The organism is Enterococcus dispar ATCC 51266, assembly GCF_000406945.1.
Lineage (GTDB): Bacteria > Bacillota > Bacilli > Lactobacillales > Enterococcaceae > Enterococcus_C > Enterococcus_C dispar.
On the sequence record NZ_KE136354.1, the window covers coordinates 2,010,961 to 2,068,631 of the forward strand.

Annotated in this window: 52 protein-coding genes and 1 riboswitch (2 of these 53 only partly in view); of the genes, 6 read left to right on the forward strand and 46 right to left on the reverse strand. The window is 37.9% G+C overall.

Annotated elements, in window-relative coordinates:
* From rsmB to RK01_RS09600, 11 genes are all read right to left on the reverse strand, one after another.
* Nucleotides 1–1,115, reverse strand: partial view of a 16S rRNA (cytosine(967)-C(5))-methyltransferase RsmB gene (gene rsmB, locus RK01_RS09550; RefSeq protein WP_016173072.1) — the 5' portion only. The gene continues 250 nt to the left of window position 1, outside the view; 1,115 of the gene's 1,365 nt are visible here — the first part of the coding sequence; its start codon is at nucleotides 1,113–1,115; the stop codon falls past the left edge of the window.
* Nucleotides 1,108–2,052: a methionyl-tRNA formyltransferase gene (gene fmt / locus RK01_RS09555; protein WP_016173073.1), complete on the reverse strand. Its 945-nt coding sequence runs from the start codon at nucleotides 2,050–2,052 to the stop codon at nucleotides 1,108–1,110. The genes rsmB and fmt overlap by 8 nt, the downstream gene beginning before the upstream one ends.
* Nucleotides 2,045–2,536 (reverse strand): peptide deformylase, encoded by a 492-nt coding sequence (gene def / locus RK01_RS09560; RefSeq protein ID WP_016173074.1) that lies wholly within the window; start codon nucleotides 2,534–2,536, stop codon nucleotides 2,045–2,047. The genes fmt and def overlap by 8 nt, the downstream gene beginning before the upstream one ends.
* Nucleotides 2,537–2,607: 71 nt before the next feature.
* Nucleotides 2,608–5,013, reverse strand: a complete 2,406-nt coding sequence (priA, locus tag RK01_RS09565; protein WP_016173075.1) for a primosomal protein N' — start codon at nucleotides 5,011–5,013, stop codon at nucleotides 2,608–2,610.
* 195 nt (nucleotides 5,014–5,208) lie between these two features.
* A complete protein-coding gene (gene rpoZ, locus RK01_RS09570; protein WP_016173076.1) occupies nucleotides 5,209–5,514 on the reverse strand; it encodes a DNA-directed RNA polymerase subunit omega in 306 nt (101 codons plus the stop codon).
* 5 nt (nucleotides 5,515–5,519) lie between these two features.
* The gene (gene gmk / locus RK01_RS09575) at nucleotides 5,520–6,134 is read right to left on the reverse strand and encodes a guanylate kinase (RefSeq protein ID WP_016173077.1); all 615 of its coding nucleotides are present in this window, start codon (nucleotides 6,132–6,134) and stop codon (nucleotides 5,520–5,522) included.
* A 147-nt stretch (nucleotides 6,135–6,281) separates the two neighbouring features.
* Complete coding sequence (locus RK01_RS09580; protein WP_016173078.1) at nucleotides 6,282–6,563, reverse strand: hypothetical protein; 282 nt, start codon at nucleotides 6,561–6,563, stop codon at nucleotides 6,282–6,284.
* A 39-nt stretch (nucleotides 6,564–6,602) separates the two neighbouring features.
* Nucleotides 6,603–7,487 (reverse strand): YicC/YloC family endoribonuclease, encoded by an 885-nt coding sequence (locus RK01_RS09585; RefSeq protein ID WP_016173079.1) that lies wholly within the window; start codon nucleotides 7,485–7,487, stop codon nucleotides 6,603–6,605.
* Between the two features lie 11 nt (nucleotides 7,488–7,498).
* On the reverse strand, nucleotides 7,499–7,720 hold the full coding sequence (locus RK01_RS09590; RefSeq protein ID WP_016173080.1) for a YdbC family protein: 222 nt from the start codon (nucleotides 7,718–7,720) through the stop codon (nucleotides 7,499–7,501).
* A gap of 98 nt (nucleotides 7,721–7,818) precedes the next feature.
* Nucleotides 7,819–9,483 (reverse strand): patatin-like phospholipase family protein, encoded by a 1,665-nt coding sequence (locus tag RK01_RS09595; protein WP_016173081.1) that lies wholly within the window; start codon nucleotides 9,481–9,483, stop codon nucleotides 7,819–7,821.
* Nucleotides 9,484–9,688: 205 nt separating this feature from the next.
* Nucleotides 9,689–10,402, reverse strand: a complete 714-nt coding sequence (locus RK01_RS09600; RefSeq protein WP_016173082.1) for a class A sortase — start codon at nucleotides 10,400–10,402, stop codon at nucleotides 9,689–9,691.
* Nucleotides 10,403–10,737: 335 nt separating this feature from the next.
* On the opposite strand from RK01_RS09600, the gene RK01_RS09605 reads away from it, so the two are divergent.
* A complete protein-coding gene (locus tag RK01_RS09605) occupies nucleotides 10,738–11,517 on the forward strand; it encodes a hypothetical protein (protein ID WP_016173083.1) in 780 nt (259 codons plus the stop codon).
* Nucleotides 11,518–11,741: 224 nt separating this feature from the next.
* Here RK01_RS09605 and thiT read toward each other — a convergent pair whose 3' ends face one another.
* The 22 genes from thiT to ispE all read right to left on the reverse strand — a co-directional run bounded on the left by thiT (nucleotide 11,742) and on the right by ispE (nucleotide 34,585).
* A complete protein-coding gene (gene thiT / locus RK01_RS09610) occupies nucleotides 11,742–12,344 on the reverse strand; it encodes an energy-coupled thiamine transporter ThiT (protein ID WP_016173084.1) in 603 nt (200 codons plus the stop codon).
* Between the two features lie 90 nt (nucleotides 12,345–12,434).
* Nucleotides 12,435–12,533, reverse strand: a riboswitch (TPP riboswitch).
* A gap of 122 nt (nucleotides 12,534–12,655) precedes the next feature.
* Nucleotides 12,656–13,474 carry a hypothetical protein gene (locus tag RK01_RS09615; protein ID WP_016173085.1) on the reverse strand — a complete coding sequence of 273 codons (819 nt, stop codon included), beginning with the start codon at nucleotides 13,472–13,474 and terminating at the stop codon, nucleotides 12,656–12,658.
* Nucleotides 13,475–13,645: 171 nt separating this feature from the next.
* The gene (locus tag RK01_RS09620; protein WP_016173086.1) at nucleotides 13,646–14,623 is read right to left on the reverse strand and encodes a ribose-phosphate diphosphokinase; all 978 of its coding nucleotides are present in this window, start codon (nucleotides 14,621–14,623) and stop codon (nucleotides 13,646–13,648) included.
* A 252-nt stretch (nucleotides 14,624–14,875) separates the two neighbouring features.
* Entirely contained in the window at nucleotides 14,876–16,249 is a 1,374-nt protein-coding gene (gene glmU / locus RK01_RS09625; RefSeq protein WP_016173087.1) for a bifunctional UDP-N-acetylglucosamine diphosphorylase/glucosamine-1-phosphate N-acetyltransferase GlmU, read from the reverse strand.
* Nucleotides 16,250–16,593: 344 nt separating this feature from the next.
* A complete protein-coding gene (locus RK01_RS09630) occupies nucleotides 16,594–17,598 on the reverse strand; it encodes an SIS domain-containing protein (RefSeq protein ID WP_016173088.1) in 1,005 nt (334 codons plus the stop codon).
* A gap of 23 nt (nucleotides 17,599–17,621) precedes the next feature.
* Entirely contained in the window at nucleotides 17,622–18,671 is a 1,050-nt protein-coding gene (locus RK01_RS09635) for an SIS domain-containing protein (RefSeq protein WP_016173089.1), read from the reverse strand.
* A 12-nt stretch (nucleotides 18,672–18,683) separates the two neighbouring features.
* Nucleotides 18,684–19,505 carry a PTS system mannose/fructose/sorbose family transporter subunit IID gene (locus RK01_RS09640; protein ID WP_016173090.1) on the reverse strand — a complete coding sequence of 274 codons (822 nt, stop codon included), beginning with the start codon at nucleotides 19,503–19,505 and terminating at the stop codon, nucleotides 18,684–18,686.
* Nucleotides 19,489–20,280: a PTS mannose/fructose/sorbose/N-acetylgalactosamine transporter subunit IIC gene (locus RK01_RS09645; protein WP_016173091.1), complete on the reverse strand. Its 792-nt coding sequence runs from the start codon at nucleotides 20,278–20,280 to the stop codon at nucleotides 19,489–19,491. The genes RK01_RS09640 and RK01_RS09645 overlap by 17 nt, the downstream gene beginning before the upstream one ends.
* An 18-nt stretch (nucleotides 20,281–20,298) precedes the next feature.
* Nucleotides 20,299–20,769, reverse strand: coding sequence for a PTS sugar transporter subunit IIB (locus tag RK01_RS09650; protein ID WP_016173092.1), 471 nt, complete (start codon nucleotides 20,767–20,769; stop codon nucleotides 20,299–20,301).
* An 18-nt stretch (nucleotides 20,770–20,787) separates the two neighbouring features.
* Nucleotides 20,788–21,207 (reverse strand): PTS sugar transporter subunit IIA, encoded by a 420-nt coding sequence (locus RK01_RS09655; RefSeq protein WP_016173093.1) that lies wholly within the window; start codon nucleotides 21,205–21,207, stop codon nucleotides 20,788–20,790.
* A gap of 74 nt (nucleotides 21,208–21,281) precedes the next feature.
* On the reverse strand, nucleotides 21,282–24,050 hold the full coding sequence (locus RK01_RS09660; RefSeq protein ID WP_016173094.1) for a sigma-54-dependent transcriptional regulator: 2,769 nt from the start codon (nucleotides 24,048–24,050) through the stop codon (nucleotides 21,282–21,284).
* A gap of 147 nt (nucleotides 24,051–24,197) precedes the next feature.
* Nucleotides 24,198–25,073, reverse strand: coding sequence for an alpha/beta fold hydrolase (locus tag RK01_RS09665; RefSeq protein WP_016173095.1), 876 nt, complete (start codon nucleotides 25,071–25,073; stop codon nucleotides 24,198–24,200).
* 269 nt (nucleotides 25,074–25,342) lie between these two features.
* Nucleotides 25,343–26,161: a pur operon repressor gene (gene purR / locus RK01_RS09670; RefSeq protein WP_016173096.1), complete on the reverse strand. Its 819-nt coding sequence runs from the start codon at nucleotides 26,159–26,161 to the stop codon at nucleotides 25,343–25,345.
* Between the two features lie 255 nt (nucleotides 26,162–26,416).
* The gene (locus RK01_RS09675; RefSeq protein ID WP_016173097.1) at nucleotides 26,417–27,256 is read right to left on the reverse strand and encodes a metal ABC transporter permease; all 840 of its coding nucleotides are present in this window, start codon (nucleotides 27,254–27,256) and stop codon (nucleotides 26,417–26,419) included.
* A gap of 73 nt (nucleotides 27,257–27,329) precedes the next feature.
* The gene (locus tag RK01_RS09680; protein WP_016173098.1) at nucleotides 27,330–28,010 is read right to left on the reverse strand and encodes a metal ABC transporter ATP-binding protein; all 681 of its coding nucleotides are present in this window, start codon (nucleotides 28,008–28,010) and stop codon (nucleotides 27,330–27,332) included.
* Between the two features lie 52 nt (nucleotides 28,011–28,062).
* On the reverse strand, nucleotides 28,063–29,007 hold the full coding sequence (locus tag RK01_RS09685) for a metal ABC transporter substrate-binding protein (RefSeq protein ID WP_016173099.1): 945 nt from the start codon (nucleotides 29,005–29,007) through the stop codon (nucleotides 28,063–28,065).
* Nucleotides 29,008–29,510: 503 nt separating this feature from the next.
* Complete coding sequence (locus tag RK01_RS09690) at nucleotides 29,511–29,885, reverse strand: rhodanese-like domain-containing protein (RefSeq protein WP_016173100.1); 375 nt, start codon at nucleotides 29,883–29,885, stop codon at nucleotides 29,511–29,513.
* Nucleotides 29,882–30,415 carry a MarR family winged helix-turn-helix transcriptional regulator gene (locus RK01_RS09695; protein WP_016173101.1) on the reverse strand — a complete coding sequence of 178 codons (534 nt, stop codon included), beginning with the start codon at nucleotides 30,413–30,415 and terminating at the stop codon, nucleotides 29,882–29,884. Before RK01_RS09695 ends, RK01_RS09690 begins: the two co-directional genes overlap by 4 nt.
* Before the next feature lie 273 nt (nucleotides 30,416–30,688).
* A complete protein-coding gene (locus RK01_RS09700) occupies nucleotides 30,689–31,402 on the reverse strand; it encodes a DUF2087 domain-containing protein (RefSeq protein WP_016173102.1) in 714 nt (237 codons plus the stop codon).
* A 237-nt stretch (nucleotides 31,403–31,639) separates the two neighbouring features.
* Nucleotides 31,640–32,959, reverse strand: coding sequence for a TPM domain-containing protein (locus RK01_RS09705; RefSeq protein ID WP_016173103.1), 1,320 nt, complete (start codon nucleotides 32,957–32,959; stop codon nucleotides 31,640–31,642).
* A gap of 14 nt (nucleotides 32,960–32,973) precedes the next feature.
* Nucleotides 32,974–33,546, reverse strand: a complete 573-nt coding sequence (locus tag RK01_RS09710) for a LemA family protein (RefSeq protein WP_016173104.1) — start codon at nucleotides 33,544–33,546, stop codon at nucleotides 32,974–32,976.
* 187 nt (nucleotides 33,547–33,733) lie between these two features.
* Entirely contained in the window at nucleotides 33,734–34,585 is an 852-nt protein-coding gene (gene ispE / locus RK01_RS09715; RefSeq protein ID WP_016173105.1) for a 4-(cytidine 5'-diphospho)-2-C-methyl-D-erythritol kinase, read from the reverse strand.
* 225 nt (nucleotides 34,586–34,810) lie between these two features.
* On the opposite strand from ispE, the gene RK01_RS09720 reads away from it, so the two are divergent.
* Complete coding sequence (locus tag RK01_RS09720; protein WP_016173106.1) at nucleotides 34,811–35,218, forward strand: Hsp20/alpha crystallin family protein; 408 nt, start codon at nucleotides 34,811–34,813, stop codon at nucleotides 35,216–35,218.
* Nucleotides 35,219–35,318: 100 nt separating this feature from the next.
* Here the strand turns inward: RK01_RS09720 and RK01_RS09725 are convergent, their stop codons facing one another.
* The 9 genes from RK01_RS09725 to treP form a co-directional block, all read right to left on the reverse strand.
* Nucleotides 35,319–35,849, reverse strand: a complete 531-nt coding sequence (locus tag RK01_RS09725; RefSeq protein ID WP_016173107.1) for a histidine phosphatase family protein — start codon at nucleotides 35,847–35,849, stop codon at nucleotides 35,319–35,321.
* Between the two features lie 13 nt (nucleotides 35,850–35,862).
* Nucleotides 35,863–36,372 carry a hypothetical protein gene (locus RK01_RS09730; RefSeq protein ID WP_016173108.1) on the reverse strand — a complete coding sequence of 170 codons (510 nt, stop codon included), beginning with the start codon at nucleotides 36,370–36,372 and terminating at the stop codon, nucleotides 35,863–35,865.
* A 60-nt stretch (nucleotides 36,373–36,432) separates the two neighbouring features.
* Nucleotides 36,433–37,578: a galactonate dehydratase gene (gene dgoD, locus RK01_RS09735; protein ID WP_016173109.1), complete on the reverse strand. Its 1,146-nt coding sequence runs from the start codon at nucleotides 37,576–37,578 to the stop codon at nucleotides 36,433–36,435.
* An 83-nt stretch (nucleotides 37,579–37,661) separates the two neighbouring features.
* Complete coding sequence (locus RK01_RS09740; protein ID WP_016173110.1) at nucleotides 37,662–39,026, reverse strand: PTS galactitol transporter subunit IIC; 1,365 nt, start codon at nucleotides 39,024–39,026, stop codon at nucleotides 37,662–37,664.
* A gap of 28 nt (nucleotides 39,027–39,054) precedes the next feature.
* Nucleotides 39,055–39,336 carry a PTS sugar transporter subunit IIB gene (locus RK01_RS09745; protein WP_016173111.1) on the reverse strand — a complete coding sequence of 94 codons (282 nt, stop codon included), beginning with the start codon at nucleotides 39,334–39,336 and terminating at the stop codon, nucleotides 39,055–39,057.
* A 26-nt stretch (nucleotides 39,337–39,362) separates the two neighbouring features.
* Nucleotides 39,363–39,821, reverse strand: a complete 459-nt coding sequence (locus RK01_RS09750) for a PTS sugar transporter subunit IIA (RefSeq protein WP_016173112.1) — start codon at nucleotides 39,819–39,821, stop codon at nucleotides 39,363–39,365.
* A gap of 36 nt (nucleotides 39,822–39,857) precedes the next feature.
* Complete coding sequence (locus RK01_RS09755; RefSeq protein ID WP_016173113.1) at nucleotides 39,858–40,478, reverse strand: bifunctional 4-hydroxy-2-oxoglutarate aldolase/2-dehydro-3-deoxy-phosphogluconate aldolase; 621 nt, start codon at nucleotides 40,476–40,478, stop codon at nucleotides 39,858–39,860.
* 22 nt (nucleotides 40,479–40,500) lie between these two features.
* Complete coding sequence (locus RK01_RS09760; RefSeq protein WP_016173114.1) at nucleotides 40,501–42,540, reverse strand: BglG family transcription antiterminator; 2,040 nt, start codon at nucleotides 42,538–42,540, stop codon at nucleotides 40,501–40,503.
* 251 nt (nucleotides 42,541–42,791) lie between these two features.
* On the reverse strand, nucleotides 42,792–44,765 hold the full coding sequence (treP, locus tag RK01_RS09765; protein ID WP_244874964.1) for a PTS system trehalose-specific EIIBC component: 1,974 nt from the start codon (nucleotides 44,763–44,765) through the stop codon (nucleotides 42,792–42,794).
* A gap of 333 nt (nucleotides 44,766–45,098) precedes the next feature.
* Between treP and RK01_RS09770 the strand changes: the two genes are divergently transcribed.
* From RK01_RS09770 to treR, 3 genes are all read left to right on the forward strand, one after another.
* Nucleotides 45,099–47,729 (forward strand): glycoside hydrolase family 65 protein, encoded by a 2,631-nt coding sequence (locus RK01_RS09770; protein WP_016173116.1) that lies wholly within the window; start codon nucleotides 45,099–45,101, stop codon nucleotides 47,727–47,729.
* Nucleotides 47,730–47,809: 80 nt separating this feature from the next.
* Complete coding sequence (gene pgmB, locus RK01_RS09775; protein ID WP_016173117.1) at nucleotides 47,810–48,460, forward strand: beta-phosphoglucomutase; 651 nt, start codon at nucleotides 47,810–47,812, stop codon at nucleotides 48,458–48,460.
* A gap of 124 nt (nucleotides 48,461–48,584) precedes the next feature.
* Complete coding sequence (gene treR, locus RK01_RS09780) at nucleotides 48,585–49,301, forward strand: trehalose operon repressor (RefSeq protein WP_016173118.1); 717 nt, start codon at nucleotides 48,585–48,587, stop codon at nucleotides 49,299–49,301.
* 94 nt (nucleotides 49,302–49,395) lie between these two features.
* Here treR and mprF read toward each other — a convergent pair whose 3' ends face one another.
* On the reverse strand, nucleotides 49,396–51,963 hold the full coding sequence (gene mprF, locus RK01_RS09785; RefSeq protein ID WP_016173119.1) for a bifunctional lysylphosphatidylglycerol flippase/synthetase MprF: 2,568 nt from the start codon (nucleotides 51,961–51,963) through the stop codon (nucleotides 49,396–49,398).
* Nucleotides 51,964–52,259: 296 nt separating this feature from the next.
* On the opposite strand from mprF, the gene RK01_RS09790 reads away from it, so the two are divergent.
* Complete coding sequence (locus RK01_RS09790) at nucleotides 52,260–53,546, forward strand: CapA family protein (protein ID WP_016173120.1); 1,287 nt, start codon at nucleotides 52,260–52,262, stop codon at nucleotides 53,544–53,546.
* 140 nt (nucleotides 53,547–53,686) lie between these two features.
* Here RK01_RS09790 and rny read toward each other — a convergent pair whose 3' ends face one another.
* From rny to RK01_RS09805, 3 genes are all read right to left on the reverse strand, one after another.
* Nucleotides 53,687–55,237 (reverse strand): ribonuclease Y, encoded by a 1,551-nt coding sequence (rny, locus tag RK01_RS09795; protein ID WP_034864855.1) that lies wholly within the window; start codon nucleotides 55,235–55,237, stop codon nucleotides 53,687–53,689.
* 313 nt (nucleotides 55,238–55,550) lie between these two features.
* Nucleotides 55,551–56,885: a family 20 glycosylhydrolase gene (locus tag RK01_RS09800; protein WP_016173122.1), complete on the reverse strand. Its 1,335-nt coding sequence runs from the start codon at nucleotides 56,883–56,885 to the stop codon at nucleotides 55,551–55,553.
* Between the two features lie 117 nt (nucleotides 56,886–57,002).
* A protein-coding gene (locus RK01_RS09805; protein WP_016173123.1) for an alpha-mannosidase crosses the window boundary here: on the reverse strand, nucleotides 57,003–57,671 show its 3' end. It continues 2,001 nt past the right edge of the window; 669 of the gene's 2,670 nt are visible here — the last part of the coding sequence; its start codon lies off the right edge, out of view — the gene reads right to left on this strand; it ends in the stop codon at nucleotides 57,003–57,005.

Below are 57,671 nucleotides of genomic sequence, written 5' to 3' on the forward strand. Positions count from 1 at the left end.
TCCCTTTGAATCATGGGCAGACGGGTAAAATCACTGGCTTGTTTTTGATACTTAATATCAGGTTTGCGTCGCATCAAGCCTAAGCCTGAACAAGGAGCATCCACTAAGATGCGATCAAAAGAAGCAGGTGCAAATTCTTCATGGGCTTCTCTTGCATCCAATTGTTGCGTAGTGACCACATCTTCTACTCTTAGACGAGCGGCATTGTCTTTAATTAATTGGACTTTTTGACGATGAATATCTAGCGCTGTGACCTTACCACCGGCAGCTGCATCAAGAAAAGTGGCAATATGCGTAGTTTTACCACCGGGTGCCGCACATGCATCTAAAACTTTCATTTCTTTTTCTACTTGCAAGGCCGGTGCCACTAACATCGAACTTTCGTCTTGCACGGTCAATACACCATAATGGAAAAGTTGACTGCCTGCCAAAAAGCCTTTTTTCGCTACAATACCAAAAGGTGAAACGCTGCTTTTTTCTGCTTCAATGCCATCTTCTGACAAAGTCGCAATCGCCTCTTCGCGGGTGACACTGCGCAAGTCTACACGAGCAGAAACATGGCTGACCTCAAAAAGAGACAAGCCTAATTGGCGGGTTTGTTCTGTTCCGATTTGTTGCACAAATCGCTGGGTTAACCATAAAGGCATACTGATTTCTGTCGCCAAACGTTCCATCGGATCAGAAATTGCAGCTAAATCCGGAACACCATTACGCTGTACGTTTCGTAAAACACCGTTGACAAATTTGCCAATACCGATATTTCCCCGGACTTTGGCAATTTCTGTCGCTTCATTTAAAATCGCGTGATCTGGCACTTTATCCAAATAAAGGAGTTGAAATAATGATAAGCGTAATAATAAACGAACCCAAGTATCAACTTTTTTGGCACTTTTTAAAAATGGTGACAGATAATAATCAAGTAATAGTTGGCGGGAAATCGTCCCGTAAACCAGGCCGGTTAAAAGACGCGCATCTTTATCCGAAAGCTTTCCTTTTTGAATGGCATCATTAATCAACAGATTGGAATATGCCCCGCCTTTTTCAACGCGCTCTAATGCATGCAATGCGACATACCGCACTGATTTTTTCATGGATTTTGGTATTTTATTACTCACCTAATTTTTCTCCTTGTATTACATTTTGTCCCACACCATTTAAAAAGGCTTGAACATCTTGTTTGCCTTTACCGGCAGGTTGTAATTCTTTAAGCGCTAAAGTTGTATTTTTGCCACACGCAACAAATAGTTCGCTTTTATCTTTTTTTATAATCGTACCAGGCGCAGCATCTGTTGTTTCAGCTAGTGGGGTCACATCCCAAATTTTCCACCGGACACCGCGATAAGTCGTAAAAGCAATCGGCCACGGACGCATTCCCCGCACTTGGTTATCGATTTCATCAGCTGTTTTCTGCCAATCAATCGCTTCTTGTTCTCGCGTAATATTAGGAGAAAACGTTACTTGTGCTTCATTTTGCGGCGTTTTTTCAAGAGTACCCTGAATTAGTTCTGGTAAAGTATTCAAAAGTAAATCTTTTCCTAACGCGCTCAATTTTTCAAACATCGTGCCCACATCATCGGTCTTTGTGATGGGAATTTCCGCTTGACTGTAAATGGCACCGGCGTCCATTTTTTTGATCATTTCCATAATAGTGACACCAGTTTTATCCTCGCCGTTCATAATGGCATAATGAACAGGTGCGCCTCCACGATATTTTGGCAATAAAGAAGCATGGACATTAATCGCTCCCAGACGGGGAATCTGCAATAATTTTTCTGGCAAAAACTGACCAAAAGCGGCGGTGACAATTAAATCTGGTGCTAATGAGGCAATTTTGTCCATTTCAGTAGAGCCGCTGATTTTTTCGGGTTGTAAAACCAATAAATCGTGTTTTAAAGCCGCAACTTTCACCGGTGGAGGAGTTATCACATGCTTACGTCCTACTGGTCGGTCAGGTTGGGTCACAACTGCTTGTACTTCATAGCCAGACTCTAGTAATCCTTCTAAAATCGGTACTGAAAAAGCGGGTGTTCCCATAAAAACTATTTTAGTCATCTTCATGCGCCTCCATATATGCTTCTAAATCTTCTTCTTTAACGTAGTCAATAACTTTGTCGGTAAATAATATGCCATGAAGATGATCAATTTCGTGTTGAATAGCCCGCGAAAGATAGCCATCTGCTTCTACTTCCAGCTCATCTCCTTCACGATCGTAAAAACGAACTGTAATCAAGTCGGCACGTTTGACGGTACCATAGACATGGGGAATACTCAAACACCCTTCCACATCAATGGTACTGCCTTTTTTAGCAATAATTGTAGGATTAATCATTTCGAATCGTTCAGCTTCATCTAACTCAACGATAGCTACTTGTATATTTTTTCCTACTTGTGGTGCAGCGATTCCAATACCATCGTGAACTACCATTGTTTCATACATTTTGTCTAACATCATCACCAAATCATCGGTAATTTCGTCGACTTCTCGATTTTCTTGGCGCAAGCGGCGGTCTGGATCTAATAAAATTGGATAAGGCATATTTACTCCTAACTTTTCAAGTCAGTTTCAATCTGACAAACCAGATTGAAACTGACTAAAGACAATAGCAACTAAATAAAATTCAAAGGTTCATTATCAATGGCCACATAGAGTCCTTTGCGTTGATCGCTTTGGCTCTCGTTTACAATTTGTTCTAGTAACGGTTTTAAAGCCGGTTCCTGTTTGTATTTTACAATAATCTGATAATAATAACGATTTTTAATCCGCATAATCGCACTAGGGGTTGGCCCTAAAAGTAATGCATTCGGACTTAAGGCTGCCTGCAGTTGGCGTGCCAATTGAAAACTCTTCTGGGCCGCTTGGATTTCTGTTTCATGACTCACCGTTAATTTAATGGTGAAGTAATAAGGGGGATAGCCCGCTTGATGCCGCATCGCCATCTCTTGCTGATAAAAGCGTTCGTAGTCTTGTGTCTTGGTTAAGGCGATTGCATAATGCTCTGGATTAAAAGTTTGAATTATCACTTCGCCTGCTTTTTGGGCGCGGCCTGCACGACCACTGACTTGGGTTAACAATTGAAATGTTCGCTCACTGGAACGAAAATCGGGTAAATTCAACGCAGTATCCGCATTTAAGACCCCTACTAACGTAATATCGGGAAAATCCAATCCTTTGGCAATCATCTGAGTTCCTAGTAAGATATCTGCTTTCTTTTCACCAAAAGCTCTTAATATCTTTTCATGGGCACCTTTTTTGCGGGTCGTATCAACATCCATCCGCAAAATACGGGCTGTTGGCAGCAATTCCTTTAACTCGGCTTCAACTTTTTGCGTTCCGGTACCATAATAACTGATTTTTTTACTCCCGCATTCCGGACACTTATGAGGAATTTTTTCTTCATGTCCACAATAATGGCAACGCATCGTTTTCGTATCCATGTGTAAAGTTAACGAAATATCACAATTAGGACAATCTAACACATACCCACAATCACGACACATCATAAAAGAAGAATAGCCTCTGCGATTTAATAATAAAACAATTTGCTCATTTTTTGCTAAACGATCCCGCATTTTTTCTTGTAAACTTAGTGAAAAAGAGGTCATATTTCCTTGACCATATTCCTCTTTTAAATCGATAATTTCAATTGTGGGCAGCTGGGCGTAAGGATTGGCCCGTTTTCGTAAAGGCAACAGCTTATAAACGTTTTTTTGAGCACGGGCGCGCGATTCCAAAGAAGGTGTCGCACTTCCTAGGACAATAGGACAGTGGTGATAGCGACTCCGCCAAATTGCTAGATCTCGTGCATGATAGCGGGGGGCTTCTTCTTGTTTGTAGGTAGCTTCATGTTCTTCATCTACAATAATCAAACCGATATTTTCCAAAGGCGCAAATATTGCCGAACGCGCCCCCACAACAACACTCGCCTCGCCTCTTTCAATTTTGCGCCATTCATCATAGCGTTCTCCATTGGATAGCCCACTATGTAAAACAGCTACCGCATCCCCTAAACGACTTTTAAACCGCTCTACCATTTGCGGTGTTAAAGCAATTTCAGGCACTAACATGATTGCTGTTTTATTATCAGCCAACACCTGTTGAATTGCTTGTAAATACACTTCTGTTTTGCCGCTGCCGGTGATACCTTCTAATAAAAAAGTTTGCGCTGCTTGTTTTTGGTAGGCGGCTAAGATCTGGGCAACAGCTGCTTCTTGTTCTTCATTTAAGACAAAATTAGTCGATGCTTCAAACGTATGATTGGCAAAAGGGTTCCGATAGGTTTCTGTTTCAAAAAGTTCGAGCCATCCATCTTTTGCCCCTTGATTCAAATGAGCTGTCGTAATACCCAAATCGGTAAAATGCTTTACGGGTAGTGCTTCTGTCTGGTTTGCCAAAATCTCTAAAAGCTGTGCTTTACGCAATGCACTTTTTCGTAAGTTACTCTGAATCTCAGCGGCTGTATCTTTAGCAACCAATGACGTCACCATTCGAATTGTTTTCACCCGATTTTTATTGTGAACTTCATAGCGAATATCTACTAAGTTGGCTTGGCGAAATTTCAATAATTGCGGTAAAACACCATTTTTCTGCGCTTCATCGTAATCAAGCTCACCGTTTGAAGGAAAATAATGCGCTGCTTCGCTTTTTTCATCCAACAATAAGATTGTCTTTTTATATTCTGCTTTCATTACACTTGGCAACATGGTTTGCAGACAAGTGATTTTAAAAGCATATGTGGTTTCTTTCATATAGTCAGCTAACGCTAACAATTCAGTATTTAAAACAGGTGCAATATCTAAAACACGAATAATAGGTTTTAAGCGTACATCAGGCGTTTGGGTTTCACTTAAGCCCACTACAAAGCCTTGAATATGCCGATTGCCGTTACCAAAAGGGACTTCCACGCGCATCCCTTTTTTTACTAATGATTGCAAGGTTTCTGGAATCAAATAAGTAAATGGCTGATCGGTTTGCATCGTCGGTACATCGACGATAACTTCTGCTAGAGGGTACATGTTTATCCCTTCCTTCTTTCGCTATATTCTACTAAAAATAGGTCAGTTTGTCTGTTAAACAAAGGAAAATTTAAAATTCTGATCGTTCCTTTCCCCACGTGAGACGGGATAATTGGCAAAAAATATGGCACGTTGTGATAAGTCACAACATGCCACATCTTCTCATAACAGAACCAAATCGTTCCCGTTTTTTTCTTATAAGTTTTGTTCTTCGCGAATACGTGCTTCTAGTTCTTGTTGTTCGCGTTTTTGGACAGCCTGGTTTTCTTCTTGTTCCATCTTCAAACGGGCACGTTTGATTTCAGGATGAGGATCGTTAATTAATGTTTCTGCATCGATTTCTTCTAAAGCACGGCCAACATTTTTATCAGATTCAAATTGATCCAATGTTGGTTTGGCCCCGGCATCTAATTCATGGGCCCGTTTTGCTGATAAGATAACTAAAGAATATTTTGAGTTTACTCGATCTAATAATGAGTCAATAGATGGGCGTAGCATCATTTGGACTACATCTCCTTTAACATTTTAATATATTTGCCGATCACGCGATCGACTCTAAAGTGTTCACTAGCGATAATATCTTTGATGCGTTCCACTGCAAGAGGAACTTCATCATTGACCACCGCATAATCATAAAGTGCCATCATTTCGATTTCTTCTCTGGCAACTTTCATTCGTTCTTCAATAATTTCAGCGGCATCTGTTCCGCGACCAACAATGCGGGATTTTAATTCTTGTAAATCCGGCGGTGTCAGGAAGATAAAAACGCCGTCAGGTACTTTTTCTTTTACTTGGCGGGCTCCTTGGACCTCAATTTCAAGAAATACATCTTTGCCTTTATCTAATGTTTTATCCACATAAGAAAGGGGCGTTCCGTAGTAATTGCCGACATATTCTGCATACTCCAACATCTGCCCAGCTTCGATTAGTTCTTCAAATTCTTCCCGGGTACGAAAATAATAATCGACCCCATCAACTTCTCCTTCACGCATTGGGCGGGTAGTCATGGAAATAGAATATTGAAAGTCATTGTCTTCACTTTCAAAAATTGCCTTTCGCACAGTTCCCTTACCAACGCCAGAAGGCCCTGATAATACAATTAATAAGCCTCGCTCTGACATACTGACGTCCTTTCACTTCTGGTTTGCTGGTCAACATTACACTTATCTGCAAATTTTAACAGTGATTCTATTATAGACGCAAATGTCTAAAATTGCTACCTTTGAATGAAGAAGAAAAAAGATTGTCTTTTCGAACTGAAAATGTTGCTAAAAGCCCATATTCGACAGCGTATTTACAATTGTTGTAAATTCATCTTTACGTTTTTGATTGGTATCGATAGGATCTTTTACTTCTTCTACGTCGGTGCGTGTTACAAATTTTCGTTCCAAAATGACATTGGTTTCATTGACCATTAAAAATAATTGTTCTGCTGTCACTTTCACACAAGCATCTTCCCATGCTTCAAAAGGTTCTTTTTCAGAAGGAATCGCACGTTTAATCACTGCTCTTCCTGATAATTCGTGAAAAGTAATATCATAATATTTCATTTTACTTCATCCTTTCAACCGCTTATTTTTCATCCTTTGTTACTCCACATTTTGGACTTGTTCGCGAATTTTTTCAACAATTGTCTTCATTTGGACTACAAATTCTTTAATTTCAATGGCGTTACTTTTGGAGCCAATCGTATTGATTTCGCGATTTATTTCTTGAATCAGAAAGTCCAGTTCTCGTCCTACAGCGGTGGATTTTTGCAAAATATTGGCAAATGTTTGCAAATGAATTTCCAAGCGATCCAATTCTTCATGAATATCGCCCCGTTCAATCAAAAGCGCCATTTCTGTCAACAGACGTTCTTGATCCACTTGAGCGCCAAGATAATCTTGTAATTTCTGCTCAAAGCGTTCTTTAAAAGTAGTCTCAAATGTCCCATTGAATTGGTTCAATTGCGCTAATTGCACTAAAAGAGCTTGCGCATTCTCTTTTAAAACGACTAAAATTCCGTTACCTTCTTGGATACGACTATTATTTAAGGCAGCAGCAGCTTCACTGACCGCTTGGGTGACCAATGTTTCCAATTCACTACTATCGGATTTTTCTTGTTTTACTTCCACATAATCAGGCACCGTGATAATTTGTTCTAAAAGCTTAGCGACTGAAAGTTCTGTTTCGCCATAACGCGCAGCGGCTTCTCTTTTAAACTCTGTCACTAACTTATCCACTAAAGGCCAATGAATCACCACTTCTTTATTTGTATCTGCTAACTCATTGATAGTCACAAAGACTTCAATCCGCCCTCTTTGAACCGCTTGTTTTACTGTTTGACGAATTGTATTTTCAAGTTCATTAATTTGCTTTGGCTGACGAATTTGCAAATCCAAGAAGCGGTGGTTCACGCTTTTTATTTCTACTTCCACTTGATAATCGGAATTTTCGACACTTGCTTTACCAAAACCGGTCATACTTTTCATATTATTAGCACCTACTCCATCTTTTTTAAAGCTTGCTGTAAGGCAGCAAATTCTTCGTTACTTAAAGTAATTCCTTTTCCCATTTTTTCATGATCTGGGCCCCAGTCCCGTAAATCAAATTTCGGTGGGCGACCATTCCAACTGACAATATTAAGCTCTTTGCGCCATCCTTTATCATTTTCCGATAAAATAGCAATTTCTTCTAAAATTTCATATGAGAATTCTTGTGCCATGTTCTTACCTCCAAATGGTTGATTTTTCTTTTCTGCTTTATTCCTGTAAAAACCTAGCGACCTCTTTGCGCCGCTTACTAAAAAGAAATACGCGTCTTTTAATCATTACTGCTTTGAAATAAAAATTTGCTAAATTCAGCTGTGACAATGCTGACAGCAAAATTTTCCCATAAAATTTGCGGCACGTTGCCGGGTAATGCCTCCAATTGTAAAAAAGAAAAGAACAGACGAGAATCAGACCATGCTACCAAACGTTCGCGGTATAAATTTAACCACTCCGCAACTGATAATGTGGCATTCAATTCTCCTTTTTGTCCGAAACTAACGTCTTTAATCTGAGTGATAAAGTTTTCTTCCCGATAAATTTCAGCAGGCAATATCTCCGACCATATTCCACTAAGTTCCACTAAGGCGATACCAGTAGTTTCAAAAGCAACTTTTTTACCATAGACATGGTGTAGCTTGCGCCAAAAAGCCGGTGCTTTAATTAGTTGCCATAAAGGATGATGCATTTTGCGTAATTGCTGACAAAAATCATGCCAATGCATATTAAAATTTTCTTCTGTAAAAGTATACCAAAACCCCGTATAACGTTGGAAATGCTTTAAAGTTTCCAAATAGCCTAAACGCAAATTTGTTTTTGAACGCTCAGGATCAAAAACTAAAAAACTGCCTAGTGTCCATGGTGAACTTAACGAAAGCGTAGTGACATTTTGCGGTACGCGATATTTTTTCGTAAACCCTGGACCTTTGACATCCACTACAATGCATTCTGTGGCACCTTGTTTTACCGCCACATCGATTGGCACATTATTTCGATAGCCTCCGTCAATATAAAGGCTGCCAGCAATTTGTGTCGCTTTCATCGCCGGATAAAAAGAGGCTGAAGCACTTAACCACGCAATTTCACAATCCAAATGCCCTTTTTGAAAATGATAAACTTTTTCACTAAAATCCGGTAGTCGCGTGGTACAAACATATAAATCAATTGGGCTTTGCCCCATTTTTTTCTCGTCAAAAGTTTGCTTCATTATTTGCTGTAAGGGTTCTGTGCTCGCGCCGTTTTCCCGCAGTGCGGTCAACGTCAAGGAACGAATTTGACGTAACAGTAAGATTAAAGCGTGATTGTCAGCCGCAGCTGCGGGAAATTGCAATACTTGATCCGTACTTAAACTTTCCCACAACTGACAAGCAGCTCGCTGATCATTTAATAAAATCAAAGCGCCATTTAGCGCCCCAACAGAAGTACCCGTTATCATTTCAAAGTCAATTTGTAATTCCTGCAATGCCTGCCATACCCCGATTTGATAGGCACCTCTTGCGCCCCCGCCACCTAGTACTAGCGCAGTTTGATAGTGACATTGACGAGTAAAAACAGTCTCAAAATTTTGAAAAGAATTTTTTAAAAGCCAATTAGAAAACCCAACAGATAACCTTTCAGGCTTTATTTCAAACCGTAGCCCCCGTAAAAATCGTTGCCGACAAAAATTATCTAGCAACTGGAGCAGCTGTTTTTGACGAATACTGTCGTCAGTATACAAACAATTTGTAAGCACAAAAAAATTATCAGCTGCAATTTTTCCTGCTATAAACACGGTTACGTCCTTGTCAGTAATTTGCCAAACTTGTTGTTGCGTGATGGTCTCTAGCAATGCTTGGCGCGCATTGTGGTGACTTTTGAAAAACGGAAGCCATTGCCGACTATTCTTAAAGGATAATTGTGCCCCAATAAAATGAGAGGGATAAATTTTTATAACCTGCACTTTTTCACCTCTTTTTTTACAAGCATTAAAAAATTTTTGTAAAAACTAGTTAATTTCAGTATAACAAAAGTTGCTAGGGCTGCCTGTTTTAAAGTCAGTAACCGCGCTAATCGTATCTTTAACACATTTCTGCAACCAAATGAAAACAGACCGCTTGGCTTTTCACATCATTTTCTCGACTGTGAAAAGTTACGGTCTGTTGTAATTAATAGGTTTTTGATTTCAATAAAAAGGCATCCCGCATATCTTTTGTCGCCTTGTTTACTGGTGTCACTTCTTTTAACTCCCCTTGGACAATCGTACGCGTGATTCCTTCAATTTCGCCACAAGTAATCAATGTCACTAATTTTTTCCCTTTGATGACATCTAAATACTGCACTTCTGTAGGTTGAACCCGAACAATAATTTTCGTTTCATACGTGTAGATATTCTTTAAATCCGTCAGATAAATTACGTCTCCTTTTTTAACCCGCTCTAAAGGTGTAAAAAGCAAATCAGGTTCATAGGCGCGGTGAGACGCAAGAGCATAGTTTCCTTCTCCCATTTTTTGGTTAGGTTCTAAAGTTCCCGCCCCCCATAACAAGGCCTCATTTGCTAAACCTTTAAAAATCGGAAGATTGATTCCTACTTTGGGAACAGCAATCCCGCCAATTGTCGGTAAATCACGGTTGGTAAATTGGGCTTTAAAGACAGCTTGACTACTAGAGGGGACAACGGCATCAAAATCAAAAGAAGCAGGTTTTTGCTGATTTTTTTCAATTTCAGCGGCAGTCACTTCAGAAACAGCATACTTCTCCCCATTTTTTTCAATTAAAAAATTTTTGATTTGATTGTTAAAAGTCAATCCCAATCCCACTAAAAGTAATAATAACAATAATAAATTAATGAGCCAGTTTTTAAAACGCGACTTTTTTTTCATGTTATTTTCTCCTTGATTTTGAAAATATTCTTCTCCCATTTTCAACATTTACATCGTCTTTTTATTTTGTCTAAAAAAATTTGTTTAAAAAATCGTTTTCTAAAGTCATTTTAGCATATCTTATCATTGTTTTATACTTTCCCACTCATTTCAATAAACCCACCATAAAAAACAACTTCTTTTTTTGCGGATGATGAAAAATTTATTACAATTGGTTTGAAATAATTGCAAAAATGTGTTCTTGTTGTAACATAATTTTAAAAGAAAAGATACAAGCATTTTCGCGGCATTTATTGTAAAATAACTTAAAGTGAGATAAAGGAGGAGTGGGGAAAATGCCGGAAATGGTCTATGTACATATTGATACAACGAGTAATGCGATTTTAGCCCGGGGAATTACCCCAGCGGATTTTGTTCATGGTATTGTTCATTATCCAAGTAACTTACTTCTTTTAGACCCTTCTTCCAATTACGGTGAATTTGAAGCCCATACCGGTATGAAAATCATTCGGGGAAATGAAAGCGTCGATCGCTTTTTTGATGAAGTTCGTAAAGAGCGGATTACCGAAGATTTAAAATGGATCGATTTTAGTGATGCAGCGATGCTAAAAGAACTGACACCCTTAGAAATCTCTGAGTTGTTGTATTTTGGCCACATGAAAACGCATTTACACTCCCCTTTTTTTTATAAATTGCAAAATAATTTTGTCTTCTTTGATTTACAAGACGGCCTAACACGAGTGTATTATCGTTATCTCGATGAATTTTACCGTATTTTAGCGGATAAAATTACCCGTGTGGCCTTAGGCAAACTAAACGACCGACGTAGTTTTTTTAGAAAAGCCACTCCCGTTGAGAAATTGGATTTGACACTTTTAAAAGAAATGAAGGGTCTTTTCCAAGAAGGAGTTATTTTTTGCCTTAAAAACAGCGAAGTCATTAATAAGGAATTTCAGCTTCCCATTTATTTAGTAGAAGAAAGTGGTTTACGCCAAAGTGTAACTTTTGGTTACGATAAACCAGAAATGCTGGTGGCTACTTTAATTTATAATAAAGTAGAGCGTCACTGGTATTTAAAATATGAAGATAACGACTTGTTATTCATGCCAAATTAAAAGACTGCACCTCTTAAAGGTCCAGTCTTTTTTTGCATCAAAATTCCATCTTATTGCTTGAGAGTTAATCACGTTCATTGCGCTTTTCTTGTTGTCTAGCTTCATGAGCGAACTCCCTACGGCAATATGCTGAAATTTCAAGTAATTGAAGAGCAATTATCAAAATTCCATCTTATTGCTTGAAAGTTAATCACGTTCATTGCGCTTTTCTTGTTAGACTTCGCTTATTTTGATTTAACGGTGGAAATATAATGACTGCGTTTTGGGATAAATAATTGCGGAGCCACTTTAACTAAAATTCCTAACACAACCGCTACATAAATCGCATTGGCCAAAGCTGAAGCCCCATTGAAGATAAAGGAGTAAAGGTAAGGATTCATCCCTTCCGGTGCATAAGCGCCCCAAACGAAAACCCCTGCCCAAAAATGCCAAAACCAACGAGCAAGCGCGGCTACCACGCCACCTAATCCAACGTAATAAATCGTAAGATTACTATGTGTTTGAATGGTATGTTGGATTTTTTTGGCAAACAGTCCCCCAAAGCCACCAAAAGCAAAAGCAAAGGGATACTCAAAAATAATTTGGGGCACAGAAACAAAGTTTTTCATCGCCGTTCCTATCACAATGCTTAATAGTCCCCAGACAAAACCTGCAGTTAGTCCTGGAATGAAGCCACGTCGATAAGAATATAAAACCAGCGGTACCATTCCCAAAGATAAATCAAAAGCCGAGTTTGCCGTCTGAATAGGAATAAAAGATAGTGCCATCGCTGCTGCGGCTATCACCGTACCTTCCACCCAGACTTGTAATTCCATTTTTTTTGCCATAAAAAAAATCCTCCTTTAGAACCGTCACGAAAAAGTAGACAGCAGGCAAAACGCCGCCAACTTTTACAGTAGGACAAAGGAGAAGTATCACTTCAGACTTGTCACAATTCCTACGTTCGAATGATCGATACAGGTACGAAGGGTTTAGTAATCTACAATCTCAGCCAAACGGCTCCCCTTTGTGAACGAGTTCTATTTTATTTTTTAACGTGTTCATCATAGCATACTTTTATTTTTTTGTGGATTTTTTAGACTGACCTTTTCACTTTTACTTTGAAACGAATATTCATTGCCATAACGGGTTAAATTTTTCAGCGGCCATAATATTCTCCAGTAGTGGGGATAACAACAATTTCTTTAGTCTGCTCGTTTATTGGTTTATCCACAGTAAAAACGAATACTTTTTCGTTATCCACCGTTTCTGTGCGTCCTGTTAATTCATTTTCTGCTAACTTGTACGTTTTTTCCACAGCTTTTTTTGCCGCAGCTAAAGTTGAAACAGGGTCTGTGAATAAGTTCGTGCTAGCAAAGCCATACGGTGTTAGCCGTTGTCCAAATGTACTGGCATCTTTTAGAAGTGCTGCCGTTTTTTCTTCATCATATTTCACAGTTGCAGTAGTAAATGGCACGTGCGCATCCTTTAAATCTACTTGCCATTCCCCTTTTTTAACTTGACGCATCGTCAGCGAAGCTTGTTCATAAGTTGTCCAGTCCCGCCCGCTTAACTTGACCGTTTGTCCGTCAAGCTGTTCAAACTTTCCATTGCCAATAATTCTGCTTCCATCTGAATCAGCCAATAAAACATTATTTTGCGTCGGAGCAGTAGGATTCAAGGCATCTTTTATCTGAAGCAGATTGAAATTCATTTGAAAAGAAACCTGGTTTTGTTCGGCAGTTTGAGCTGTCCCGGTAAAAACTTTGTGGAGCAAATTATCTTGGGAAAAGGCCAACGGATTTTCTTCAGTAGTAGCAGTCGTGGTCGTTTTTTCTTGCTGTTTTTTATCCGCTTTAGACTGGGCCTGCTCTTGGGCAATACTAGTAATGGTATCTTTTGCTTCATCAATTTTTTGACAGCCGGTTACGCTGATTACCAATATAAGTAACCCTAGAAATTTTATCTGCTTTTTCATTAGTGTCCCTTTATCCTTTTTATTTCATTTTAGCATAAGTTAAATTTTCAATAAAAAGCTAACTTATTCCACCTTATAAGAAAAGCCAAATGAATTTCTTTAGCTTTCAAGCATAGAGACAATTTCTTTACCTACAAAAAAACTCCCGCCTTAACAGGCAGGAGCTGTGTTTTATTTAGTCGGTTGTTTTGTTTCAAACAACGGACTTACTGGTTTATTTTCATGAATGCGTTTAATTGCTTCTCCCATTAAAGGTCCAACAGAAATTTCATCGATTTTTTCAATGCGACGATCTGCCGGTAAATTAATTGAATCCGTTACGACACAACGTTCAATCGCTGAGTCTTGAATACGTTGCATTGCCGGACCAGATAAAACTGGGTGGGTACAAGATGCATAAACACTTTTCGCGCCTGCTTCTTTTAATGCATTCGCAGCTAAAGTAATTGTACCAGCTGTATCAATCATATCATCAATTAAAACACAGATTTTGCCTTCTACATGTCCAATAATGTTCATGACTTCGGCCACATTGGCTTTAGGTCGACGTTTGTCGATAATAGCAATTGGTGCTTTTAAAAATTCTGCCAATTTACGAGCACGGGTTACACCACCGTGGTCAGGTGAAACAACGACGACATCATCACCAGAGATGCCTTTTTCTAAGAAATAGTTCGCAATTAATGGTGCTCCCATCAAATGATCCACTGGAATATCAAAGAACCCTTGAATTTGAGCAGCATGCAAATCTAAAGTTAAGACGCGGTTTGCACCGGCTTTTTGAATCATGTTTGCTACTAATTTTGCAGTAATTGGTTCTCTTGAACGTGCCTTTCTATCTTGACGCGCATAGCCATAATAAGGCATTACAACATTGATTGTTTTGGCACTAGCTCGTTTTAAAGCATCAATCATAATTAATAATTCCATCAAATTATCGTTGACAGGACTTGATGTGGACTGAATGACATAAACGTGTGCGCCCCGAATACTTTCTTCAATGTTGACTTGAATTTCGCCATCACTAAATTGGTTTACTGAGCATTTTCCTAATTCGACACCAACCGCCTCAGCGATTTTTTCCGCTAAAGGACGATTTGAATTCAAGGCAAAAATCTTCAATCTTGGATCGAAATAATGATTTGACATGAGAACCTCCGCTTTCTTCTGCAATTAAAACTACTTTTGTCTGGTCTTCCTAGTAAATAGTAGACATTTTTGCTTAATAAATCAAGTAGGAAAGTGTTTTCAAAGTGAATTCTATGAGAAAATAACTTAGGAGAATCAAATTCCTGAAGTTAAAAATAAGGCACGATAAAAAATAACCGAACTATACCATTTTATGACAAATGGATAGCGTTCGGTTATTTTCTATAAAATTAGCAACTAGCAATTAAATTTTTATTGGTGATAAGGTAATTTTTTAGCATAATCTTCTTTGTTGACTTGACGTGCGCGTGCAATTCCCATCGCATCTTTTGGCACATCTTGGTTAATGGTTGAGCCGGCCGCAATGAAAGCTCCCTCTCCAACATTTATTGGCGCGACTAAATTAGAAGCCGACCCAATAAAGGCATTATCACCAACTGTGGTATGGTGTTTATTCTTGCCATCATAATTGACAAATACTACACCGCAACCGACGTTAATTTCTTTGCCTAACGTGGCATCCCCAACATAAGTTAAATGACCAACTTTTGTTCCTTCGCCAACTTCTGCATTTTTCACTTCCACAAAGTTACCGATGTGGGCGGTTGCTTTAATTTCCGCTTTTGGACGCAAATGGGCAAATGGTCCGATATCCACATTATTATGCACACGACTTTCTTCAATGCAAGAAGATTTCACAACCACCTGATCCCCAATGGTACTATCCACAATTTCAGAACCCGCAGTAATGAGACATTCACTTCCAATTACTGTTTGACCTTTTAAATAAACGCCAGGTTCAATTACGGTTTCAGCCCCAATTGTAATTCCTTCATCAATATAAGTAGCGTCTGGATTAATAAAACTCACGCCATTGACCATATGCTGATGATTGATGCGATTACGCATAATTCGATTCGCCTCCGCTAAAGCAACCCGATCATTTACACCTAGAGATTCATCGAAATCTTCAGTTTGATAAGCGGCGACAATTTTACCTTCTGATTTTAAAATTTCAATAATATCCGTTAAGTAGTACTCACCTTGTGCATTATCAGTATTTAATTTTCCTAATGCATCAAAAAGTAATTCATTATCAAAACAATATGTGCCTGTATTAATTTCTTTTACCCGTGCTTCTTCTAAAGAGGCATCTTTTTGTTCCACAATTTTTTCTACAATCCCGACATGGTCGCGGATAATGCGGCCGTATCCTGCTGGATTTGGCGCTTGTGCTGTTAGAATCGTGGCACTGGCATTTTTACCTTGGTGGTATTCAAATAAATTATTCAACGTTTCCGTCGTCAAAAGGGGCGTATCCCCACTAATCACTAGCGTTGTACCTTTTTTACCTTCTAAAAATTGGGCGGCTTGCATGACCGCATGCCCCGTACCAAGTTGTTGGGCTTGCAAGGCATATTCACTACGAGTACCTAATTGTTCTTTCACCATATCTGCTCCATGGCCCACAATGGTAATGATTTCTTGTGGATGTGTTTCTTCCACGCGATTCATAATATGTTCTACCATTGGTTTTCCACAAACTGGATGTAAAACTTTATATAATTTTGATTTCATGCGTGTGCCTTTACCGGCCGCTAAAATAATTCCGTAACGCGCTGTCATTTGGTCCCCTCATTTCAAGTTTTTCACTTCCGTTTTAGTTTATCCCAATCATCGTGTCATTTCAAGCAAATCAAGGAAAAGTCAGATAGACCAATTCCTAAAAAAATTGGCCACGCCTTTTATTTATTACATGATGTGATTCCTTTTTATTTACAGCCAATTTTTAAATTACATGAAAAATGCTGTTTGAAGTTACCAAAAAGTTTTCCCCATTGTCCACAAAAAGTACAAAAAGATTCTTATCACTAAAAAAGTTATCCACTGTGGAAAAGTAATTTTTAAAAACATGTACCGAAATTGTGCAAAAAACCTTCCCGTCACATGACGAGAAGGTCTTAATCATTTTAATAGTCAAATTGACGGTAGTAGCGCCGAATTTCCAATGGATGACAATTTAATTTTTCTACATGGGCATCAATCCGTTGGGTCACACAATGCATTAATAAGAATGATAATACACGTCCACGATATTTTTCACTGATTCCTTCCACAGCATAATCTTTTGAGTCAATGAAAGTATAGTTGCCACAAATACGCGGTAATAAGTTTTTCACGCGCTCTGCTAAGGGACGTTGTTCATCTTCTCCTAAGAAAAGTGTAACCGGTGTCGTTTCATCGACAATTTCTAATGTACCATGTAAAAATTCAGCAGCGTGGATTGATTTTGAACGCAACCAGCTTTGTTCTTCCCAATAACACATCGCATATGAGTAGACAGCGCCCCATTGATTCCCCGCCCCAATGAAATAATGCATCGCATCATGACGGTGTTTTTCTGCAAATTCCAAACCAAAAGCATCTGCTTGTTTTTCCGCTTCAACTAAACCTTTGGCTAAATGTCCTTCTAGTTCTTGATAATAATCTTCATAGTCGTCAAATTCACCATTATTTTTCATTAGACGGTCTGCCACCATAAAGAATTTGATTTGTTCTGTTCCCGGAGCTGGATAGGTAATAACATAATCACATTTTTCAGCTAAGGGGCTGTGTTCAGTGTCGATAAAGCCAATTAAAGTTGCCCCTACTGTTTTAATTTCATCCACTGCTTTGACCACTTCCTGGGTTGTGCCAGTGACAGAAGATAAAACGACAATTGAATCTTTGGTTAGGCGTTTATTGCCGGTTGTATAGTATTCTGCTGCATGTTGCACGTAAGCAGGCAAATTACTTTTACCATTGATATAAGTTACAGCCTGCATTGCAGATGCATAAGTTCCGCCAATTCCTAAATAGTAAATATTGTCAAAACCTTTTTCCCACACGCTGTCGATAATTTTTTCTACTTCTGGGCGTAAGTCTAATGCTCCTTGAATATCGTCAATTTGTTTTTGTTCGTTAAATTTTAACATTTTTCCACCTCTATCATTTACTTTTACACTTTACTTTTTAGTACTTGATCAAAATCATCAAAAATCCGCTGGCTTAAATCAATGCCTTTGGCAGTCGCAATTTTATATGCCAAAATTTGGAAAGGAATCACTAAGAGTAAAGATGAAATTAATTCGTCACACTCTATAGCCAAACCTAACTCTGTTTCATTTTTGGTATTGGCAGTTGTTACCGTAATCGTTGTTCCTACGTAAGGATTCATATAGTTTTTTAAACTTTGGGAGCGCGCTTCATTCACACTTTTTGTTTCAATAAAGAATAAAATATGCTCGCTATCTGCTTCTAAATAAGGGCCGTGCATGTAGGCTTCTAGTTCAAAACCTTGCGAAGGTTTGCGAACCGTTTCAGTAAATTTTGTTTCAAATTCCTTTGCAGTTCCCCAGTTTGGACCATAGCCAATGGCGATAAACCGTGTGCCTAGTTTAAAAATCGCTTCGTGAACCGTAAAGAAATTGTTCGTTTTTTCAATTGTATCAGGAATGGCTGCGATCACTTTTTTAAGTTCACGTTGATAATAATCCAACTGTCTTTGACTTAAAGTTTGTTTATTGTAACCAATCGTTAAGCCTAGTAAAAACAGTTGAAGCACACTCGACACATAGCCCTTTGTTACAAAACCGACTTTTTCAATTCCCATTTCAAGATCAATTACTTCATCTACTACTGTAGCAATGGGACTAGAAACATCACTGGTTAAGGCTAAAGTAAATAATCCTTCTTTTTTTAATTTGGCAATAGCGTCAATCGTAGACGCACTCTTGCCACTTTGAGAAACTGCCAAAACAGCATCCACGCTATTTGAAATGCGACCATAATGATTAAAGTTATACGGTTCTTCAATCGTGATCGCGATATCGGCAAATTTTTCTAAAGTAACTTTAGCTGCTAAGCAGGCATTGTAAGATGAACCGGTGGCTAAGATTAACAGATTGTTGATTTTTTCATAGCCTGAAACTTTTTTTAAGGAAAAATCCGCTAAAATATTTTGCAGTGTCGCTTCTTCTTCGTTGATGTAATCCAACATCGTTTCCATCCATTACACCTCCTAGAAAATGCCTACTAATGAACCTAAGATTCCTACCACAGCTAAGCCTAAAAGAATCGTTAATGGCTTCACTTCTTTTTTCAATAGATAGAAAACTGCGCCAAAAACACCAAGACATAAAATTTTCGGCACAATATCATCAAAAATACTTTGGACGGTGACGGCATTTTCTCCTGAACCAATTTTCATTGGTAAGTTGATATCAATCATAGTTGCAGTCATGCCTCCGACCACCATCAATCCAATAATCGACGCACCTAAAGTTAAACTTTCCATCATCCCGTTTTCTTGAATTTTCTTTAAAAAGCCCGTCCCTAATTTATACCCCCAGCTGGTTGCCAAGTAGCGGAATAAAATATGCGGAATATTGAAAATCAACAAGAATAAAATCGGACCTAAAATATTTCCTTGTAATGCCAGAGAAGTTCCTACACCTGTGGCAATCAGACGTAATGTGCCCCAGAAAAATGAATCCCCAATCCCCGCCAATGGACCCATCAATGATGTTTTAATACTGTCAATGGCAGAAGTATCAAAATCAGGATCATTAACATTTTCTTCTTCCATCGCCGCATTAATCCCCAAAATTAAGGTCACAATATGTGGCGTCGTATTGAAAAATTCTAAATGACGTTTCAGCGCATCGGCCATTTGTTCTTTGGTTTGATACAATTTTTTCAAAATTGGGATCATCGCATAGGCATATGCCATATTCATCTGACGCTCATAGTTCCAAGAAAACTCCATTTGAAACGAGCGCCAAAATACTTTGCTTAAATCCTTTTTAGTGATTTTTAAATCCGTATTAGAAGTCTTCGTCATCATCAACTACCTCCCCTGTAGTGGCTTGAACTTGTGGAGCCTGGTTGCTACGTACATTCATAATGTTGACTACGACAACTGCGACAATCGCACCAAAAATGGCAATCCCAGTAACAGGAATTTCTAAATAAGCTGCTAATGCAAATCCTAAGAAGAAGTATGGTGCCACCTTTTTATTAATTAATAAACGAGCCAACATCGCAAAACCTAAAGCTGGAATTAAACCAGTTGCCACCGATAACCCGTGTTGTACGAACTCTGGAATCATCGCTAGCAAATTCCCAATCGTTTTACTTCCCACCATAAAGGAAATCATCACGATTAACCCAAGCATTAAAGATAAACCAAAGCCTGCACATAAATGCATCCGCTCAACGCCTTTATAATTTCCTTCAGCTGCATAATCGTCGGCTTTGTGGTTCATAATCGGGATTAAAAGTCCCAAATAAATATTTTTCAAAATCAAAGTTAATGTTGCAATCGGTAACCCAAGTAATAACGCTGTCTCGGTGCCCGCTCCTGCGGTAATCGCAAAAGCCGTTCCCAAGATACCACCGGTCACCACATCAGGTGGAATAGAAGCACCCACGGAAAATGAACCAATAAATGCTAGTTCAAGAGTTGCACCCATAATAATGCCGGTCTTTATATCCCCTAGAACGATCCCGGTAAATAAACCCGTCACAATTGGTCGGGACAAAAGTGAAGTCCCTAATGCATATTCTGATTGTGCAATAAAAGCGACAATGCCTAATAAAATTGCTTGGACAATCATTTTTTCACTACCTTTCTTTTACAAAACTTCTGTAACGTTCACCTTTTTATCATTTGGTACTTGACGAATTTCGACTTCCACACCTTGATCAACTAATTTTTTCAAAAGTTCTTCTTCTTCAGGTAATACATTCACTGCTTTACCAATGCTGCGGGTACCTTCTTTGACTTTTGTCCCCCCAAGATTGATTTTTTTAATCTCAGGATAAGCTTCGGCTAATTTGTAGGCATCGCCAACAGATTCAACTACAATGAATAGTTTGTATTTATCTGTCACACCACTTTGTAAAGCGGCAATAGAATCAGCAATATTTTTAATTACCAATTTAACACCTTGTGGCTTGGCTAATTTAATCGTTGTTTTACGAACTTCGTTATTTGGCACATCATCATTGGCGATTAAAATGCAATCTGCTCCTAAACTTTGTGTCCAAGAAAATGCAACTTGGCCGTGCAATAACCGGTGGTCAACGCGGGTTAAAATAATCATTTTTCTTCTCTCCTCTTTTTAAAAATCTTCTTCTGCTACAGTTGTTTGATACGTTAAATTACAAAACTGAATGGCTTCTTTTGAGCTGTCTAAAACGCTCGTAATCGTTGTTTTTAATTCCGGTACAAATGCAAATTGCGTTGCAAATTCAATTAGAAATGGTAAATTCATCCCGGCTACTAAGTAAAAATGCTCACGATTAATGTAGCGTAAAAATTCGTTATTGACGCTGCCGCCAAATAAGTCTGTCACGACGACGACTTCTGTCCCTTCATTTTGGTGCATCAGTTCATCGACAGCTTTAGTCAAATCGAAGTCTTCTGTTATGTAACAATCCAAAGTCGTTATATTGTCATTCTTGCCACAGATTAATTCCAATGAGCTTAAAATGCCCGAAGCAAATTTTCCGTGGGAAGCTAAAATCATTTTTCTTTCCATTTCCCTCACCTCATTTCCTACACCAAAATAAAAGCAAGTTGCGTGCCAACTTTAGTGGCAGCAACTTGCTTTTATTAAAAATCTTCATCAATTGGCATATTGTCAGTGTTTTGATAGACAATATCATAAATATATGCAATTTCGGAATCAGGAATCTTGACACTGTAATCGTTTTCTATGACACTAAACGCATTTTTGATGGCAACTAAAGCTGTTTTTTGACACTGGTATAACAATTCATAACCAGCATAGGTATCAATTGGAATATTGCGAATAAGGCGCTCAATTAAACAACTGACGTGAACGTACAGCGCCAACTTTTTGGCATTGCTGATAACAAGTCCGCTATTGGCTTCTAGCTCCCGCATAAAGATTTCAATTTCTCCCATTACTTTTTCAGTATCTAAAATCGTCACGGAATCAATGACTTTTTCTAAAGAAAAATTGCGGATAACATTGGTGTTAAACGTCGCATTTTCTAGAGGGGACAAACAAGTACTTAACCATTCGGATAATAACTGATTTTCATCACCAGAAATTAACTCTTCTAAAGATAAATAAGGAATATCTGCAATCTCTGGGTCAGAAGTTCCGATAATGCCTAAAACATCATACATGGAAAAAATTGTTTCATTTTTCTTTTGTTCTTTTAATACGTCATATTCGTAAGGAAAAATTTTCAGTTCTACTGTGGCAGGTAAACTTTTTTCTAACAGCTGACTGATATGCGTCGCTGTCCCAATTCCTGTTAAACAAGTGGTTATTAAGGCCTTCATTTTATTTTCCGCCGGATAAATTATTTCCCAATCCAACGGTGCTTGTTGCGCAGCTGTCTCAATCATTTCCGCTAATGGTAATGCTTTTTGTAAATTTTCTCCCATCGCAATGGCTAAAGGCGTCGTGACATTATTCATAATAACCACAGGCGCAGTAATTTGTTTTGGGAAAAACTGATAAATTTCTTTTAATGACCCCATATCTACTAAAATGACTAAACCATTGGAAACATCATGGTTCTCACTGTAATCCAAAATTTCTTCAGCAATTTGCTGCGGGGTGACATCTAGTGGCATATCAAAAGAAGCGAAGATATCTTTTGCTAAAAAACGATTCGCAACGTTTGCAATACTACTGGCCGTGGCATAACCATGAGCAACAATAATACCTCTGGGGATACCCAATTCTTTTTGCCAATCTGCCCGATTTAAATAAATCGTCAGCAAAATGCAGTCCATCTCCGAAATTTCCAAATCCAATTTTGGTTGGCACAATTCCAAAAGACGTTTGACATATTGATAGCTCGCTGCGTATTTGGTTGCTACTTGCTGTTCTAACTCTTTAATTAACCCTAAAATTGCCACATCTTCTGGATACCACTTGCCCGCTCCTCGTTGGAATAAATAGTAACTAATCGCATAAACCGCATTGCCGTTAAATTTGATTTGATAGGCACTTTCCATTTGTTTAAAAGTATCCCTGATATATTGGGTTAAATAAATCAGCATCTCTTGTTTTTGCTGGCGATCAGTTTCAAAAAGTAAAAAATCAAATAGTGTTTCAACTTCTTGTTTTAATTGCTCTTCACAAGCTGTCAGCTGTTGCTGTTTAGAAAACTCGGTGATAATCCGGTCAAAAGTCGCAATCACCCGTTGTTGTTGAGGATGATTTTTTTCTAAAAGTTGGGTAATCGTCGTATTTTCCGTGATTACTGTATCTTTTTGGAGCACGGTTTGAAGATTTTCTGTTGCCGGTAATAGTAATTTTTCCGGTAACTGATAAATTGTAACTTTAATCTCTGCGGCTTGCTTTTGTTCGGCAAAAGCTTTCGCTACGGTGACCTTGACCGTATTTTTCAACTCTCCAATATTGCCTTTAAAGCTGCTACTGGTAAGCAGAGTTAAGACTTGACCACTAACTTTTAGTGGTCGTTTAATTTTTCGTACTTCACTTAATAAAAATGAATAAACCAGTTCCAAGCGCTCATTGCGACTGCGGGCATTAATCGGTGGAAGTGTCACTTGAATGGGAATCCGGCGCATAAAAGTCGTTAAAAAACTACTTTCCAAATCTTCTGTCGTGGCAAAAAACAAGCGCGTTTTCACTTTGATTGGTTGATTGGTGGCCCCCATGGGATAAATGATGCCCTGATCCAGATAAGTAAAGAGCTTTTCTTGTCCTTCTGCATTCAAGCGATGTACTTCATCTAAAAATAAAATTCCCCCATCTGCGGCTTCAAAAGCACCAACTTTGTCACTGTCAGCACCAGTGTAAGCACCTTTGACATGTCCAAACAGATTACTTGTTAAAAGTTCTGGATTATTAGCGTATTGGGCGCAATTTAGCGTGATTAAAGGCGCATCTTCTTTAATTAATTCATTTTCCAGACAATATTTATGAATCAGACGGACTAAAAAACTTTTGCCCGTGCCGCTTTCACCGGTGATTAAAGTCGGTAAGCCGTTATCTGGATAATAAAGAGCGGTTTTAATTTGTTCAACGGCACGAGTTAAACTTTTATCATGGCCAATTAAAAGCGAAAATAAGTCTTTTTGCTGCTCAAATAAAGGTTGCTCCTTTAAAATTTCTTCACTGCTTTGATAAAAATTGTCCCGCAAGAAGAAAAATTCCTTTTCAAAAGCTTCCTTATGAAAATAATAAACCGGTCGCGAATTAATTTTCACTAAAATTCCCGCTTCATTTAATTGGTTTAAATAGTGGCTAATGGTATTACGCTTCACCTCAAAAATTTCGGCTAGTTTTTGGGCGGTAAAAACTTCACTTAAATGGTGAAGATCAATAAAAGCTGTCTGATTTTCCAAATATGTTACCAATTCTTCTTTCATTATTATCCCCACTTATTTTCTTTACTGTTGTTTTAAACGTTTTCAGTTTTAGCCACAATGTACCACAAAAAAAGACAGAAACTTAACTAGTTTCCCCCTTTTTTTAGTGAATATTAATAAAACAATATATAATGTTATGCAACTTCTCTATTCATTAAAAAATTGCAATAGTAGGTCATACACATCTTCTTTTTGGTACTCGTTTAATACTTCATGTTTCATGCCGGGCATTTCTACACTCCTAACATTTTGGTAGCCAATTTTATTTAGCGTTGCTATTGTATCAGCCAAGCCTTTTTTACCACCCGTAATTTTGACATCTTCTGCGCCTACCACACTTAATATTGGTAATTGTGGATTGTGACATTGAAAAGCGGCGTAGTTTTTTAACTGATAGTCCCCTTCCCAAATTGTCAGCAGGCTACGCACTGGATAAATCGGTACCATTTTTTCATCTTGTTGACATTGTAAATTATTCACCGGATTATTACTTAGCCAATCATGTTCTACTCCCATGTTGCCAGAAAGCCAATTTAATAATTTATTTTGCTTATCTTTTTCATTAAAGCGTAAAAATAGTTTACCAGCTGCAATGCCTAAAGGAACAACAGGAACATAATTTGCTGTTCCAGTTAATGCAACTTTAGCGATACGGTCGTCATTTTTTTGTAAATAATTACGCGCAATGATCGAGCCAAAAGAATGACCAAATAAATAAAGCGGTAATGTTGGGTATTTGGTTTGGATAAAGTCGCTAATAATTGCTTGGTCTTTAATTAGTTGGGAAAAACTTGCCATAATGCCAAAAGGATCTGCCTTAGAAGTCGATTCACCGTGCCCTCGATTATCAGATAAAACCACCACAAAGTTATGAGCGCTTAAAAATTCGGCAAAAGGCAAGTAGCGTTCCTTATATTCCAACGCACCGTGAATGATTTGAATAATCGCTTTTGGTTTTGCAGCCGTCAAAACAACTAAGTCCAACTTCGTTCTGTTATCGGTATTAATTTTATAGTACTCCATCTAAAAGCCAACTTTCTGTAGGTTAGTTATTTAAACTATACAAATAAAGTCTTCTTTTGCCAAGCCGACAATAAGAAAAGCTAAATATAGCGGGTAACTCTTTAGCATTAAGGCGGAATGATATGAAATTGTTTTTTAAATTTCTTATCATTTCGACTTAATGTCGCTAAGAGTTCGCATGAAGCTAGATTATAAAAAAAGCTGGCAGACCCGCTTCTGTCAGAAAGCAAAAAGAGGCTGTGATAAGTATTTTGTCACAGCCTCTTAGCTTAGGCAGTAAAATAATTTCCTGGTACAACTGAAATCGTTTTGGTTTTTGTATCAACATCTTCGACATAAAGCAAAGAGGTGTAGTCTTTAATTGCTTTGATGCCTTTAAATTTCGTTTCTGCAAATACAGTGACGCCGACGAGTTCACATTCAAATTCTTCAATCAGACTCTTCATCCCGTTGACGGTTCCGCCGCCTTTCATGAAATCATCCACTACTAACACGCGAGAGCCGCGTTTTAAGCTACGTTTTGATAATTCCATTTTTTCAATTCGTTCTGAAGATCCGGATACATAATTCACGCTAACTGTTGAGCCTTCTGTAATTTTAGAATCCCGCCGGACAATAACAAATGGCACGTTTAAATAAGAAGAAACAGCTTGGGCAATCGGTACTCCTTTTGTCGCTACGGTCATTACAGCATCAATTTTTTGGCCCAAATATTTCGAAGCAATAATGCGTCCTACTTGGCGTAATAATTCTGGTTCGCCCAGTAAGTCAGATAAATATACATAGCCCCCTGGCAATAAACGATCTTGTTCAGACAACCGTTCCGCCAAATCAGTAATATATTTTTTGGCATCTTCATAAGGAATTTCTGGGACAAATAAAACGCCGCCGGCAGCCCCTGGAATGGTATCTAAAATTCCAGTTCCCCGCTCTTTAAATGTTTTTTTAACAATAGCTAGATCCTCACTGATGGAAGATTTAGCTGATTCGTAACGTTTCGCAAAAAAAGTTAAAGGAATCAACTCGTGAGGATGTTCCAATAAATAATGCGTCATATCGATTAATCGTTCACTACGACGTACTTTCACACTGTTCACTCTCCTGATAAATTTCTCGCCTTATTATAAGGGCTTATTCTAAAAAAAGCGAGCATTAACTGAAAAAAAGACAAAATAGTTCGTAAAACGTGAACGCTTTCTTGTCGAAATTCCAAAATAGTGCGGTAAATATCTTGCAATTCAAAATAATTTTAGCTAATGACGTAAACAAGTTTTTTAAGTACAAAAAAGAACCAGAAAATCGTAACGATTTTCTGGTTCTTCTTATAAAATGACATAAATTTGCTATTGCGAAACTTTCTTATTTTTTGAACGTTGTACTGCAACAAAAAGACGTTTAACTATATTCACAACTAAAAATAAAGCAATAAAGACTAGCGTAATTGTAGCGCCGGGAGGAGTATCTAAATAAAAGGAACTCGTTAGACCACTTAGCATACCAAATAACCCCACAAAAGTTGCAATCCAAATCACCACATCAAAACTTTTGCCCAAACGCATGGAAATCGCTGCTGGTAAAACCATAATCGCTGAAATCAGTAAGGCCCCAGCAATTGGAATCATCACGGCAATAGCAATCCCAGTTAAAACATTAAACGCCATTGACATTAAATGAACCGGCAAACCATCCACATGAGCGGTGTCCTCATCAAACGTTAGCACATACATCGGGCGTTTAAATAAAGCAAACAATACTCTAACCACAATAAATAAAATGCCCAAGAAAATCACTTGGCCCGAAGTAATCGTCACAATCGATCCAAAGAGATACGACTGGATGCTGGTAGCAGAATTTCCGCCAGATAAGTTCATCAAAACTAATGCCAGTGCAAGTCCCCCTGCCATTAAAATGGCAATCGAAATTTCAGAATACGTGCGATACATCGACCGTAAGTACTCCAATAAAATCGCCGCTACTACCACGACTAACATCGTCGTTAAGTTGGGATTCAAATTTAAGAAAAAACCTAACGCCACACCAGCTAAGGATACATGAGAAAGTGTATCCGCCATTAACGATTGGCGACGTATCACTAGAAAAACGCCCAGCATTGGCGCAATTCCCGCGATAAAAATGGCCGCTAAAACTGCCCGTTGCATAAATTCATAATTTAGTAAGCTCAAAATAAAATCTCCTTTTTTTGTGACTAGACCAACTATTTTGTCCCATTTTGCCAGCTGAAAAACGATACCTTCCCTAGCGATCAATATGGAAACAACGCCACGGAGAATCTTCTTTGCGCACCAAGCGAATTTGACGGTCCGCATATTGTTTAATATCTTCGTGATCATGAGTAATCATTAAAATAGCCTTACCATGTTGATGGGCACTATGTCGTAACAAGCGATAAAACTCATTGCGAGACTGTTCGTCCATCCCGGTTGTCGGTTCATCTAAAATAAATAAATCCGGGTCTGTCGCAAAAATACGGGCTAAACTAATACGCTGCTTTTGCCCCCCAGACAACTCCCCAATTTTTTTATGCCGCATTTCCCACATTCCTACAGCTTCTAACGCTTTTTGAACATGTTCATGGTCTTTTTTTGATAATCTTTTAAACCACCGTCCCCGCGGATAGCGTCCGGAACGGACTAATTCTTCGACGGTACTGGGAAAGCCGGCATTAAAAGATGCCACCTGCTGCGGGATATAACCAATGCTGATCTTTTCACCAGCAGCACTTTCTTTGGCCAAAACAACATCACCTTTACTGGGTTTTAAAAGCCCAAGTGTTGCTTTAATTAAAGTGGATTTGGCCGCTCCGTTTTCTCCAGTTAAAATGACAAACTCGCCATCATCGACATGATAGGAAATATCTTCTAAGACTGGTTCGTCATCATAATAAAAAGTTAAATCTTTAACATCAATATAGCGCAAAGCTTGCGCCTCCTCTTCTTTTGAAGTTGTCTGCTAAAAGTTTACCATAGGTCTAATGAATACTTTCTTGCAAAGCTTTCAAATTTTGTTGCATCACAGAAATATAGGTTTCTCCTTCATCCATTTGTTTTTGTGTCAAACTTTCTAATGGATTTAAAACAGACATTTTCACACCAGTTTCTTTGGCTAAAGTTTCGGCTACTTTTGAGTTGGCATTTTCTTCAAAATAGATAACTTTTGTATCGTGTTCTTCCACAAAATGTTTTAACTCAGCTAAGCGACTAGCAGAAGGTTCCTGATCAGGTGAAATCCCTGAAATAGATTCTTGCGTTAAGCCATATTGATGCGCCAAGTAACCAAAAGCAGCATGTTGGACAACAAATGTTTTATTTTTTGCATTGGCAAAAGCAGCTTGATATTCTTTATCTAAAGCTGTCAATTTGGTAATATAATTCGCTGCGTTTTTTTCAAACTGCGCTTTTTTAGCCGGATATTTTTTACTTAATTGCTTTTGAATTTCAGTGACTTCTTTGATTGCCATAACTGGATCCGTCCAAACGTGTGGATCTAGGTCATGACTATGATCATGTTCGTCACTTTCTTCATCATGGCCTGCTGCCGTTGCTTCAAGTAAATCAATCTCACTGGCTGCTTCAATTATTACAGTTTTTTTTGCATCAATGTTATCTTCAATTTTATCTACCCAAGTCTCCAACTCTTCACTATTGTAAACAAACGCGTCTGCATCCGAAATTTTGGCAATATCTTTGGCACTGGGTTCATAATCATGGGGTTCAGTCCCAGCCGGAATTAAAAGTGTGACGTCGCCTTCTGCACCAACTACTTCTTTGGTAAATTCATACATAGGATAAAAAGTTGCGATTGCTTTAATTTTTCCGCTATTTGATTCTGTCTGATTATTTGAATTGCCATTGGCACAAGCTCCCAAAAAAGCCATGCTTACCATCATACCTAGGCCGATTAAATATTTTTTCATCTTGGTCCTCCTCAATTAAATCGTAACTTTACGATTTGTCACGAGAATTAATTTAACAGACAAAAAATAACCCGTCAAGATAAAACGTATAAGTTCCGATTTAACTACCAAATAGCGATGTAAACCGTAATAAAGGACTTTTTATTCATATGAACAATGACAAATATATATATTTTTAGGAATTAAATAATTTTTATTTCTATTAATATAAAGATGCAAAAGTTCACCAACTCATTTCCCTCACAAATGATAAATTATAATCTTGAAAAGACGCTCTTTCCTTTCTCAAAATTATGACTTATTCTTATTGCTCCAGAAATTTCTTTCGTGTCGTTAGACACAAACAATCGTAGTACGTTGGTCTCATTCTTTGCAAAAATCATCCAATCCTTAAAAAAAACTGTCTGCCTAAATTGGCAAACAGTCCGCTAAAATTTCGCTATTTCCTTATCTACTAAATCGTCATTCTATAAAAGAAGAAGTTTCTTACAATACAGTTCGCATTAAGCGATAGGTTCAATTGGCAAGTTCATGCCTTTCCAACCTTCTAATGCTCCGGCTAATTCGTAGGCTTCAAAACCATTTGAAAGTAAAGTTAGCAAGGCAGTTTTCCCAAGAATTGTACCACCAGTCCAATCGTAAACAACGTATGTTTTGGTTTTATCCAATTCTTCAAGATGTTGCGCTAAGTCTTTTGCTGGTAATGGGAGTGCGCCTTTAATTTGATCCTTTTTCACAGCGGCCGGTGCATTGCGCACGTCTAAAACCACATATGGTGAATCTTCTTGGCCTAGCGTATCTAAAATTGCAAAGTGGCTAATGTATAAGCTTAAATAAGTTTCTAATAATTGAATTTTTTCATTGGTATTGTTGGTCATCTTAAAGACTCCATTTCTTGATTTAATTTTTTTGTACCTTTTTCTATTTTGGCTAATAAATAAAATAGCTGATCCAATTCAGCAGCAGAAAAGTCTGAGAAAATCATTGCTACTGCTTTAAAATTGGCTGGCAAAAATTGGGTTACAACTTTTTCACCCTGAGGAAGCAATTGAATGTTAACCATTCGCTTGTCTTTTACATCAATTTTCTTTTTCACCCAACCGTCTTGCTCCATCTTATTCAATAGTTTTGTAACAGTCGCTCGTGCCGCACCTAGCCGTTTAGCAATTTCGGAAGGAGCTAATTGTTGCTCTTTTGCCTGTCTTAAAAACATCAAGATAATAAATTTTGATTCAGACAATCCATAATGGGATAAAACCTCATCATATACACGCTGCATTTCACGATAGGCCCATTGAAAATGAATAAAAGCCTCTGCTACTTCAGGAGTAGTCAAATTCGGATATTCTTGTAACGTGCGTTCAAAACGATGGGCATCGGGGCGATCACGAAACGTAAATTGCGTCATTTTTTCACTTCTTTCAAATAATTAGCCAGCTAACTAAATTGCAGTTTATACTTGTTTTACTTTTTTGACAAGTAAAAAAGCTCATAAAAAGAAGGTGTAACAGAAGCGACCAGCTTCAAGAAATAAGACGGAATTTCCGAAGTGACTGCTTTGAAGGCACCCCAAAAGTTAGACCAGAAAATCTAACTTAGGAGGCGCACTTAACTTCTGTCACCCGTTTGTTTGGAATCGGAAATAGGAGGTGTACAAGACTTTTGTCACACCTCCTACTCATTAATTAACCCGCCAATAGCTACTACCGTCTTTGGTGCGGGCCATGAAGCCATATTCAATTAGATAGCGTCGGACTGTTACAAAATCTGCCACGTATTGTTTCAAAATTTCATTTAAAGCTGTTTCATGATAGTTCTTATTCAATTCAAAATGACTGACAATATCTGCTAATAAAATAAGTTTCCGTTTTTCTTTGGCAGGGAGTGTTTTTATATACCCTTTTTCGTCTCGATAGGTTGCCAAAACTTTCTTTTGCTCTTCAGGGGTAATATCGTAGCGATCGTCCAACATTTTCGCATTATTATGAGGTAAAAGTATGTCCGTTTGCCCCAATAACGTCATTATGCTAAGAAAAACGTGTGCTTGACGCTGTTTTTCTTTTAACTTAAAGCGATGATTCCGGACAGTTGAAGTCGTTACCCCTAGACGTTGGGCAATAAACTTGTCATCAATATTTTGCGCAAATAACGTCAATATCTCCTGCTGCGTTTCACTCAGACCCGTTTCTTCCTTTGGTAATTGTAGCAAAGCTGCTAATGGCCCTTGATGTTTGCTGTCAACATGTACTTGCATAAATTTTTTTGCTTCCAAAAACTTTTCCTCATGCGGATAGACACAACCAATTTCTGTAATCGTATCGCAATAAAGACAATGATAGTTTTCACCTTGTTGATAAAAACCTCGAATATAATCTACAACATTTAAATTATCCAAAATTATCTCTCCTTTAAAAAGACAATAAATCTATAAATAAACTAACATAGAATCAATTTGTTTGCAAATATATAAACGAAAATGTTTAGTGAATGAACATCAAAAATCCACAACTAATCCTTAAGACAAATAATATGAAAAAATATACACGGTTTTCTCTGACCAACAAAAAAACGGAAAACTTATTTTCCAGCTGGTCTTTAGCCAATCTGTAAAAAAGTTTTCCGTCTATTTTATTTACCAGCCACCAGAGGCACCGCCGCCGCCGGAAGATCCGCCGCCAAAAGAGCCCCAAGAGCCACCGCTGCCCCCAGAAGAATTATGATTGGAGGCGTTATAACTAGAAGCCAGATAACTATGTGTCAATACCTGACCATAATTGCCATACAACGTGTCCCCAATTAAAACACGCCCTAGACCTAATTTTTTGGCATTCGGCTGTTTCAACAACCGCCCTTGAATAACCGCTCGTTTTACACTACTGGCAGTTGCCGCCACGAACAGACCACTCAACATCACACAATACAATTCTGTCTGTTTTAATGTTTGTTGCGCACTTTTTTCATCCGTAAACATTTGGGGTAATTGTTGACTGGTTGTTTGGTAATTTTGATAAATTCCTTTTAAGTAGCGAATGCCCCTACTTAAACTAATGATTGTCACTATCGCAACCAGAATCATTATCACAAAGAAAATACGCAGGCCCCAATACAATAAATTCAAATTACTCTTTTTAGACTTTACTTGTGCAATTTGTGAATCGATTAAAGCCGTTTTCGTATTCATTAAGTCAAAAACTTCCCCGACAACTTGATTGATCCCTTTGCTATAGTTTTTATCTTTAAATAGATCCACCACATCATCATTATTGATAATATCATCTGCTGTCGCATCAGGAATCAATCCTTCTAAACCGTAGCCGACTTCTAGACGAAACTCGCGATCATCGAGTGCAATCAAATATAAAACACCATTATTTTGTGTTTTATCGCCAATTCCTAATTGATTAAAAATTTTATTGGCGTAAGATTCAATATCTTCTCCACCTGGCAACTCTTTGACTGTCACAACCTCTAACTGGGCACCTTCTGTACTAGCAGCGAGTTGTTTATTCAAATTGTAAATTTTCTTTTTAGTGGCCGCATCCATAATTTTGGCATTATCAGAGACAAAAATATTATTTTTATTAATTGTAATTGTCGCATTTGTTTCTTTGATTGCTACTTGATAATTGTTTGCTTGGCTGGGATAATCGCCAAGTTTAGCCATATTGTCTTTTAAGACTGCATCAAAAGATTTTTGTGGTGGTTGAATTTTACCCGCTAAAATATCCTCTCTTTGGGTATTTAACGTCTGTAATTGTGCATTATAATCCGCTTTTTTTTCAGCAAAAGTGTGATTGTCTACGATAGAGCCTACTAACCCCACTCCAAAAAGTAAGAGTATAATCAAAAAGATAATTCGCATTATCCGATTACGTCTAGTTACACCTTGGTAAAAATCCCGGATTTTTTGATCGGTCTTAACAGTTGAACTGGTTGGGCTTTTTACATTCATCTGCCCCACCGCCCTTACTCAAAACTAACATCTGGCACTTTTTCTGCACCAGCATCAGCTTTAAAGTTTGCTTTCTTTTCAAAACCCAGCATTTTAGCTACGATATTTTTAGGAAAACGAACTAAGTTTTGATTGTAGCTTTGAACTTCAGTAATATAATTTTTACGTTCCACAGAAATGCGATTTTCAGTACCTTCCAATTGTGTCATTAATGTTTTAACATTTTCATTAGAAGCTAACTGTGGATAGCTTTCTTTAATTACACTGACCATTGTACCGACACTTTGATCAATTTTATCATCAGCTGCAACTTTTTCTGAAGGAGTAGAGGCTTGATTGTATTCTTTTCTAGCTTCTGTAATCGCTGAAAAAATTTCCGTTTCATGTTGCATACTACCTTTAACGCTATTTACTAAATTCGGAATCAAATCTGCCCGACGTTGCATCACATTTTCCACTTGTGACCATTTTGCATCAACACTATTTTCCGCTGTTGCCAAGCTATTATAGGTTGCAATGAAATAACCTACAATTCCGATTACAATAATACCAATAATCCCAATAACTGTTAGTGTACTTTTCTTCATTTCATTTCCTCTTTTCTACCACCAAATAGTGCGGTTCCCCTCCGCTGGTGGCTTTAGCTTATTGTACCACTAAGGCTTAGGGCTGCCTCGTACTTAGGGCTGATTTTTTTTCGGTTGTCGGAAAGATTGCGGGGGAAAAATAAAAAAGTTTCAGCAAGACCGGCTCACTGAAACTTTCACTCTTTTATTAACGTAATGTTCGTACCAAGTAAACCTCGTTGCAAAAACCTTTTAAAGCATTATAAATTCGTTGGGCCCGTGAATGCTTTTGACATAATGCAAAACAAGTTGGACCACTGCCGCTCATTAAAGCAACGTCTGCTCCGTATTTCATCATGCGATCTTTAATTTGTTGAATAATTGGATGACGTTCAATTGTAATATCTTCCAAACTATTGCCCATATTGGCAATCATCTGCTGGTAATCTCCTGCGGCAATTGCAGCGCGTAAGGCCACAATATTAGGGTGATGAATTTTATTAACATCAACTTTAGGAAAAACTGTCCGGGTTGAAACACTGATGCGGGGTTTTACCAATACTACCCAACACGGCGGCATCGGTTTAATCGGTGCGACAATTTCGCCTTTACCACCAACAAAAGAGGTTGTGCCATAAAGACAATAAGGAACATCCGTGCCAATTTTGACACCAATTTCAACCAAAGCTTCATCCGTCAGTCCTAGATTCCAAAGTCGGTTCATCCCTCTAAGGGCAGCAGCAGTATCGCTACTGCCACCGCCGAGCCCTGCGGCGACTGGTATTTGTTTTTGGATTGCAATTTTAACACCTTTTTGGATATTATAACGTTCTTTTAATAATTGAGCGGCTTGATAAACGTTGTTGCGTTTATCTACCGGTAAAAAGGCTTTATTGGTTTCAATGTGGATTTGATTTTCTGGCAATTCTTCTATTGTCAATCGATCTGCTAAATCAACACTAGCCATGACCATCTCCAATTCATGATAGCCATCTGGTCGTTTATATAAAACATCCAAACCTAAATTGATTTTCGCAGGTGCTTTTTCAATAATCTCCATCTTTCCACCTACCTTTCTCTTTTGGCAATTTACGCAAAAAATGCCACAATCGTTGTGTATTCTATCATAGCAGAAGATAATTGTATAGTTTAGGAAAAAAACTTTGAAAACGCCATTTTAATAATATTTTTTCTTTTTTCTAAAATTTATGACGCTATTCAAAATATTTGAAGAAAAATGAAGTTGGCCCTACAATAGAATTAGAAAAAGAAAGGTGTGATAAAAATGGCAGATTTATTTCCACGTAGTTTTTCAGATGGTGAGGAAATGATCGGACGTTTAATGAACAATTTCTGGCAAGACCGTTCTTTAGCCACTGATATTAAAGAATTTGATAGTTATTACGAAGTGAAAGCAGATCTTCCTGGCATCAACAAAGAAGACATCAAAGTCACTTACGCAAATGATACTCTGACCATTCGTGCCAAACACACCGCGAATAATGAAGAAAAAGATGATGACGGTCACTATTTACGCCGTGAACGTACTAGCAGTACCTATGAACGCAGCTTTGCGATGAAAGATATTGATGAAGAAAATATCAAAGCAACTTTTGAAAACGGCGTATTAACCCTGGAATTACCAAAAAAAATCGTCAAAGAAATTCACGGAAAAGATATTCCGATTGGATAAGCTTCAATATTACGTTTTGCACTGTAAAAGCATGAGCTGTTTTTAGCATAAAAAAGTGAGTAGAAATATTTCTACTCACTTTTTTCAATTGGATAATAACCTATCTTTTTTCATAACATTTAATTTCTGTGTTAGCTAAATTAAAAGCTAGAAACTCCTGCATGTTTTTCCCATGAAAATAGTTGTCCACTACGCGGCTAACTGCATTGTGGCATACAAGAAGAACTTGTTCGCTTCGATTTTCTAATTCTGACAAGAGCGGATAAACTCTACTAGCAACGTCTAAAATGGATTCTCCATTTGGAAAAGGAAGAGAAAACTCTAATCTAGCTTTTTGAAAGTCCGGTGTCGAAATTGCTTTTCCATCATAAACTCCAAAATCCATCTCAATCAGACGTTCATCTGTTATTAGAGGTAGCTGCAATTTCTCATTAACAATAAGTGCTGTTTCTTGGGCACGGCACAATGGCGAAACAATTATTCTATCAATTTTAATTTTTTTGTCACTTAATTTTTGAACTAAATTTTGCGCCTGTCTACGTCCCACCGTTGTTAATGGCACATCAGCTCGCCCACAAATTCGCTTTTCTACATTCCATTGGGTTTGACCATGACGTGCAAGATAAATCATATTTTTGTACTCCCTAATTTTTTACATTAGATTTTTGTGGTTTTTTAGGTATTGTTATTCCTTTGTCCTCTGGCATTTCACCAATTACTAATTTATTTTCTAAGCCATTTTGACTTAAAAACTTTTCAATTGACTTTAAATCTTGTCCAAATAGCATAGAAAAATGAGAATTTCTCCCTTTATAAAAAGTAATAAAAGTTTCCCCTAAACGGCTATCTTCTAATTGAATTGTTTCAAATTGTTGATAATTACCTGCAAGAACACCAAATTTTATTAATCGTTTTTGCGTTAAGCCTTCTCTTAATAAACCGCTTGAAGCAATCATGACAGCAAAAATACATAGTTTAATTTGATCAGCGAATTGCTGTGGCCAAAAAACAATTAAAATACTGAGCGCTAATGTTAGTGCTAAGCCAACTTTGATAAAATTACGTTTTGCCAAAATGACAATCTCTTTTTGATCTCTAATTTGAATAACAAGAAGCAACGCTAAAAAAATTCCGATAACAATAGCTTCAGCCATTTTAATCAACTGCCTTTCTTATTAGCCTCAGATATTAAAAAAATTTTTTAACTTTTATTACTACCATTCGGCGATTGTACCATCATAATTTTTCCATTGCGGGTTAGTCCAAACTAAACCTTCTTGGGCGATTTCCTTAATTTTATCCTCATCCATAATTAAACCCAAACCTGGTTTGTCTGGTAAATCAACAAAGCCATCTTTATATTGAAAAATTTCTTTATTTTTAACAAAGTCTAACAAATCAAATCCTTTATTGTAGTGAATTCCCAAGCTTTGTTCTTGAATGAAAACATTCGGAGTACATGCATCAACTTGTAGTGTTGCAGCTAATGCTATCGGCCCGTATGGTGCATGCGGTGCAACAGCCATGTCATAAGCTTCGGCCATTGCAGCAATTTTTCTAGTTTCTAAAATTCCACCACATAATGCGACATCTGGTTGAATAATATCAATTGCACCTTGTTTAAAAATATTCTTGAATTGCCAGCGAGTGTATAAACGTTCTCCAGTTGCTAATGGAACTGCCACAGAATTAGCTACTTCTTTAAAATGTTCTTCATTTTCTGGTAATACAACTTCTTCTAGGAACATTGGATGATAAGGTTCCAACGCCCTAGCCAATACTTTAGCCATAGGTTTGTGAACTCGACCGTGAAAATCAACGCCTATTGCCATTTTATCTCCAAATCGATCCCGTATAGATGCCACACGTTCCACTACTTCATCGACTTTTTCATAAGAATCAATATAGTGAAGTTCTTCTGTAGCATTCATTTTGACTGCTGTAAAACCGCGATCAAATCGGTCTTGTGCTTGTTCCACAACTTCGCTAGGACGATCGCCACCAATCCATGAATAGACTTTTATTTGGTCTCGAGCAGCGCCACCTAACAGTTCATATACAGGAACATTAAATGCTTTTCCTTTAATATCCCATAATGCCATTTCCAATCCCGAAACAATAGTGCCATTGATTGGACCACCACGGAAAAACGAGCGATGCATTTCTTGGAATAATCGTTCAATTTCAAAAGGATTACGACCAATTAAACGATTTCCAATTTCATAGGCTCCAGCTACAACCGTTTCTGTTTTTGTTCCTGAAATCATTTCACCCCAACCGTCAATTCCTTCATCAGTGGAAATTTTCACAAAAATCCAGCGAGGTTTTACTTTATAAACAGTTATGTCTGATATTTTCACAATATATGCACTCCTTTAATTTAACTGCAATCCTCTTAAAAAATTGCAGCTAAATTTTCAATCTATTTTCTTACGATACTATGTTATTCAGTAACAGTTTCTTCAGTTTCTTTGTTAATGTGTTTGATTTTATCAAAATAGTACCAAGCTCCTGCAAATACGATAAGTAAAACTGGAATACCAATAATTGGTTTGTAAGCAAAAGCTAAAAATACTAAATAGCTTTGGATCATAGATGTTGCCGCAAAAGAGGAAATTAGCATTGAACTAGAACCTAAATTAATTCCCACTTGTTTTGCAATTGCTGTCAAAATTGGGGAAGTTGCTGTACCACACCATAATAATGATGCCGTTACAACTAAGCCGATAACGATATTTTTCAACAAATTACCACGAGTCAACGCTACTACCATGGCCACGCGGAAAGGAACAACCGCCAAATCAGCAAAAGGTAGTACGCGATTGCCAGGTAAAACTAAAGCGACTGCAATAGTTAATGGAATAATAATTAATGCAGTTGTAATAACATCAGGATTTCCTACCACAACCGCAGCATCCAAACCAATAAATAGACGGCGTCCTTTGAATTTTTCTTGTGACCATTTTTGCGCTGCATCAGAAATTGGCATTAATCCTTCCATAAATAGCGCTGTCATTTTTGGAATTAAAACTAAAACCGCTGACATGCTGACACCTAACTGCAATACAGCTTTAATATCATAGCCAGCTAAAAAGCCGATAACTAAACCAATAACGAGTCCCATAATCATAGAATCACCGAAAAACCCAAGATACTTCTGTGCATCTTTAATGGTAAATTTTGATTTACGGAAAAATGGAATTTTATCTAAAAGCCAATTTAACGGCCAAGCAATCACAAGTGAAGACAACGCAGAGACTGTCGGTAGTGATACCCCAGGGATTCCAAAGAAATCTTCAACTAACGGTTGAGACCAGTCGGACATTTTGAAGGTAATAACTGCCATGATAATGGAAGCACCGACACCTAGAAAAACGTTTTTTGTTACAAAATACACCATAACCCCTACAATTGCCATGTGATGATAGTTCCAAATATCTACATCCAAAGTTTGGGTTTTCTTCAAAATTAACAAAACAATATTAACAATTAAAATAGCAAAAATTAAAATAGCGATAATAGGTGATGCCCAGGTAACGGCAGCAATAGAACCCCATCCCACATCCAAAGCATCAAGTTTTACGCCAGTTCGTTCTACCATTGCTTTGGCTGCAGGCCCCACATTCGTGGTCATAAAATCTAAAATCAACTTGATCCCAGCAAAACCAATTGCTAGCGTTAAGCCAGATTTAAATGCTCGAGTAATTTTTAAGCCAAAAATCAGACCAATAATTGTAATGATTACAGGTAACATCACGGTTGGGCCAGCATCAATGAAAAAATTAAATACATCCATAATAATATTCATCTTAATCTTCTACCTCCGATTTCGTTGATTAGTCTTGCAATTGGGATAAAATTTCTTCCATTGTTTTATCGGCACCAATCCCAGTTAAGATAGGCATTCCTTTTACGACAGGGACATCCCCAGTTTGCCCATCAAATTGACCTGTTGTTACTAATAAATCATAACCTTGAACTTTTCCTGGCACTTCCATTAATTTTGTTTGAGTAGTTTCTACTTGAAGCCCTTGCTCCGTTAAGTATTCTTTTACCTTAGACGCGACTACTGTTGAAGTTGCAATACCATTCCCACAAGCTACTAAAATTCTTTTCATAATAAATTCCTCCATTTTTATAAGTTTTAATTGATTGCTGTTTCGACTAATTTTAATAATTCAAGATTATCGTGAGCCGCTACCATTTTTTGTCGTAAAGGCTCATCTTGGATTAATCCTACAATTTTTTGAAGCATTTCTACTTGTCCATGAGGTTCACCAATTGCCATCATAATAATAATTTTCACGGGCAAAGTAGCAGCATTTTCTTCCATATTATGAAATTCTACTGGTTCTTTTAACGTAGCAATTGCTAATGTTGTTTCATTTACTAATTCATAATTTGCATGTGGAATTGCTACTATTGGTTGCGTTGATGGTAATCCAGTTGGATATTCTCTTTCACGTTCCTTGATTGCTGTAATATATTGTTTTTTTACATAACCATTTTTAAATAGTTGTGTTGCTAAATAGTCTAACGCTTCATCAGAACTTTTGGCATCTAGATCACGAAAGACTAATTCTTCATGAAGATATACTTCCATCTATTTTCTCCTCCTCAAAACGCAGAAAAATTATTCTTATTTTATTATTTCTAACAATGCTTTTAATGATTGAGCTAGACTAGGTACATTTAAATTTTCAATATCGACTTTATTGAACATTCCTGAACCGATTCCTAAATAACTAGCTTGATTATCAAAAAATTCTTTAGCATTTTTAATGCTAACTCCCCCAACTCCCATTAGAGGCAATTTTCCTAATGGTGCTTGGACATCTTTGAAAAAGCGTGGTGTAACAACAGCCGCCGGAAAAATTTTGACAATGTCTGCACCGTTCTTAAACATTTCATCAATTTCTGAAGGTGTCATCGCCGCTGGAATAGCTAGCATCTTCTTTTCATTAGCAAACGCTAACATTTCTTTTGTAAAAATATGGGGGCCTAATAAAAATTTTGCGCCTGCTTCATAGGCTGCTTTTGCATCTTCTAATGTTCGAACAGTGCCTGCACCAATTCTTATTTTGTCACCAAATTGATGATTCAATCTTTTAATATGGTGTAATGCATTTTCTGTATTTAAAGTCATTTCCACTGCGTACTCATTTTCAAATCCTGCCATTGCTTTTAAAATTGCTTCAGCTTGGTCAAAAGAATAGCCTCGCATAATGATTGTCAATTTTGGATACTCTTCTAATTTCATTTTTTCTCCTCTCTAAGTTTTATTACGTATATTGTCGTATTAGTTGATAGCTTGTTACCTCATCTGATTTCTTTAATTTTTGAATCAAAGCTTCATTTTCACTAATGGATGCAATTTGATTAATCGCACGTAGATGGCGAGTTAAGTCATAAAAGGCCAGCGGCATAATGAGCGAAACTTGATGACCCCCAGGAAATTGGATTGGCTTTTGACTAATTAACAAACTGACACCATCTCTTAACACACCATGTTCAATGGTCGTATGAGGGATACACGTTTGAGTCCCCAGATAGCCCGAATAATTTTCGTCTTGGATTTGCCGAATGCAATCTTCATAAAAAAATTCATCAATAATATGACTTTCCAATAATGGTTGACAAGCCATTTTCACAGCCTCTTGCCATGTGATGTTTTCATCTATAATTTTAATAAAATTAGGCTTTAAGTAGTGGGTCAAAGAAGGGAGCACCTTATGATTTTCTATAGGTGAATTATTATTGGTTTGCAATAAAAAATATTGTAATTCTTCTTTTAGATTGCGCAGGTCGTTCACTTTAGCATGCTGTTGAATAATTGCAATTAATTCATCCACCGCTTGATCCATTTGATCAATTCCCAATTCAGCTAACACGCGATAACGTAAATTAATCTGTTCTTTATAAGACATTATCGGATCAACGATAAATTGTACCAAGCTCGTTTTTAGTGGTGTTGTTGTAAAAACTAAATCATAATCTTCTTCGAAATGATAAAAGTCCCGTACTGAAAATGAGGCTAAAAAATGTACTTCAGGAAATAACTGTTTTAAGCTTTCCCGCATTAGTTTTGATACCATTACACCATTTGTACAAACAACTACCGCTCTTGGTTTTTGCTTTTGCTGTTGATCATGACTCGTGAGTTGAAAGCCAAAATAATAAGATAATAAATTTAACTCATCTTCGGGAAAAGCTTTTCCTAACCACTTTTCAATGGGTATAATCAATTCTTTCATCAATTCTACAAGAATACCGTGATTACTATCTTGGATTAAATTTTCTAACGAATAAACTCCTAAACTCAAATTATAACGAATGCGAAAACACGCAGGCCGTAAATGGTTTAAAATCCGTCGTTCAAAATTTTCTCTATCTTCTACTAAAATTAATGTTTGATTTTGAAATACATCCACCATCTGATGGATAAGATGCCGTAGTTGTATATCGGAATCAAAATCTTGTGTTGTCTTTTTTTCAAAAATATTAGAGGTTAAAAATAGCAATGTCAGCCATTCCAAATATTTTGGGCTTAACTGCCATTTTGTCTCACTTACTAAAATCTGCAACAACTTGTATTCAGGCGTTTGACACACTCGTTCTTGTAGAAAATCAGTATTACTTTTTTCCCGTAAGCCGCGACTAATCAAAAAGCGGGCAGCGGATTGTAAATAGTCTACAGATTCATCTGAATAACTCAAATGCAGCATTTGTTCCATACCATGAATAAGATGAATAACTTCTTCTTCACTAATATTTGATGCGAGAAAATCACGCACCTTATTTTCTTGAAAAATAGGATGTTGGTGAACCATATCAGACATCAATTGCAAAAGCCGATGTTCAGAACCTTTTAAACTGTAACCATTGATACGATCATAGACTAAATCTAACTCATATTTAGAGGCCAACCATTCAGCTTTTTTCACATCCTCAACAATAGTACTTTTGCTGACATCTAATAAATCAGTAAAATGATCCAGCCCAACATAACTAGTATCTGTTATTAAAAGCATCAAAATCAAAGCCGCACGATCACTTTCTGACAAACCATCAGCAATACTGTAAAAGCTCTGCTTACTTTCTTCAGTTGTCAGCATTTGAATTACTTCTAAGGGAATTTCAAAATCTCCACTATGATTTCGTTGAATCTGTGGAATACTTTTCAATTGCAATTCACTATTAAAGGAATTAATAGCGTAATTAATTTGACGTTTAGTTAAACTTAATTTCATTGTCAAATCATTCATTTTTAACTCAGGATTACGAATCAATAAAGAAAGAATTTTCCGGATACGTTCATTCATTTGTTTTACCTCCTGGCACTTTTTATTATATAGTCTTCATAAGAAGTTTTGTTCTCGCTTTCATAGTGGAAATTGTCACACTATAATCAAGCGAATGTCACACCTCAGATGATTAGTTCAATATACAGGCAAAAAAATAGGTAGAAGAATTATTCTTCTACCTTAACAGATTCTATTTTCATTTAAATCCAAATAATATTAAAACAAGCCCGACACCTTAACAGTGCGGGCTTGTTTTTTTACTAAAATTACTATTCTACTACCTCAACTTCACCAATTTTTGTTTGTTGGGCAATTTCACCGGTTTTATTTAAAGTGAAACCGGCAATTTTTTCAGTATTGGTGAAAGCGACCACGACATCTGTCTTTTTGCCTGCATCCAACACTTCTGTTAAATTCATAAGGGACAATAAAGTATCTGGCGTTACGCTGTCTCCCACTTTCACTTTCACATCAAAAGGTGAACCGTTTAATTCCACTGTATCTAAGCCCATATGCACTAGGACTTCAGCCCCAGCTGGCGTCTTAATTCCAATCGCATGTTTGGTTTCAAAAATACTCATAATTTTACCATTCACAGGGGCATAAATTTCTTGGGCTTTTGGTTTTACAGCAAAACCGTCTCCCATCATTTTTTGTGAAAAGACAGGATCAGACACTTGTCCAATCGCGATAACTTCCCCTTCTACGGGAGCATAAATTGCTTCTTTTGTTACAATCCCTGGCGCATTATCAGAAACACTTGCGCCTTCTGTTGCATGTGTTACGCTGACAGCAGGGCCGCCAGCTGTCGCCATAGCTAAACCACTTTCATCTAATTGTGGTTCTAATTTATTTAAAACTTTGACTTTGCGGAAAACATACGTCATAACAAATGTAATTACCATGGTGACAATCATGGAAATAAATACCATTGGATAATTTTCGATTTTAAATGATAGAAAACCAGGTAGTCCCCCAACACCGATACCTAAAGCTCGTGTATTGGTGATTGTAATTAACATACCGCCAATGGCAGAACCGACCATTGCCGCAACAAATGGATAAACATATTTCAAGTTAATCCCAAACATCGCGGGCTCAGTAACCCCTAGATAAGCCGAAATTGTCGCTGGCACAGAAATTTGTTCTTCCTTTTTATTACCGCGGTGTTGGAAGTAAATCGCTAATACTGCCGTACCTTGGGCGATATTTGAGAGCATGATCATTGGCCACAAGTTAGTAGAACCAAAGTCGGCTACTAATTGTGTGTCAATCGCTAAAGTTGTGTGATGCAACCCGGTAATAACCAATGGTGCATACAGACCACCAAATACTAAACTAAATAACCAGCTAAATGATGAAGATAGGCCGGCATTTACCACATAAGAAATACCAGACCCGATTTGCCAGCCGATTGGGCCTAAAATCATGTGTGCGGCTAAAATAGTTGGTAATAGTGAAAACAACGGTACAAAAATCATAGAAACAGCTTCTGGAATGTGTTTTCTAAAGAAGCGTTCCAAGTAAACTAACATAAAACCAGCTAACATTGCAGGAATAACTTGCGCTTGATAACCAATCTTTTCGATTGTGAAAAAGCCGAAATCCCAAGTCCAATTCTTCGCAATATCTGCGGCACTGGTACCATTTACAGCATAAGCATTTAATAATTGCGGTGAAACTAAAGTAATCCCTAAAATAATCCCTAAAATTTGTGTGGTTCCCATTTTACGGGTGATTGACCACGTAATTCCAACTGGTAAGAAGTGGAAAATCGCTTCACAGGGTAACCACAAGAAACCGTTGACACCATTCCAAAAAACAGAAGATTCCGTAATCGTTTGACCACCTAACATATCCAGTGGTACACCTTCTAAAAAGTTACGGAAACCTAACATCAAACCACCGACGATAATCGCTGGTAACAACGGGGTAAAGATTTCTGCTAAAACACCGATTAAACGTTGGGCAATATTTTGATTTTGTTTGGCGACTGATTTACTCGCTTCTTTTGAAACGCCTTCAATTCCTGATATCGCCGAAAAATCATTATAAAAATCCGGCACTTCATTTCCAATGATGACTTGAAATTGTCCAGCATTTGTAAATGTACCTTTGACACTAGATAAATCTTCAATGGCAGGTACATTCGCTTTACTGTCATCGTTTAAAACAAAGCGCATTCTTGTCACACAGTGGGTAACTGCGGCAATATTTTCTTTACCGCCTAATTCTTTCAACAATTGTTCTGCATCTTATTGGAATTTTCCCATGGTTAAAACCCCTTTCATTTTTAACTTGTATATATAAGTTAATCAACTAAAGCAATCATACCTTGCGGCAAACTTTTTTGCAAGCGTTTTATTAACAAAAAACGTCATTTTCTCATTTTCAAAAAAATACTTACCTTATATAAACCTTGAAATTATCCCACGTAAAAATAGCAAAACTTTTTTATTTTAAACAGATTTGTTATTATCATTATATTTTAAAATTACTTTTAACAGTTGAAATCGTTATCAAATTATCTTATAATCAATTTACATGTATAGACAAGTAAAAGAGAGGAGCATTTTATGAAACTGGCAAAGATAAATACACAAGCTGCTGCTTGGCAGTTGGAATTACCCACAGAAAATTTAACCTTTACAGGTGCTCCGGCAGAAAAAGCACAACAATTGTTAGACACTTTAGCAAATACTTCGATTGCTGGGGGCATTCTGACGGGAGATGAGGTTTTACTGGAACAACCAGAAGGAATTTTTGAATTAAGTCAATGGTTAACCGAAAAACTCAACTTGCCCTTTGTTTTTGCCAGCGAAGATTTTAATGAAGCAGCAGAAAAATTGAAATGGCAAGTAAGCTATCATGGCTATCGCCCTGGGAAAGACGAATATTCCGTTGAATCTCTTTTAACTGTCGGGAATGGCTTTATGGGTTTAAGAGGAACCATGCCAGAAATGGAAATCAGCGATGATCACTATCCAGCTACTTATTTGGCCAGCCTATATAACACCGCTGCATCTGTGGTCTCTAATCAAACAATTTACAATGAAGATTTCGTTAATGCGCCTAATTTGCAAAAGATTTATTTAATTGTCGATAATGAAAAAATTGCTTTTGAAAAAGAGCAAATAAAAAAATTGACCCGCACCCTTCACTTAAAAACGGGCTTATTTCATGCAAATGCTATCGTTACCACCAAAACGGGAAAAGAAATTGCGCTTACTGTCAAAAAAATTGCGAATATGCAACAGACTGAGCAATATAGCCTGCAATATGCTTTTATGCCACTGAACTTTTCGGGTACTATTACGCTTGTTTCAGAAGCAGATGGGGATGTTTACAACTACAACGTTGCTCGTTATCGCAGCTTAACGAAAAATCATTTGGATATTGTCGCTCTAAATGTGCAAGCAACAAAAGCGCTCCTAGTAGCGAAAACCAAAGCTTCTCAGATCACGGTCACGCAATACTCCGAACTTTTTAGTCAGGATCTTGATTTGACGCAATTAGAAAACACGCTAGAAGGAAAAGTTGCCCGTCAAAAATTAACCATTTCTGCTAAAGAAAATACTTGGTATACCCTAGACAAAACAGTCAGTGTCGCACAACGACGCAAAGAAGAAACACCTCTTCGCATCGATTTGGATCAGGTGTCTCTACCCACATTTGAAAAAAGTGCGGCAGAATCTGCTGCTGCCTGGCAAATTTTGTGGGACAAAGCGGCAATTACAGTCACAGGAGATTTAATGAGTCAAAAATTATTAAATCTTCACACCTATCATCTTTTATCTTCTGCTTCACCCAATGGCAATAAGGGGTTGGATGCCTCTATTACTGCTCGCGGCTTACATGGTGAAGCTTATCGCGGCCATATTTTTTGGGATGAATTATTTATTTTGCCTTTTTACATTATTCATTTTCCTAAAACAGCACGGGAGATTTTATTGTATCGCTACCGCCGCTTGCCAGCAGCTAAGATTGATGCCAAAAAAGCCGGCTATAAAGGTGCAATGTTCCCTTGGCAATCTGGCTTAGATGGTACTGAACAATCACAAGAACTACATTTAAATCCCATTAGCGGCAAATGGAAAGAAGATCACAGCCGCTTGCAACGTCATGTTTCTTTAGCAATTGCTTATAATATTTGGCAGTACTTTAATAATGCGCAAGATGAAGATTTTATGAAACAATATGGTTTAGAACTGCTGTTAGAAATTGCCCATTTTTGGGAAAGTGCGGCCCAGTGGGATGAAGAATTACAGCGTTACACGATTGATCATGTGATGGGACCAGATGAATTTCACGAAAGCTACCCCAATGCCAAAAAAGGCGGTTTGAAAAACAATGCCTATACGAATATGATGGTCGTATGGCTGTTTGAAGAAATTGAGCGACTACAAGAACTTTTACCCCAAGATTTTGCGGCAGCAGCTGAAAAAACCGGCTTAACTGCAGATACGCTACAGCAAATGACTGCAATCAAAAACAAATTAGCTTTGGAAATAAACGATGAAGGGATTATCGCGCAATTTGCCGGCTATTTTGACTTAAAAGATTTGGATTGGGATTACTACAAAGAAAAATACGGCAATGTTTACCGGATGGATCGCATCTTGAATGCAGAGGGGCACTCCGCAGATGAATACAAAGTTGCCAAGCAAGCCGATAGTTTAATGATCTTCTATAATTTTCCGCAAAAAAAAGTCAGCGAAATATTGCAAGATCTAAACTATGATCTACCTAAAGACTATGTAACAAAAAATCTGGCTTATTATTTAGCCCGCACTTCCCATGGCTCGACTTTATCGCGGGTAGTCCATGCCCAACTTGCTGCCATGGTAGACGACCAAGATTTAGCATGGCAACTTTACAAAGAGGCCCTTTATTCGGATTATCGGGATATCCAAGGAGGAACGACTGCAGAAGGCATCCACGCCGGTGTCATGGCAGCCACACTTTACATTCCATTGACTACTTTTGCCGGTTTGGATATTCGGCAAGAAGTCTTAAATTTAACCCCAAACTTACCAAAAGCTTGGGAATCACTGGCTTATAAACTAAAAATTCGTGGCGTGCACTTTGATATTGCTATATCCCAAAGTGAAATTACAATCACAGCCGATGAAACGATTACGATTCATGTTTGCGATAAACCTGTTACACTAAAAGCAGGAATCCAAACAAAGATTCCTTATCAGTAAGGTGTAAAATATAAAAATAAGAAAAAAAGCGAGTATGATGCTCCGCTTTTAGATAAAAAAAGGAAATGAGGAGAAAGTTTATGAAAAAAGGTTTTATCTTTGATTTGGATGGTGTCATTACAGATACTGCAAAATATCATTTTATTGCATGGCGCGATTTAGGCACAGAAATTGGTGTCGACGTTGATTTAAAATTCAACGAACAATTAAAGGGCATCAGCCGCATGGATTCTCTTGATCGGATTTTGGCTCATGGTGGTAAAGAAAATGATTTTACTTTAGATCAAAAAGAAGCGTTGGCTGCGAAAAAAAATACCCATTATGTTGAGTTATTACAATCATTAACCCCTGCTGATTTATTACCAGGAGTTAAAGAATTTTTGGACCAAGCAAGTACAAAAGGCGTTCCTTGCGCGATTGCTTCAGCTTCAAAGAATGCACCTTTTATCCTAGAAAAATTGGGCGTTAAAGACCAATTTGCCGGTATCGTCGATCCAGCAACCTTACACAAAGGCAAACCAGATCCAGAAATTTTTATTAAAGCTGCTGAACTTTTAAATATCCAACCAGAAGAAGCCGTTGGTTTTGAAGATGCACAAGCTGGAATTGACGGCATTAAAGCCTGCAACATGTATGCAGTTGGGGTTTTATCTGGTGAACCATTACATGGCGCAGACCTAACTTGTCATGAATTAACCGAACTGAACATGGATGAACTATTACAAAAATAAAAACGGAATAAATTCGTTATCTTTTAGTGCGTCACATTTATATACGCTTAAATCATACGATTTTACTAAAGAAAGTTGCTTTTTATTAAAATGATTTCTACAATGAGGACTGGGAGGGGACGTAATGAATAAATTTCGCGAGATTTTTTTAGACTTGGAACAAAAGATTCTAAATGGTGAATATCCCCCACAATCATTGTTACCAAGTGAAAATCAACTGATTAAGGTATACAATGTCTCACGGGAAACCGTCCGTAAAGCACTGAATTTATTAAAAGATGCCGGTTATATTCAAAAAAAACAAGGCAAAGGTTCTATTGTCCTAGATATTAATCGTTTTGATTTTCCTATTTCTGGCCTAACCAGCTTTAAAGAACTGCAAGAAGCACAACACATTCCAAACGAAACCAAAGTAGTGGAATTAAAGAAAGTTGCTGTCTCTCCTAGCCTTAGTCAAAAAACAGACTGGCCCGTAGCAAGTGAAGCTTGGAAGTTGGTGCGTCAGCGTAAAATTGATGGTGAAGTTGCCATTTTAGATCGTGATTACTTAGCTTTGGATATTATTCCAGCATTACCTATAAAAAAAGCGGAAGACTCTCTTTACGGCTATTTGGAAAATGATCTTGGTTTAGTAATTGCCTATGCCCAAAAAGAAATTACCGTGGAACCCGTGGACAAAGAAATTCGCGAATTGATGGAATTGTCCTTAGAAGACCAACACGCCGTTTTTGTTCGTAGTTTAGTCTTTCTGGAAGATACCCGCTGTTTTGAATATACCGAATCCATTCACAAGTTAGACAAATTCCGTTTCTTAGAATTTGCCCGCCGTCGGAAGGCTTAAAAATTAAAAAGCGTAACTACTCTTTTGTATTGTCCCTTAAAGTTAGAACACAATTCTAACGCTAAGAACTTTACAGCGAGTGGTTACGCTTTTTTTACTCTTCTAAGATTACTTCTTCTACAAGGGTTGGGCCTTTATTTTTCCCCCGCCCAATCAAGCGTAAAAGTTGTGCCGCTGCCAGATAAAAGTTGCTGCCTTTTAAATACGCAAAATAACAACCTTCCCAGTGGGTCACATATTTTTGTTTCCCACTGAAATTATCTTGAAAATTATAAATTGCATTCCCATACCGATAAATAATATTCATAATCCGTTCTTCAAAAAAGGCAAAAGGTCCCGCGCCAACTTGGGCTAATGGCACCATGCCTAAATCAACTTTTTTAAACCCGGCTTGTTCCCAACTTGCCAGCATCCCCAAAACCAAAAAGTTTGCCAACTCTTTGGGTGCTTCCGGCAGAATGCGCAATAAATCATAGGAAACCCAATTTGGAGAAATCGCCTGTTGCGTAATAAAACCAACAATTTGATTTTCATTATTACGCGCCACCGCTACTGGACTTTTTAGAATATAATCTGTTTCAAAACGGCCATTGCCAAAGTATTTTTCTCCTTTACCATTTAACCACGCATTTGAAACAGCAGCTAATTGGGGTAAAAGTTCAGCCGGTAGTGTTTCATATTTTTTGAAGGTATATCCTTGCACACTCAATTTGCGATAAACCTCTTGCTGTAAATAATCAGCAGTCCCTAAATTAGCTGTGCCTGTCTCCCCGATTTTAGCAAATTGAAAGCCTAAGTCATGGAGCTGCACCACAAACTTTTCACTAATTTTGTAAAAAGCCAGTTGATAACCCAGGTTATCGGCTGCGACCATGAATGCTTGAGTTGCTTGTTGCCACAGCGTTTTATCTCCAATTGGTTCGCCTAAAATAAAGCAGCGATTACTTTTTATTTGATAGCCAAACACTACGCGATCTTGGCCGTTCACTTGATAGTAATAGTAATGATAACCTGACAGTTCCAAGCGCTGACTCGATTTTGTCCCCCCATAGCGCGTTAGTAATTTTTCAAAACGCATTTGGTCAAAAGACTCTCCTAGGGTTTCAGAACTGCGCGTTAAATATTGTTGTAAAGATAACAATGTCAATGCCCCGACACCTAAACCAATCATCCCCGAAATCCAAACGTCATCAGAAGGAAATAAAACAAATTGACCTCCCATTAAGTTGGCGTTCCACCACTGTCCACTGTGAAATCCTGCGACAGCATAAGCAACCAATAATGTTCCAAATAAGGCGACATCAAAAATGATTGCCCCCCACGAATAAACGAATTTTTCTCGATAAAATTCTTTGCGGGCGAACAAAACAGCGAGTAAGATTAAACAATAAACAACCATTAACCGCAGTGACCGGGTGCGAGAAATCGTATTAACAATCCCAAATACTAAGACAAATAGAGTCGGTACGTATGCTCTTTTCACCTTGCTATATAACCCACGGGCCAGTCCTAACAAGACAAAGCCAATTAACAAATTCAAAGTCTGGTCTAAAAAATTAAAGGAAAAGGGCAGTAAAAATTCAAAAATTTGACTGAGATTAGACAAATTGGTTACTGTTGAAAGTAAAACCATCATAATACCAGCAAAATAAACTGCAATCACCACAATTATATGGGCTACCCGCTGTAAGACGAGGCGCGGTAAATTATCAAAAAAGCGATTGAATTTCACACCGGTTTGAGAAACAAATAAGATTAACCCACTTAAAAAAGGAATCAAATAATAAAAGAGCCGGTAATACAGTAACCAGACAACTGTCTGGTTTTGGGACAATCCCAACTGTCCTAGCCCCAAAATCATTAAAACATCAAAAGTACCCATACCACCAGGCACCATCGTCAACATTCCAATTAACGTCGCAATCAAAAACATCGGATACACTTGTGCAAGAGCCACATCCAACTGCATCAAATACCCAATTCCTAAAAAAACCGCTAGAGCGCCGGCCCACTGGCAAAAAGACGTGAACGCCAATTGAATCACCCTTTTTGGAAAAAGGTCACGAAACAATTTTTTGCGCCGCAAATACGTCAAAGTAAAGAGTGCCGGTGCATACAAACTCCCCCCCACAAGCCAAATCCAATAATTACGAAAATGACTGGTATGGTGCAGTAAAAAAATGTCCACCAGTAGCCACAATGCCCAAAGGGATAACCCACTAAACATAAAAAAAGCAACTTTTGAAACGGTGGCTAAAACTTTTTTACGATCAAAATTCTTGCCATAAAAATTGCTTCGTAGACTGGCGCCGACAATGCCACCAAAGCCGGCCAGATTATTAATTGTATTTGTCGTCCATGCGGCAATGAACCAACTACCTCGCGGCATTTTTTGTCGTCCGGCCGCTTCTAAAATGGAAATAGTTACCCAGTCGTAACCCAGCATCGGCAAAACACCGACAAAGCCTAGTAAAGCCATTAAAATCAAGGTGCTATTTGCCTGTTTACCCATTGTTTGACCAACTTCTGCCCAACTCATGCCATGAGCAATATTGGCAACTTGATTGGCCACGAAAATTAAAATAGAGCCAAAGAAAATTAACCGTAATAGTAAGCTATGCTTTTTTAACCAGCTCATCAGTTCCTTTAATTTTTCTTTCATGAAATGTTCTCCTTATCTATTACACAAAGACCGCTTCTAACAGTCTATTGGCAGTCACTAAAAATAGCGGCTAGATTTTTATTAACTTTTTTCAACTGTTGATTTTAACTTATGTAGTTAGTTTTATGGTAGCCTAAATAACGTTTTTTTACCAACTATGTTATAAGAAGCCAAAAATTGATCTCTGTTGACCGATTTTGCACGTTATTTTCCCGATAATCTTCTATCTTTTCTCCAGTTCTACAAGTAAACTATTAAGTAGCATCACTTTTAATTTTATTTACAGGAGGTATATCATGAAAAAATCGCGGTTAGAAAAAATGAAAGCAAAACAAATCGCCCAAAAACGACAGTTGATCATCGTCATGACTCTACTTTTGCTTGCGCTTGTTGCCTGCTTTGTTTTAAAAGCGTTTACAGCAAAACCCGATGCGACACAGACAAAACAAGCACAAGGAGAAGAAACCATACATACGTCACAAAAAGTCGATAAAACAGCCACCACAAAACAAACGGAGAAAGTAAAACGCGCCACCATCACTGCGAGTGGTGATATGCTCTATCACGATATTTTGTATCGCAGTGCCTATGATGGCAAGGGTTACGACTTAAAAAATGATTACGCACAAATTTCACCTTTACTAAAAAAAGCCGATTTATCTTTAGGTGATTTTGAAGGTACGATTAACCCCCAACGCGAATTAACGGGTTATCCCATTTTCAACGCTCCTCAAGCGGTAGCCGATAGCATTAAAGCAGCTGGCTTTGACGTCGTCGATTTAGCCCACAATCATATTTTAGATACTGGTTTAGAAGGTCTCCACTCAACCGTCGCCGCTTTTCAAAACATCGGCATGGAAACCATTGGGGTCAAAACCGATACAACAAAAGATATTTTGGTCAAAGAAGTGAATGGAATAAAAATTGCTTTATTAGCTTATTCCTATGGTTTTAACGGTATTGAAGCCAGTCTCACCACAGCAGAATATAACAATCATTTGAAAGACTTGAACATGGAAAAAGTTGCCAAAGATTTGAAAAAAGCCGAAAAAATTGCCGATATCACAATCGTCATGCCGCAAGATGGTGTGGAATACGCCTTAGAGCCAAATGAAGAACAACAAACCAAATACCGCCAAATGATCGATTTAGGGGCAGATATCATCTTTGGGGGACATCCCCACGTAGCTGAACCAACCGAAACAATCCAAAAAGATGGCGAGAAGAAATTTATTATTTATTCCATGGGTAATTTAATTTCGGATCAACGTTATGAATCCTTACAAAATTATTGGACAGAACGCGGCGTAGTCATGGAAGTGGCTATCAAAAAAGAAAAAGCGAAAACAGTAATTGAAAACGTAGTCGCCCATCCTACCTGGGTAGATAAAGAACCCATTGTCGGTCGCACTTATCAGCATCCAGAATACGGCACTGTCCAATCCCAAGACTATCAAGTATTCTTGGCCGAAAATTATCTTCCCGGAGGTAAATACGCCAAAACCGTCCCTGAGACAAAACGTCAACGTATTGAAACAGCTTATCATGAGATGAATGAACTGTTGAAGATTGATTGGGAGTAAAAAAATAGTAGTTAGCTTTTAACAGAAAATTTTTTAGTCCTAAATAAACGACCCGCTGACTCTTAATCAGCGAGTCGTTTATTTGCGCAAAAAAACCATTTAAGCAAAGTCGCTTAAATGGTTTTTTAAGGTTGTAATTTCTATTTCGCGTAATCTGTCGCTCGTGTTTCACGAATGACAGTTACTTTAATGTGGCCCGGATAATCCAATTCATCCTCGATTTTTTTACGGATATCGCGAACTAAACGAACCGAATCCAAATCAGAGATTTCTTCTGGTTTAACCATAACCCGAACTTCGCGACCAGCTTGGACAGCGAAGCTTGATTCAACTCCTGGGAAACTATTGGAAATATTTTCCAAGTTTTCCAAGCGTTTAATATAGTTTTCCAATGATTCACTGCGGGCACCAGGACGGGCAGCCGATAAAGCATCGGCGGCAGCTACTAAGACAGAGATTACGGAAGTTGCTTCGGTATCGCCATGGTGTGAAGCAATAGCGTTAATTACAACAGGGTTTTCTTTGTACTTAGCGGCTAATTCCGCACCAATTTCCACGTGAGAGCCTTCAATTTCATGGTCTAGTGCTTTCCCGATATCGTGAAGCAATCCTGCTCGTTTGGCAAGTTGGACATCTTCACCAAGTTCAGCAGCTAAGATACCTGATAATTTAGCAACTTCAATGGAGTGGTTCAAGACATTTTGACCGTAGCTTGTTCTAAAATGCAAGCGTCCTAAAATCTTAATCAGATCTGGATGCAAGGTGTGGGCGCCCACTTCAAAAGCAGCTTCTTCCCCGTATTCACGGATACGTTCATCCATTTCTTTACGAGATTTTTCCACCATTTCTTCGATCCGAGCTGGATGAATCCGACCATCTTGGATTAGTTTTTCCAAAGTCATGCGGGCAATTTCCCGTCTGATTGGATCAAATCCTGATAACACCACTGCTTCTGGCGTATCATCGATAATCAAATCAATCCCGGTCAAGGTCTCTAAAGTGCGAATATTACGGCCTTCACGACCGATGATTCGTCCTTTCATTTCATCGTTTGGCAATGAAACAACAGAGACTGTCATCTCGGAAACTTGATCTGCAGCACAACGTTGGATGGCAAGGGACAATAAGTTTTTGGCTTTACGATCCGCTTCTTCCTTCGCTCTTTGCTCAGACTCTTTTACCATCAAGGTCAATTCATGGTTCAACTCTTCTTCGGTTGATTTCATGATGATCTCTTTGGCTTCATCACGGGACAAAGCAGCGATTTTTTCAAGTTCTTGCTGTTGTCCTTCGATTAATTTTTCGACTTCATTTTCTCGCTCGTCAATTAATTGCTGTTTCGCACTAAGTTTTGTTTCTTTTTCTTCCAGTGAGTTTTCGCGTTTTTCAATTGAGTCGTCTTTGCGATCAAGCAGCTGCTCTCTTTGGAGCAAGCGATTTTCTTGGGTTTTTAATTCAAGTTTGCTTTCCTTCAACTCACTTTCAATTTCTGCACGATACTTCTGATTTTCTTCCTTAGCTTCTAACAAGGCTTCTTTTTTTAGAGTTTCCGCTTCTTTTTGCGCACTGGTCAAAATCCCTTGAGCAGAATTTTGTGCCCCTGCGATCTCTTTTTCGTGACGAGATTTAGCAACAGACAGCCCTAATAAAACACCGACAATTAAACCGATGATAGCGAGGAGAATATACATTAAAGTCAATAGATCCACCTCCGTACTATCCTTATTCAATTATTGTTCGTAGTTTTTTGATAAACTTTAATCTGAAATTATCAATATGCCTACATGCATATGTGTTTTAGACACAACTTTATTCTAATGTTTGTCGTAAGGGCTGTCAACTTATAAAAGCGAAAAGCATTTCTCATAAAGGTGCGTTATTTTTGTCTTAAATTCATTAAAAAATTTACAGGGAAATAAGTAATTTATTTTGTTTTTTTATTTGTGAAAAGGTCACCAAAATAATGAGGGATTTTCACGCTTTCTTTCCATTAAATGACACGGATTATTTTTGCCAGTGACGAAAAAGTGGCATGTATTGTGCTTTATCTCGGACTAAACCATGTACTTTTTCATTTAAAGCCGCCTGTAAGAAAAAGACTGCTTCCATTACTTCACGAGGGGTTTGAGCCTCTGCCTGATCGGCCCAAATAGCAAGGGCGATCATTGGTGTTTGAGCTAAATAACGTGGGGATACCGACTGATTGTTGGCAAACAAATTGAGTTGAAATTCTTTTTGGATTTTTTCATAAGTGGGATAGGTATAACCTGCCATTTCCCCCAAAACATAATAAAAGTAATTGTCGTTATGGTTCACGACGTTGTACCCTTTTTCAAAAAAAGTAGTCACTGGTGCCATGTTTTTATGCCAACGAGTCCAATAAGAAATTTCACAATTTTGGGTTAGTTCCAATTGTTCATTGCGATTTAAGCGGTAAAAACCGTCATTCCACACCCGGACTGTAAAACCCAAAGCGCTCATTTTTGCCACTAATTGATTGACATAAGCAATAAAAATCTCAATTCCGCTAGCTTCTTGGCCAAATTTTTCAACGGCCGCTTGTTGTAAACTCGGATAAACTTCGACTTGGTCAAAATCAATAAATTCGTCTGCGCCAATGTGAAAGTAGCGACTTTCATGAAAAAGAGCCGCGTATTCCTGATAAATTTCAAAGACAAAGTCCACCGCTTTTTTATTCAAAATGTCTAATGCACGTACATCTGATACGAGGTTTTCTGCTTCTAGTCGTTTTAAACACCACTGGGGATAATTTTTTAAGACTTGCTCCAAGTGACCGGGGCTGTCGATATCTGGAATAATTTCAATATAAAAAGTGCGACAATAAGCAATTAATTCTTGGACCTCTGCTTGCGTCAAATGATTTTGCGAGACAATTTCGGGATGCATTTTGGATTCAATCCCAAAACCCTCATTTTCAGAAAAATGCAGTTGTAAATGCGTAAAATTAAAGAGTGCCATGCTGCGAACTAAGCCCTTTAGAGTAGCAAGGGGATAAAACTTACGCCCAATGTCGATCATTAATGCGCGTTCTTTTATTTGAGGCAACTGAACTTGCCATTCCTCTTTAAAAAGCTCATGCAAAATAAGTTGCACGGCTCCATAAAACAGACCCGCCTTATTTTTAGCCAAAAGTTGGGGCACGCCATTTTCTTGATATAAAAACTCCTGCATTAGTGTGGGCACTAGCGTCAGCTGAATTTTGCGTGGATGTGCCGTTGAAAATGTATACCCACATTCTTGAAACAGCTTCATGACGCGTTGGGCAACGTCTGTGGTTTTTGCAGTGTCTGTTTGAAAGCCAATTGAAATGGTAGTCATTAAATTCTCCTTACTAATCAAATACCCGAGTTCTCATGCAGATTACTTCCCTGCTGCCACAAGGCTGCAATGATTGTAAGCACACGGTAAACTCGGGTCTCTACTAACATCTAATTTTTAAAATTCGACAGTTCGAATTTCATAAGGGTGCAACGTATTGCTATATTCTTTTACGGGTTCTTCTAGTAGATTTAAGGTCTGATTTGGCTTCTGACCAGCTTTTTGTAACGTTAGGTCTTCTTCTTCACTACTTAAGTTATAGCCTCTTAAAATGAGTGCCGCATCGCTTTTACGGCGTTTTAAAGCCGTCGGTTCAAATTTTTCACCAGCCACTTCTACAAATGTCTGACTTGCCGCAAGTTTTCCACTGTGGACACTCGTTTGTTTGACGCTTAGAGGGACTTGGGCATTGTGAGCGCGTTTATAGCTCGCAAAGCGCATGTCAGCTGCACCATGAAGCTCAATTCCATAATTAAAAGTATGTTCACCCAGACATTGCGCTTCTGGTGTTGGGAAATAGCCCCAATCACCTAACTCACCGACGCAACGCAACAAAGTCAAAGCGATAGTATCGCCAACAATTTCGTATTCGTTTAAACCATAATTTGAGACCGTTAATCCAAATTCTTCATCATGTAAATTGACAAAAGCATGTTGGTGTTGGGGATTTGTAGGATTTTCCCAATGTTTTGAAACCTGATTTGGTCGGACAACTGTTTCATAAATACTGTCAGCTTCATGGGTTGACACGTCTAACGTTGTAGGGAATAAGACCCGCAAACGATG

Excerpts from the sequence above, each read along its gene's own strand:
- fmt (WP_016173073.1), bottom strand. The coding sequence starts at position 2,052 with ATGACTAAAATAGTTTTTATGGGAACACCCGCTTTTTCAGTACCGATT.
- def (WP_016173074.1), bottom strand. The coding sequence starts at position 2,536 with ATGCCTTATCCAATTTTATTAGATCCAGACCGCCGCTTGCGCCAAGAA.
- priA (WP_016173075.1), bottom strand. The coding sequence starts at position 5,013 with ATGTACCCTCTAGCAGAAGTTATCGTCGATGTACCGACGATGCAAACC.
- rpoZ (WP_016173076.1), bottom strand. The coding sequence starts at position 5,514 with ATGATGCTACGCCCATCTATTGACTCATTATTAGATCGAGTAAACTCA.
- gmk (WP_016173077.1), bottom strand. The coding sequence starts at position 6,134 with ATGTCAGAGCGAGGCTTATTAATTGTATTATCAGGGCCTTCTGGCGTT.
- RK01_RS09580 (WP_016173078.1), bottom strand. The coding sequence starts at position 6,563 with ATGAAATATTATGATATTACTTTTCACGAATTATCAGGAAGAGCAGTG.
- RK01_RS09585 (WP_016173079.1), bottom strand. The coding sequence starts at position 7,487 with ATGAAAAGTATGACCGGTTTTGGTAAAGCAAGTGTCGAAAATTCCGAT.
- RK01_RS09590 (WP_016173080.1), bottom strand. The coding sequence starts at position 7,720 with ATGGCACAAGAATTCTCATATGAAATTTTAGAAGAAATTGCTATTTTA.
- RK01_RS09600 (WP_016173082.1), bottom strand. The coding sequence starts at position 10,402 with ATGAAAAAAAAGTCGCGTTTTAAAAACTGGCTCATTAATTTATTATTG.
- RK01_RS09605 (WP_016173083.1), top strand. The coding sequence starts at position 10,738 with ATGCCGGAAATGGTCTATGTACATATTGATACAACGAGTAATGCGATT.
- thiT (WP_016173084.1), bottom strand. The coding sequence starts at position 12,344 with ATGGCAAAAAAAATGGAATTACAAGTCTGGGTGGAAGGTACGGTGATA.
- RK01_RS09615 (WP_016173085.1), bottom strand. The coding sequence starts at position 13,474 with ATGAAAAAGCAGATAAAATTTCTAGGGTTACTTATATTGGTAATCAGC.
- RK01_RS09620 (WP_016173086.1), bottom strand. The coding sequence starts at position 14,623 with ATGTCAAATCATTATTTCGATCCAAGATTGAAGATTTTTGCCTTGAAT.
- glmU (WP_016173087.1), bottom strand. The coding sequence starts at position 16,249 with ATGACAGCGCGTTACGGAATTATTTTAGCGGCCGGTAAAGGCACACGC.
- RK01_RS09630 (WP_016173088.1), bottom strand. The coding sequence starts at position 17,598 with ATGTTAAAATTTAACGAACAAAAACAAATTGACGATATTCAAGGAGCA.
- RK01_RS09635 (WP_016173089.1), bottom strand. The coding sequence starts at position 18,671 with ATGGAAACGATGTTGGATTACATCAACGAAGAAGAAGCGACACTGCAA.
- RK01_RS09640 (WP_016173090.1), bottom strand. The coding sequence starts at position 19,505 with ATGACGAAGACTTCTAATACGGATTTAAAAATCACTAAAAAGGATTTA.
- RK01_RS09645 (WP_016173091.1), bottom strand. The coding sequence starts at position 20,280 with ATGATTGTCCAAGCAATTTTATTAGGCATTGTCGCTTTTATTGCACAA.
- RK01_RS09650 (WP_016173092.1), bottom strand. The coding sequence starts at position 20,769 with ATGATTATTTTAACCCGCGTTGACCACCGGTTATTGCACGGCCAAGTT.
- RK01_RS09655 (WP_016173093.1), bottom strand. The coding sequence starts at position 21,207 with ATGGAAAGAAAAATGATTTTAGCTTCCCACGGAAAATTTGCTTCGGGC.
- RK01_RS09660 (WP_016173094.1), bottom strand. The coding sequence starts at position 24,050 with ATGAAAGAAGAATTGGTAACATATTTGGAAAATCAGACAGCTTTTATT.
- RK01_RS09665 (WP_016173095.1), bottom strand. The coding sequence starts at position 25,073 with ATGGAGTACTATAAAATTAATACCGATAACAGAACGAAGTTGGACTTA.
- RK01_RS09685 (WP_016173099.1), bottom strand. The coding sequence starts at position 29,007 with ATGAAAAAATATTTAATCGGCCTAGGTATGATGGTAAGCATGGCTTTT.
- RK01_RS09690 (WP_016173100.1), bottom strand. The coding sequence starts at position 29,885 with ATGACCAACAATACCAATGAAAAAATTCAATTATTAGAAACTTATTTA.
- RK01_RS09695 (WP_016173101.1), bottom strand. The coding sequence starts at position 30,415 with ATGACGCAATTTACGTTTCGTGATCGCCCCGATGCCCATCGTTTTGAA.
- RK01_RS09705 (WP_016173103.1), bottom strand. The coding sequence starts at position 32,959 with ATGAATGTAAAAAGCCCAACCAGTTCAACTGTTAAGACCGATCAAAAA.
- RK01_RS09710 (WP_016173104.1), bottom strand. The coding sequence starts at position 33,546 with ATGAAGAAAAGTACACTAACAGTTATTGGGATTATTGGTATTATTGTA.
- ispE (WP_016173105.1), bottom strand. The coding sequence starts at position 34,585 with ATGGAGATTATTGAAAAAGCACCTGCGAAAATCAATTTAGGTTTGGAT.
- RK01_RS09720 (WP_016173106.1), top strand. The coding sequence starts at position 34,811 with ATGGCAGATTTATTTCCACGTAGTTTTTCAGATGGTGAGGAAATGATC.
- RK01_RS09725 (WP_016173107.1), bottom strand. The coding sequence starts at position 35,849 with ATGATTTATCTTGCACGTCATGGTCAAACCCAATGGAATGTAGAAAAG.
- RK01_RS09730 (WP_016173108.1), bottom strand. The coding sequence starts at position 36,372 with ATGGCTGAAGCTATTGTTATCGGAATTTTTTTAGCGTTGCTTCTTGTT.
- RK01_RS09740 (WP_016173110.1), bottom strand. The coding sequence starts at position 39,026 with ATGAATATTATTATGGATGTATTTAATTTTTTCATTGATGCTGGCCCA.
- RK01_RS09745 (WP_016173111.1), bottom strand. The coding sequence starts at position 39,336 with ATGAAAAGAATTTTAGTAGCTTGTGGGAATGGTATTGCAACTTCAACA.
- RK01_RS09750 (WP_016173112.1), bottom strand. The coding sequence starts at position 39,821 with ATGGAAGTATATCTTCATGAAGAATTAGTCTTTCGTGATCTAGATGCC.
- RK01_RS09755 (WP_016173113.1), bottom strand. The coding sequence starts at position 40,478 with ATGAAATTAGAAGAGTATCCAAAATTGACAATCATTATGCGAGGCTAT.
- RK01_RS09760 (WP_016173114.1), bottom strand. The coding sequence starts at position 42,540 with ATGAATGAACGTATCCGGAAAATTCTTTCTTTATTGATTCGTAATCCT.
- RK01_RS09770 (WP_016173116.1), top strand. The coding sequence starts at position 45,099 with ATGAAACTGGCAAAGATAAATACACAAGCTGCTGCTTGGCAGTTGGAA.
- pgmB (WP_016173117.1), top strand. The coding sequence starts at position 47,810 with ATGAAAAAAGGTTTTATCTTTGATTTGGATGGTGTCATTACAGATACT.
- treR (WP_016173118.1), top strand. The coding sequence starts at position 48,585 with ATGAATAAATTTCGCGAGATTTTTTTAGACTTGGAACAAAAGATTCTA.
- mprF (WP_016173119.1), bottom strand. The coding sequence starts at position 51,963 with ATGAAAGAAAAATTAAAGGAACTGATGAGCTGGTTAAAAAAGCATAGC.
- RK01_RS09790 (WP_016173120.1), top strand. The coding sequence starts at position 52,260 with ATGAAAAAATCGCGGTTAGAAAAAATGAAAGCAAAACAAATCGCCCAA.
- rny (WP_034864855.1), bottom strand. The coding sequence starts at position 55,237 with ATGTATATTCTCCTCGCTATCATCGGTTTAATTGTCGGTGTTTTATTA.
- RK01_RS09800 (WP_016173122.1), bottom strand. The coding sequence starts at position 56,885 with ATGACTACCATTTCAATTGGCTTTCAAACAGACACTGCAAAAACCACA.